Consider the following 57,671-nt stretch of genomic DNA (forward strand, 5'->3'; position numbering starts at 1 on the left):
GACTTTAAAGCCATTCTTAAACGTCTAAAAAGAAAACTTGAAACAGACTTAGTTGTTGAATATTTAAAGGGAGTAGAAGTATGAGTAATTGGTTCTTTTTCTTAGTAATTTTGATTACTTTAACATTTTTAGTGGCATTTTTTGCTATGTTTCGTAACCTCTGGACTATTTATCATCAAACCGAGCATACAGTACGTCATTTAGGAAGAAAGCATAATGTTAAATGATTTTTTAGCTGTTTCAACTTTAGTTTCAATTTGGTTTTCGCTTTTAGCCTCATTAGTTACGCTTTATGGTGCAACTTGTTTTTGGCTTAAGCATAGTAAAAAAGTTATTTCAATTACGCCATTAAAGCGTTATCCCACAATTACGATTGTTGTTCCAGCACATAATGAAGAAGTGGTGATTGCAAATACCACCAAGGGAATTCTTAACTTGAATTATCCTGCATCAAAGATCGAGCTCCTCTTATATGCCGACAATTGTCAAGATAAAACTGCAGCTGAAATGCGTAAGGCGACAGATTTACCTCAATATAGATACAGAAATATACAAATAATTGAACGTCATGGTTCAGGCGGTAAAGCAGGTGTCTTAAATGATGCTTTAAAGATAGCGCAGGGAGAATATATTTGTGTTTATGATGCCGATGCATTACCTGAACAAAATGCTCTCTATTTTTTAGTGAAAAAAGTTTTAGAGAATCCCCAGCGATATATGGCAACTTTTGGCAGAAATAAAACACGAAATGCAAAACAAAATTTTTTAACTAAATGCATTAACCAAGAAGTTATTGTATCTCAAAGACTTCAACATGTAGGCGTTTGGAATTTATTTAAAATTGGGCGAATTCCAGGAACGAATTTCATCATTAATACAGAATATGTAAAAAAGATTGGTGGCTGGCAAAGCGGCGCCTTAACTGAAGATACCGAAATTTCTTTTCGGATTATGGAAGATGGGTACTTGATTGCTCTGGCATATAATTCAGAAGCTTTTGAGCAGGAGCCTGAACATTTACGTGATTATTATTATCAACGATTACGTTGGGCTAAGGGTAATTATCAAGTGGTGATGAATAACTTTAAGCACTTATTTGATAAGAGTAACTGGCGTGTGAAATTAGAAACTTTTTATTTAACATGTACTTTCTTTTGGTTTAATTTAGCTGTTATTCTTTCAGATATTATTTTTTTTGTGGATTTGGGATGTATAATTGCACGATTTTTTAATCCAGAAATTCCAATTATCTTTGCGATGAATTCTAATGTTCTCTTAATGCAGCTACTATTAATTAACTGGTTATTAATGATCTTGCTCTATGTAATTCAAATAAATCTAGCTTTAGCTACCCAATATGGTCAAGCCACTAGTGACCAGATCTGGCTAGCTTTAGTGTCATATTTTACTTATTCACAGCTCTTCATTGCTATTTCTCTTCAAGCAGTCTGCTCAGTAATTGGAGATAAGTTGTTTAGACGTGATGGTACTAAGTGGGTGAAAACCAAGAGGTTTGCAGATTAGGAATAAGAAATGAAAGTAAAGAATTTAATACTAATTTTAGGAACTATTATTGCTTATTTAGGAATCATTGGCTATGTGAGGATGAGCAATGATCGAACTCTAGAAGAGCGATATTATCATGAGTGGCGTGAAGATTATATAAAAAATAAAAATCAAAATGAACAATACGTAAATGCAGCAGGGGGAAAGGCCCCTTCGTGTGCTTTATCTGAAGCGCAAGGCTATGGAATGTTATTGGCTGCTAAAGCAGGAGAGAAACATCTAGGAAGCCGGATTGATTTTCAAAAGCTAGACAATTATTACTTGGCTCATCGCTTAATAAATTCAAATTTGATGAGCTGGAGACAGAAAGATAGGAAAAATATTTGGCGTGATAATCCTGTGAGTGCAAGTGATGGTGACATAATGATTGCTCAAGCTTTGCTACATGCTAATAGAGTTTGGCCAGGACATGGCTACAAGTCACAAGCTGTTAACTTAATTAATGATATAAAAAGGTTTGAGATTAATCAGAAAGCTAAAATGGTAACTGTCGGAAATTGGGCTAATAAAGACTCACGCTTTTATAATGTCCTGAGGACATCAGATGTAATGCCAAAAGCGTTTGAAGAATTTTACCAAGCGACCGGTGATCGGGAATGGCTAACAATTAAAAGCAAAATGCTTAACTATTTGCAAAAATTAAGCAAGGAACACGATACTGGTTTAGTTCCTGACTTTGCATGGGTTTCTAATAATTATGTGAAACCCGCAAAAGCTAATGAAGTGGCGACTAATGATGATGGTCACTATAGTGCAAATGCTTGCCGAGTCCCAATGCTATTAGCGGAAAGTAATGATAAGAATGCGGCTCAAGTAGTAAAGAAAATGCTAAAATTTTTTAAGAAAAAAGGAACTTCGGCTGGTTTTACCTTAAAAGGTAAAAAATTACATTATTATCAATCAGCGAGCTTTAGTGCACCAATCTTTGTAGCAGCTAATAAGTATCGTAATCAAGGCTATGACACTTTGGTTGAACAAGAAAAGTATATCTTTTCAAGACCCCTTCCGAAAGATAACTATTACGATGCTACTTTAACGACTTTAGCTGCTTTAAATACAAATGAGTTGACTGGATTAGAAAAATAGAGAAAGATTAAGTTGTTGAATCTTTCTCTATTTTTGATTTGCAAGAGTAGAACGGTTTTGCTATGATAGTAGAAATTTTAGACATTTTTATATTTCTGGAAGGGGTAAGTTTTTATGGGATTAAATGCATATATTCAAGGTTTTAATAGTTTAGAGTCAATCGATCGTGCACCAGGTTATTTTAAATATCAGCATCATTCTGTCGCTGATCATAGTTTTAGAACGGCTGAACTTGCTCAAATGATGGGAGATATTGAAGAAGTTGTTGGTAAGCAAAAGATAAATTGGAAAGCTCTATATGAAAAGAGTCTTAACCATGATTATACTGAGCGGTTTATTGGTGACATTAAGACTCCAGTTAAATATGCAACTCCACAATTGCGAAAGATGATTGGAGACGTTGAAGAAACAATGACTGCCAAATTTATTAAGGACGAAATTCCAAAAGAATTTCAAAAAATTTACACTAAGCGTCTATCTGAAGGTAAAGATGATACTTTAGAAGGTAAAATTTTATCTATTTGTGATAAGTTAGATTTACTTTATGAAGCTTATGGTGAAATTGAATTAGGAAATCCCAATCCAGTTTTCATGCAAATGTTTAAAGAAAGTCTTGAAACGATTAAAAAGTTTGATGACTTAACTTGTGTTCAATATTTTATTAAGAAAATTTTGCCAGACTTATTTAAAGGCGACTTTGCTGGTAAAGATAAGATGCAAAGAATTGCTTTTAGTATTTTACTAATGGGGGAAGAATAGTTTGAAATTACAATGCGCATCCTGCGGGTTGCGACTTGATAGCCTTCATTTTAAGCAAGAAGGATTAATGAATCCCAAGTTAACAAGCATTTGTGATATTTGCTTAACACGCAATCTGGATGCAGAAGATTATGAAAACTTAGTAATTGAAAATATTTCCCAGGTAATGCTCTATGGCTTTGTAGGAAAGAAAAATACTGGCAACGCTAATCCGGAGGCTTTAAATCAGTATCTTGTAGGAAGCGATCATAGACGCCAATATGAATCTTTTATTCAAGACTATGATGGTAATGAAGTAGCTTTGCAGCAATTGCCACGATTCAAATTTAATCAGGCAATTATTAAGAGCGAAGATAAAGAAATAGATTATATTCCTAATAGCAATGTTGATTTTGCTGTTAATATGAAAAACATGGGAATTGAAGTCGACTTCTCCTTAAATGAAGTAGATTTTGTTGACCGTGAAAGAATTCGTCACAAATATAATTATCGTTGCCAATATTGTGGTAGACGCGGAACAAGCGTAGATCACAAAGATCCAGTTTCTTTATCGCATGATAATTCTTTTGATAATCTGATTTTGTCATGTAGCGAGTGTAATCGAATTAAATCTAATATGCCCTATAAATTATTTATTAAGTTGAATAATCAACTTAGTGTTGTAAATAAAAAATTGGTTAAGTACGAAGACACTCTTGCTAATTTAAAAGAAGAATTTCAGCAGGCAAAACGTGATTTAGCTGGACAAGTTCATTTGAAGGGAATAGTTAATGACCCTGAATTAAATGCGATGAGAAAGCAAAATAAAAAGCTTCAAGATGCGATTGATAGCTTACAAAGTGATTATGATGCCTTAAGAAAATTGCGTAAGACATATTTTGAAACCGGTTGGAAGCTAGCACAAGAAAAAGAAAATAGTGAGATTATATAGAAAAAATGCATTGGACAAAAATCCAATGCATTTTTTTACTATCTTAAAGTTCATTGCTTCTAAAGTTACGTAAGAACTTCTTAGTCTTCTCTTCTTGAGGATTATTAAAGATCTCTTGTGGTGTACCTTGTTCCGTAATAACTCCATCGCTCATAAAGATAACTTGATCAGAAACGTCACGAGCAAATCCCATTTCGTGAGTAACAATGACCATTGTTAATCCAGTTTTAGCTAGTAACTGGATGGTATTAAGTACTTCACCAACCATTTCAGGATCTAGCGCACTAGTTGGTTCATCGAAAAGTAAAATTTCTGGATCCATCGAAATTGCCCGCGCAATAGCAACACGTTGTTGCTGTCCACCAGATAGTTGTTGAGGCTTTGCAGTTAAGAAAGGCTCCATACCAACTTTCTTTAAGTTTTCAATTGCAATTTTCTTGGCTTCCTCTTTAGAGCGTCCAAGAACCATTTCTTGACCGATCATACAGTTTTGAAGCACATTTTTATTATTAAACAAATTAAATTGCTGGAAAACCATACCAACCTTTGATCGAAATTTATTACGATCAAAATGAGAATCTAGAATATTGTTGCCATGGAATAAAATCTTACCATTACTTGGTTCTTCAAGAAGGTTAATACATCTAAGCATGGTTGATTTACCACCACCAGATGGACCAATAATGGTCATTACTTCACCTTTATTGATATCAAAAGAAATGTCTTTTAATACTGTGTGATCGCCGTATTTCTTTTGTAAATGTTGTACTTGTAAAATGTTTTCTTCGTTATTATTGTTCATGTTCAAATCCAGTCTCCTTTGGATCTTCTACTTGTAATTGATTAGCCATTAAGTTGTAGTTCTTTGGACCTTCAAGCTTCTTTTCAATGAAATTAAAAATTCTAGTGATTGAGAATGTCAAAATTAAGTAGATCATTGAAATAATGAAGTAAGTTTGGAAGAATTGGAAGGTTTGACTGGCAACAGTTGTACCAACAAAGAACAATTCTGATACAGAAATAATACTTAATACTGAAGTATCCTTAATGTTAACAATAAATTCATTAGTAATTGATGGTAAACAGTTTCTGATTGCTTGCGGTAAGATAATATGCCACATTTGTTGTGAGTGAGTCATACCGATAGCTGAAGCTGCTTCAAATTGACCTTTAGGAGTAGCATTAATACCACCACGAATAACTTCGGCTAAGTAAGCACCAGTATTAATTGAAACAATTACTAGAGCAGCTACTGTACGGTTTAAGTTAAGATGCCATAATTGGGCAATTCCATAGTAAATAACGGCTGCTTGAACCATCATAGGAGTTCCACGGAACACTTCAATATAAACTGCTAAAATCCAGTCAACGATCTTTAAGCCCCACTTTTTACCAGTAGACTTAGGGGTTGGGATAGTTCTAACAATCCCAACAAGTAAACCGATGAAGAAACCAACAATAGTACCAACTAAAGCTAAAAGAAGAGTCATTCCAACACCGCCAAGGATCATTGAACCATAGCGATGCATAATTGATATGAACCAGTTTTCTTTCTTGCTGCTACCGGCTTGAGGCTGCTCTTTTACAGCATCAGCCATTAATTGGTCGCGCTTTTTCTTAGAAATACCGTTTAAAATGCTGTTAACTTGGTTAAGTAATTCAGTGTTGCCTTTCTTAACACCAATTGAAGTAATTGAATCATCGTGGGCAACCTTGAATCCTTGCATCTTGTTTAGGTTAACGGCAACGATGTTAGGGTTAACTGCCTTATAACTTTGGTATTCAATATCTTCTGCAACATAACCATCAATAGTACCTGATTGCAAGCTTTGATGCATTGCAGAAAAGCTTCTCATTGCTGGTTCACGCTTAGCACCATGTAATTGCTTAATTAAGTCATAGTGCAACGTACCTTGTTGAGCAGTTAATTTTGCTCCCTTAAAGTCATTTAAGCCTTTTGCTTGAGCAAATTTTCCAGTCTTGCTTGTAATAACAACGAAAGTACTCTTTCTGTATGGTTCAGAGAAATTGATTGCCTTTCTACGTTCAGCAGTAGGAGACATACCAGCAATAATTAGGTCGATTTTGCCAGAAGTTAAAGCTGGCAATAAACCATCCCACTCGGTTTTTTCAACGACAACTTTACGATGAAGCTTTTTACCGATAATTTTTGCGATTTGTACATCATATCCATTTGCATATTGCTTAGATCCATCAATTGGAACTGCGCCATTTGCATCTGTAGTTTGAGTCCAATTGTATGGTGGATAATTAGCTTCCATACCTATTTTTAGGGGTGCTTCCTTTTTAGCCGCTTCAGTTTGGGTAGAATTAGAACTAAAACCGATAACCAAACTTAAAATTAGGGCTAATAAAGCACTAAACCATCTTATTTTTGACTTCACTTTGAAATACCTCCAAAAATTATTTCAAATAAAGCCAATACAATAAAAGCGTAAATAAAAAGCCTCGCTGTTTACCAAAAACAACGAGGTTTGAAAATCATCAGTAATTAAACCAAATCATATAGCGCTCCCTGGGAACTACCAGGACAGTATGTAAGATATGCTCTCACATCCCAACAAGCTTAATTCGCGAAAGTAAGCTTGTTTCGGCGATAATCCTAAAAAACTACTGTCAATGTATTCGCGTACTCAAGTAGATTTTGTGGTTATCGCAACCTCTATTGCATTGGGGATTTATTTAACTGATGAAAAGATTAAACGATTTTTAATCTTTTGTCAAATAAATCCGTGATTTTTTTTAACATCTTTTTTCTTAATATCTGAAACATAGGGATTACCAGCAACTATAAATCTTAGTTTTTTCTTGGCCCATTTAGGATCTGACTGATTGATCCCGACTCTTGGAAGAGCAGTAATTTCTTCAATTTTACGTTTATGATTAATGTCAATATCGAAGGGAGAATCTTCTAACCGAGCTAAATCCCATTTTCTACTAGTAATTCCTAAAGCCTGCATCATCTTTCCAGGACCATTAGTTAAAAGTGGACCAGTTTTGCCATTACGGTTTTTAATCATGGTATCAATTCCAGTTAGTGGGTCAATGGCCCTAATTAAAACTCCTTGTGGTTCTCCTGCTGCTTGGCAGGCAACATCAAAGAAAAAATGTTGCCGCTGAGAATAGATATATAAACTGCCACCAGGACGATATAAGCCTTCATTTGCCTGACTGCGTCTACCACCATAAGAATGAGCAGCACGATCTTTTACACCAACATAGGCTTCTGCTTCAACTATTGTGCCTGATAAAATTTCGTTTCCATTATTGAAAGATAGAGTTCTACCCAACAGATCTTTGCTAATTTCACTAGTAGACCGATTAGTAAAAAAATCTTCATAGTTCATATTACTGCTTCTTTCTAAAAATGTTGTACACTCGTATTTGAAAGTAAATATAAATTGTAAGGAGGAACTAAAAAGTGAATGAGATAAAAGTTGTTAGAATTTATGATCATGAGCAACCCGCAGGTTATAGAATCTTAGTAGATCGTTTGTGGCCAAGAGGAATGAGCAAGGTAAAGGCTCATTTAGATGAATGGGATAAGGAAATTGGACCAACTAATGAATTAAGAAAATGGTTTAATCATGAAGACGATAAGTTTCCTGAATTCAAGACTAAGTATATAGCGCAACTGAAAGCTAATCCAGTAACCCCGAATTTTATTAAGAATGTGAAAGAAAAGTTAGCTCAAGAAGATGTTATTTTCTTATATGGTGCTAAAAATAAAAAGCACAACCAGGCCGTTGTGCTTAAAGATTTTATTGATAGTCAATTAGGTTAAGGCATTTTTTTGCCATGTAAGTTTTGTCGAACGTAATGAAAAATAATTGTTAAAATAACTGTACCAAAAACAATGCAGGCAAAGATTGCATCGGGCAATTTAAAGTTTAGCGGTGGCAATGAAACAAGTAGTTTAACTGCAATAATTGTAATTAAAACATAGGCCATTGTTTGAAGTTCAGGAATAATTTCCATTAATTTGATAATAACTTCTGCAACTCCTCGCATGCATAAAATACCAATCATTCCGCCAACTAAGACGACAACTGGATTATTTGACATTGCTAAAGCTGCTAAAACAGAATCAATTGAGAAGACGATATCCATTGACTCAATTGAAATAACAGTTCTCCAAAATAATGAAAGATGGTGCGTTCTTGTTTTGGAGTTCTTTTTCTTGTGGGCTTCTTTTTTTGCCGCTTCTTTCTTAGCAACTTGTGCAGGATGGCGAACATCATAAAAATACTTATAAACTAAATAAAGTAAATATAAACCACCTAAGAGTTTGATTTCCCAGAAATTAATTAGGTAAGTACCGATCCCAATTACAATAAAACGGAATAGATAAGCACCCCAAAGTCCATAGACCAATGATTTCCTTTGCTCATCTTTAGTTGGTAAAACTTGCGTTTGTGCGGCTAAAACTACCGCATTATCAACTGATAGCAAACACTCCATTAGAATTAGAGTCAGAATCATCATCCAATCTTGTCCGCTAGTTAGGACATGAGCCCAGTTATTAGCGTCAAAAAAAGGTTGATAAAGTTTAATCAATTGCATTCAAATAGCCTTCTTCAAGTTTTATTAAGCGTTGCTTTTCCTTTTCTCCCATTCTATAACTTCCCACCTTGTCTGATGCTAAAATTACGCGATGACTTGGAATAAAAATTAGGGATGGATTTAGGGCTACCGCATGTGCAACTGTTCGAACTGAAGTTGAGCCATTAATAGCAGAGGCTAAATCATTGTATGAAATGGTTGTTCCGTAAGGAATATTTTCAATCATTTTAACAACTTGATTTTGAAATGGAGTACCAAAGCTTGAATAGTCGATAGGAACGGTAAAAGAGCGACGCGTGCCTGCAAAATATTCTTTTAATTGTTGAACATAAGGAGCTAATTTCTTTGAATCTTGAACAAGAATGTGGTTAGGATAAAATCCTAAAATAGAAGATTCAATATTACTATTCTTGGAACCAACGAATGCTAATCCCAAGTTACTGATGACTAATTCATAGGTCCATGGCTTAATTTCAACAAAATCATAATAAAAAACTTTTGCTTGGGCAAGTGGCATTTAATCCTAACCTTTCTTTTAATTAATATATTAACTCCATCTTATATTGTACAACAAAAAATAACAGAAAGAGCTATGGATAAATTAAATAAAATGTTAGTTAAGATAATATCGGTTATATATATAATTTGTCAAATACTTTTTCAGCATTTTCAATAATTGTTAAAACTTCTTTAGGAGCTGGTACAGGAGTATTATTGATAACCCATACTTTAGCAGCAGCTTGTCGATAAGCAAGAAGTTGAGCGAAAGGATAGACAACAAAACTAGTTCCAGCAATAATAACTAAGTCACTATTTTGAATTGCTTTGATTGATTCAGTTAAAACCATTTCATTAATTGGTTCGCCGTATAAAACAATGCCAGGACGAATTATTCCGTGGTCTTTTGCGTGTAGATATGATTCTTTATATTCTTCGTATGAAATTTTTTCATGACACTTAGTACAAAAAATATTATAAAGATTGCCATGAAATTCAATGACATGTTTGTTGCCGGCTTTTTTGTCCAAGCCATCAACATTTTGGGTAATTAAAGTGCCATTTTTATTACAGCTAGCTGTAATTTTTTGGTGAATAATATTTGGCTGAGCATTAGGAAAATACATATTCTCCATTACAAAGTGATGGAACTTAGCTGGTTCGTGAAAGAGGGTGTCCTCGCTTAAAATTTGTTCCGGGCTTTCAGATATGCCATTATAAATGCCATTTTTTGATCTGTAGTCAGGAATATGAGAGGGCGTAGAAACTCCGGCACCAGTTAAGTACGTGACATGGTGAGCATTGTTGAGATCTGCTTGCAGAGCAGCAATTTGATTGTCTAAATCCATATGAAACCTCCTATACTTTTAATTTTCAACTAAGTCAATTATAGAATGCTGAGAGAAAAAGTGGTATTTGTTATAATTGAAGTAAGAATTTTAACGTTAATAAATAATTTTAGAAGGAAAGATATGTCACTTTTGTATATTGCTTTTGATATTTTGCTAATTGGCTATATTTTTTATAGTTGGTATTGGCAAGCAAACATTGATTATAAGGCTCGCTTTAGAAGTTCATCGGTTATTTGGGCCTTGATTTTTCTATTAATTGGATTTTATTTAGATTACTTTACTGATCCAACTTTACTCATGAATGTGTTTATTGCAACATTCTTGTTAATGAGCATTATTGATGGCGTTAGTGGATTAGCTAAAAAGAGATTAGTTGTAAGTGGATATTTTAAACGAACAGTTAAGTATAGCGACATTGCACATGTTACTTTAATTGCAGTTCCTAATCCTAAAAAGCCTACTGTAATGGCGATATTTCAGACTAATAATCGGCAAGCGTATTATCTACGCTTTTCACAGCAAATTAGTGATGTAATTGCTAACATCAGAAAATATTTAGGTTCAAATGTTGGTATTGAAGTGCAGTCAATGATGTAAATGTAAAAATACGAATAAAAAAAAGGATAAGTACTCTGATCACTACACGAAGAAGCGAAAGAGTGCTTATCCTTTTTTGTTTTTTATAAAATTGGAGAAAGTAATCTAGAAAAGGCCTGTTTAAAGCGAAGATAACGAGACCAATTATTGGTGATGTCTAAAGTTAATTCAGTACAGTTAGTAAGATCCTTTTCAAAAATCTGATTTAATTCCCGGGTAATATTTTTATCGTAGAAAACGGCATCGGTTTCAAAATTCAGACTATATGAGCGAAAGTCTTGATTCATAGAACCAACTGCTGAAAATCGTTCATCAACCATGACAGTCTTAGCATGAATAAAGCCATTGTTATAGACATAAATTTTTATTCCCTCATGTAATAAGTAGTTTGCATACCACTGAGTAGCGCGGTAAATGAAGGGGTGATCGGGCATTGAAGGAATCATGATTCTGACGTCAACTCCTGAACGGGCAGCAATAACCCAGGTCGCGATCATTGGATCGTCTGGAACTAGGTAAGGCGTTTGAATCCAGAGCGTTTTTCTTGCCATCATCATCATTCTAATCATCCCATTACGTAAGTAAGGGGTAGAGGTATCAGGTCCATCTGACACGATTTGCGTTGCAACATCATCTTCAGTTAGCTTATTTTCTTCAATCTTGGGAAAAAGTTTTTCATTGAATGAAATTGTCTCATTCTTATTAGTAACTGAAGCATTCCAGTCCATTACAAAACGTTCTTGGAGCAGTAGTGAGGCTGATCCTACAATTCTAAGATGTGTGTCGCGCCAGTAACCGAACTTTTTGCTTTTACTTACATATTGGTCGCCAACGTTGAAACCACCCGTCCAAGATATTCGGCCATCAACAACAACAATCTTACGGTGAAGGTGATAATTCATCCGATATTTTTTGATCATATTCTGAGACGTGATAAAAGCTGCCACTTCTCCCCCTAGATCAGTTAAAGGCTTAAACCAAGCTTTTGAAGCACCTGGCGATCCCCACGGATCATAAATCAATCTTATTTTCACGCCTTCACGAGCTTTTTTGATTAATAAATTAAGAAACTTGTTTCCTAAATCATCATTCATGAAGGAATAATATTCAACATTGATTGTTTCTTTAGCCTGATTAATATCCTTAAAAAGAGCTTTGAATTTTTCTTCTCCATCAGTATAGAAACTAATTTTATTGTTTTTAGAAAGCGGGGAGTCATGTTTAAAGTTGAAATAGTCAATTAAAATTTTTGCTTCTTTAGAAGTATCTGTTGGTCCAGTATCCTTAGGGATACGCGGAATCATCTTATTTACTTTATTTAAGCCGATGTGTTTTTGATTATTAATTGCAAAAAGGTTTTCTTGCGATAATCCACGCCCAATAAAACCGTAAAGAATAAAGCCGAGTACAGGAAAAATAAGTAAAATAATTAGCCAGGCCCAAGAGGTAGCGACCGATCTTTTTCTATGGAACACTACGTAAAAGGCTAAAAGTGTATTAACTGCCCAAAGAAGTGTCCAAAATTCATTTGAAAAAATAATTATCCCTCCCTGTTAACTCAGTTGTTATCGTTGTTATGTCCTCCAAAAATAAGAAGAAGTCTAAATAATTGTAGCATGCTTGTTAAAACTGCTGCGACATAAGTTAAAGCTGCCGCAAATAATACTTTACGTGCCATCGGCATCTCTTGTGGAGCGCCATTATTTAGCATTCTTAGTGCACGGTGTGAAGCATTAAATTCGACTGGTAAAGTTACTACCTGAAAAAGAAGAACTAGTGCAAAACACCAAATGCCAATTCTAATCAAAGTTTGATTCATTCCTAAGACTAGTCCCAGAAGAATTAATGGCATTGATAAGTTAGAACCAAGAGAAACAATTGGCACTAAGGCAGACCGCATACGCATTGGTGCATAGTTGCTAGCATCTTGTAAAGCATGTCCGACTTCATGTGCTGCTACTCCAACCGCAGCAATAGAAGAAGAGTTATAAACAGACTGCGAAAGACTGAGAACTTTATTAGTAGGATTGTAATTATCGGTTAAGTTTCCAGCAACCTCACGAATTTCTACTTCATATAAACCAGCTTGGTCTAGAATATAACGAGCTGCTACTTTACCAGTGTAATTACCTTGATTTTGAACCTGATCGTAACGGTTAAAAGTCGAATTAACATTCATTGAGGCCCAGCCGGAAATTGCTACGCCTAAAATAATCATCCAAAAATATGGGTCATAGAAAAATGGCATATAGTACATAACGATTTTCTTTCTTTATAAAATTAATCAGTTAACTTCAAAAACTTATTGATAATATTAATTACAAAAGGATTATCATGTAGAACACTATGCTCAGCTGCGTCCCCGCGAACTTCGACTTCTTGGAAGGTGTGGGCACCAGGAGCGAGGATATAGCGAATTGATTTAGCAGAAACAACAGAAATAAACCTATCCGTATTAGTTTCATCTAAGATATTTCCATAAATATTTAAAACAGAAATATTAGGATTAAAGCGACGCTGATTGAATAGCATTCCTAAGTAGGAAATACTCATCAAAATAGGACGTCCTTTTTCATTAAGACGATTAACATTGGGTAAATCACCTAAATACATTACTCCATCAAAAGGACCAGCAATTAAAGCACAATGATCTAGGTGGGGAAAGTTCTTTCTTAAGCTTGTTTTCATTTCAACCTTTACTACTGAAGGGGCGCCTAGAGAATGGGCGACCGCACTATATTTTTTGAAATGGTATCTCTTACTTAAGTAAGACAAGGCAATGCGCAAGTAATAGGAACTTGCATAAACGCCAGCAATTCGGTCTTTAAAAACTAATTGAACGATGGGTTGTGGATCAGCTGTCCAAGTTCCTTCCAAAATAAAATTACCAAAGGGATCAATTGTAACTTTAAGAAATTTATCTGTGCCTTTTGCCTTGCAAGCAGCATGAACCATTTTGTTAGTTGTATAATCGCCTCCGCGAAAACCATGTACGTAAAAAATTGGCGTTTGCGTAATTGTAGAAGTTGCTGCTTCTGTTGTTGAACTATCTTCAACTTTGCGTTTGTGCATTCTGAGCAGCCAGCGAGTAGGAGTAAAAGTAGCCATTAAACCTAAAAAAGTCATTCTTGCAATACTAGGTTCTTTATTTTTATGTTTATTATTCTTTTCAACTTCTTCGCTATATCTTTTTTGAATAAAAAACATGCTACATCCTCCCTTCGTATTAGTTTTAGCGTTAAAATTATTCTAACATTTTATCAGCTAGAGCAGATAGGAAAGGAATATTTATGAAATACTATGCAGTAAAAAAAGGTCGTACACCTGGTGTTTACCGAACATGGGAAGATGCTAAAAAACAAGTTGATGGCTTTTCCGGTGCGGAGTATAAGTCTTTTGAAAAGATAACTGATGCGACTGAGTATTTAGACTGGAATAAAGAAACACAACCAGATATTGTTAAAGAAGATTCTTTAAGCAATGCGATTAAGAAAATCCAAGCTGCTAACATCACACACCAGTCTAAGAAGCAAAAAGTAAAAAAGACTAGTTCTAATAATTCAGCAGACTATTTTGCAACAATTTATACAGATGGTGGATCACGAAATACTGGGGTACATAAAGGTGGGCACGTTAATAAGACTGATAGAGCAGCTTGGGCTTATTTAATTGAATGGCAAGATGGCCGTACTTATGGATCTGGCGGAGAATTCGGCGCTACGAATAATAAGATGGAATTATTGGGTCTAATTAATGCTTTAGAAAAATTGCTTGAGTTGAAATTTAATGACAAACATCTTTTATTTGTTTTAGATTCACAATATGTTTTAAATGGAATTAATAAACACTGGATTGAGGGATGGAAGAAACGTGGCTGGAAGCGATCAAATGGCCCTTTAATTAATGCTACCGAATGGAAAAGGCTAGATAGTTTACTAGGTCATTTTCCGGATAGTACTTTTAGCTGGACCAAGGGACACGCTGATAATGAAGGCAACGTTTTTGTGGACCATGAATTAAATCGTTATATGGATAAAATGAAGTAATAATCTGCTTAGTAAACAAAAAAAGTCTGCAATTTGCAGACTTTTTTAATGCACTTTTTTTAGTAGTTGCTATAATAATAACTGAAAGACTAGAACGCACGCAGGTACTAGTTTTTGACGACGGAGACGGCTATTTTAAGCCGTCTTTTTTTAACGTTTTAGTTTAAGATAATGACACCGCCAAAGATACTTCTAAACCAGCTAACGATTGAATCAATTAATTTTTGAAACCAGTTACGAGTTTCAGGAGTATTAAATTTTGAAAAGATGTTCTTAGCACCAGATTGAATTTGGTCTGCTAGTTGACCAGCTTGTTGTTGGAAGTTTTTGTCTTTTAATGCACCAGAATTTTTAATCTTAATTAAGACATTAATAATTTGTTCTTTTTGATTATTGGTAATAGTATCACCGAGGTGGTTAATGTTAATTTGGTTATTAACAATATCCCTGATTTGGCTATCAGAAATATTTTGCCCCTGTTTAGCCATTTCTTTTTTTGCACCAGCTATGGCATTGTTTAATTGGGCGTCAGAATAGCCATCTTTTCCCTTGTTTTGGCTAGTAATCTTACTTAAGGTATTCATTTCAGTTTGTGCTGCATTAATTTGATTTTGATTTAAAGAATTGCCATTTTTAGCATATGCGGCATAAACGCCGGCTAGGGCACCTGATCCGTCAATTGGTGTAGCAGAAGTGACGTAAATGTCCGCGTCAGAAATACCAGCAGTTAAAGCAGCATTTTTGTATTGGTTAGCGGTAATAGTTGTAATGTTATTATGGCCATTATAAGGTAAAATATGAACATTAATCCCGCTACCAGAGCTAGTTTTTTGGATCATGGCACTAGACCAAACGCCCGAATTATTAGTGAAGTCATAGCCTGAAGGATTAAGATATTTTACAAGATCTGCGCCAGTAATAGTGATGGTGGTATAATTACTACCATTTAAGGACTGCGTCAGAGTGTTAATTGTTCCCTGCTTTTGAGAAGAGGTAAGGGATGTACCTAAGGTTACAACAGGAGTGTCATTTTCATTTGCCTTAACTGTTTTAGTATTACTAATAGCAGTTAACCCTAAAATTCCACTTGTTAAGATAGCTACAAGCGCAGTTAGTATTTTTTTCATAATAAAATTTTCTCCTTATGAATAAAATATACTCAATGTGATGGCTATATTATAACCTAAATAGCTAACTGAATTATGTAAATAAGTATTAAGATGCTATAATCATAAGCAAAAGGAGGCAGACGCTGTGTTACGCCAGCCAATGTTAACGGTAATTATGCCTGTCTACAATATGGAAAAATATTTGGGCCGGGCATTAGAAGCTTTAGCAAAACAAAAAGATAAAAATTTTAAATTATTAATTGTTAATGACGGATCAAAAGATAAAACTCGCGAAGTAGCTGAGAAGTATCGTGATCGGTTTCTTTATTTTGACATTATTAATAAAAAGAATGGTGGCCTTTCTGATGCTAGAAACGTTGGAATGGCTCATGTAACTACCCCATATTTCACTTTTCATGATGGGGATGACTGGGTTGATCCTGGCTATACTGCTTATTTTGTAAGAGCATTTGATGAGCATCCAGATGTAGATATTGTTTCTTGTGGTTTTTGGATTGATTCAGAAAAAAGACATGAAAGTCATCCAGTAGGAAGTAAGCAAAGCGGGGGCTTGATCGACAAGAGAGAAGCTTATTTGAAGATGACTAATGTCTTTGGGTCACCTGTAAAAGGATATACCTGGAATAAGGGATATAAAATTAGTGTCATTAAGAAGTATCATTTGCGTTTTGTTGAAGATTTAGCCTTTATGGAAGATCAAATCTTCAACGTTAAGTACGTATCATTGACTAATGGTTTTTACTATAGTTCAACACCTTACTATCATTATTGGCAACGTGCGGATAGTATGGTGCATGATCTTAATCCCAAGAAAATACCAGATAATTTCCGAGCTAATTATCGTGTATGGCACCAAATTATTAAAAGCTTGATGGCAGAGCGTGAAGCTCAAAAAGAGAATAAAAAGATTGCAAAAAAAGCATCTTTAAGTGATTTGGATCATCAAGATTTATAAGAATTTATAGCTAAAGGAATTGGTATGAAAGTAAAAGTTAATGGAGTTGAAATTTACTATCAGAAATTAGGTAAAGGGCATCCTTTAATTTTGTTACATGGGCACCACCAAGATGGTGGAATCTTCGATAAATTAGTTGCGCCGCTTTCTTTATATTACACAGTTGTGGTTCCTGATATGCGAGGCCACGGTTTAAGTGAAGGAGAAGCAAGCGAGCATTATCAAACTGAAGTTGAAGATTTACGGGCTTTTATTAGCACGCTTAAACTTGAAAAGCCTTATATCTTAGGCTTTGGGTCTGGAGGTTTAGTTGCTCTTTCTTTGGCCGCCCAAGCACCAGAACTGGTTTCTAAAATAATTGTTGCTGGAACTTACGTTAATGGAAATGGCGTGAATGCAAAGCACATTGCGGCTAATACTATTCAAGGCTTTTTTAAGGGAGATCGTGACAGCAGAGTGGCTTTAAGAGAGAGTCATATTCCGGTTGAAACGTTAAAACGGATTAAGACGCCTACTTTATGCGTAGTAGGTGAAAAGGATTGGGTTAAGGTTGAACATGTTCGCTGGTATAGTCAATTGCTTCCTAATTGTCGTTTAGTTTTAATGCCTCGTCAGACGCATTATAGTTATGTTGTTCATAGTTTAAAGTTACTAGATTTAATTAAAGATTTTTGTAAAGAGAGCTAAAAAAGTAGCGCTCTTTTTCTTTTTGATCTAAAAATTCGATAGAATTAATATATAAATGGAATTTAATAAATAGCAGAAGGTTAGAATAATGACAAAAATAGTGGTTCAAGGGATGAATGGCGAGATGTCTATAAATGATGACAAAATTACAATTAAGCATACTGCGCCGTTATTTCCAGGTAAACGAGAAGTAATACTAGATATTCACAGTTTACAAGCTGTTGTATATAAAAAAGCGCACATCTTAATTAATGGTTTTCTAAAATTGGTTCCTAAAGGTGATAATCCCATGATTTATCAAACGGCTAGTTTACACCAAATGGGAAAAGATGAGCTGGCAATTGTTTTGAGAGCTTTTGAAAATACAAATCCCAAAGATGCAGAGGATTTTTATAATTATGTCGTTGGTCGCTTAGATCAAATCAAGGCAGCAGAAAATAATCAGTTATAATCTATAGCTAGAAAAGTAGAGCAAAACAGGAATTTTTAGTTATAATAAAACTAGCTGTTAATTTTACAAGGAAGGGCAAATTGATGAATAAAGAAGAATTGCACGAAATGTTGCACCCAATGAAATTAATCGGTCTTGGTGGAAACCAAGCTTTAGCAGAGAGAATTGCGGCAGCTTTGGATAAACCATTGTTAGAGACTGCTGTTCAACACTTTAGTGATGGAGAAATTCAAGTTAACATTACGGAAAGTGTTAGAGGCTGTGATGTCTACGTAATTCAATCTATTCAAGATCCAGTAAATGAAAACTTTATGGAATTGATGATTGTATTGGATGCTTTACACCGTGCATCTGCTCACTCTGTTAACGTAGTAATTCCTTATATGGCATATTCACGTCAAGATACTAAGAATCGTTCACGTGAACCAATCACTGCTAAATTATTAGCTAACTTGCTTCAATTGACTGATATTGATGACTTGATTGCTGTTGACTTACATGCATCACAAATTCAAGGCTTCTACAATATTCCTGTTGATCACTTGCACGCTATGCCAATCTTAGCTCAATACTTCTTAGATAACGGTATTGCAAGTAAGGATGATGATGATGTAGTAGTTGTTTCTCCAGATCACTCTGGTGCAAAACTTGCACGTACTTTTGGCTCATACTTTGACGCACCGATTGCAATTGTTGATCAACGTGGTGCACGCTACGATGCAGAAGCTCATGATATGATTGGAGACGTTAAGGATAAGACTGTTATTATCGTTGACGACTTAATTGATACTGGTTCTAGAATTGCTTCTTCAACTAAGTCAGTTTTAGCTGCTGGAGCTAAGAAAGTTTATGTTGCAGCAACTCATGCTTTGCTTTCTCAAAATGCGACTGAGGTTTTAAATGGATTACCCGTTGAACAAATCGTTGTAACTGATACTATCAAGCACAAGAAGTATCCAGATAGAATGGTTCGTTTATCTGTTGCGCGTTTACTTGCTAAGGGTATTGATTACATTTACAACGATAAGTCAATTCACCGAATCTTTGATGAGCAAAATAGGATCCAAGGATAATTCACATTAAATTTTAATATTTATTAAAGGCTGAAAATTAGTAACTATGCTAATCTTCGACCTTTTTTATTTACGATAAATTTTATCCTATTGTTGAATCTTCATTAATAATTAAGATATAATTAAGCAAAAATTAGCATAAATGAGGTGATGAGGATGAAGAAAGTGTTTCAGGCGCAGCTATATCTAAATATTTTGATGGCTGTAATTATTTTGATTAATTATCGTACAGTTAAAGATTGGATTTATCTTGGAATTTTAGCTGTAGCAGTTGTAGTAAGTAAAAATAAAAGGATTTCGCAGCTAATAAATACAGTACTTATACCCATGGTTTTTATCGATCAAGTTAGAAACTTGAGTGATATTCTCATTCAGCACTTTTCTCAGTTAACACTACTCATCTTTTGGATTTATGCTGTTGGGACCATAATAGTATTGATTCCGGTTACAATAGTCGAATATGGGAAAATTAAAAAGCCAATTTGGCGATTGATAGCATCGGTCTGGATGATTAATTTTGTTATTATGTTTTGCTATCTTTTAACCTTAAAAAATGTAAATCCAGACGGCTTTTTAGTGAGTTTAAATAAATCTGGCTTGGTTTATGCTTTAGCAATTTTAGTTTATGTATATTTTGCTGTTAAAAGTTGGGGTTATGAATTTTGTTTTAATTTACCAACTTTTAAAGGTAAAAAATTGCAGCTGCTTTCATTTATTTTAATTTTTGGGATAGCGATTTGGCTTTCATTTTTCCAAACATTCAGTAGATTTGCTCAGAGATGGCAAGAATTATTCTGGAATTGGGATTTTTCTTTACTTGATCCTACTGAGTCGGTCCGTCTAAAAAACGCTTGGTCTGTCTTTCTCTACTCAATAGAAGCGGGAATTGGTGAGGAAGCAGCCCGATATATAAACTTAGTTTTATTATTAGTGATTTTTAAAAGCAAAAAGTGGCAAATTAATGGTGCAGTTTTAGGCAGTGCAATTCTATTTGCATTACCTCATATTGGAAATGCCTTTGCCTCAGAGCTTAAGCAAACGCCACTAGCAACTGCTTTTCAAGTGATTGATACATTTGGCTTTGGGTGTTTTGCGGCAGTGCTAATTTTATATAGCGGTAAATTATGGCCGACAATGGTAATCCATGCACTATATGATATTCTTACATTTTCTGAAACCCCATTGACTCAAGATGGCGTGGGAATTTTTGGTGGAAATATAGGTTCGCTTATTCATGTAATTATTAATTTAGTATTTTGGGTAAGTTTTGCTGCTTTTCTCTTAATCAGGAATAGAAAGTTAATAAAACAGAATGTCCAAATCTTGACCCAAGTTCAAAAAACAGATTTGACAATTTCATGAAGCAAGTTATAATACAAGCAAATAAAATAGCTAATTGATTTACTATACAAGAATTTTAATTTCATAAAATAGAAATGCCTCTAGTATAAGTTAAGTACTAGAGGCATTTTTGTCTTTAAGGGGGGAGTATAAAATGGATGAAAAGGAGAAGCTAAAACTAAAGAGATCGCTTAAGAGCCGTCATGTAACAATGATTGCAATTGGTGGAGCTATCGGTACGGGGCTGTTTTTAGGATCTGGTACAGCTATTCAAAGTGCTGGTCCATCAATTATCTTGTCTTATTTGATTGTTGGTATTATTAGCTTTTTCATGATGAGAGCGTTGGGAGAGCTAATCTTAGCTGAGCCTGATCAACATTCATTTATTGAATCAGTGAAAAAGTATCTAGGAAATAGAATGGAATTTGTTGCGGGGTGGACTTATTGGTTATGCTGGCTTAGTTTAGCAATGGCTGATTTAACTGCAACTGGAATTTATTTGAAATATTGGTTTAAAGATTTACCTCAATGGGTAGGGCCGTTAGTCATTGTTGTGCTGCTAATGCTTGTTAACATGGTTAATGTTGGACTATTTGGCGAGCTTGAAAGTTGGTTTTCAATGATTAAGGTTCTAGCTATCTTAGCCTTGATCATTACTGGAGCGATTCTACTCGTTATGCATACCAAAATTGACTCTAGAACAGTTTCTCTTACTAATCTGGTAAATTATGGGGGCTTTTTTCCAACAGGCTCATGGGGCTTTTTAAAGACATTTCAGATGGTAGTTTTTGCCTTTGTCGGAATAGAAATTGTCGGTTTAACAGCAGGTGAAACAGCCAATCCAGACAAGGATATTCCCAAGGCAATTAATACTTTGCCAGTCAGAATTGGACTATTCTATGTTGGTTCCATGATTGCTATTATGGCTGTTTATCCTTGGAATAAGATTGTTACTACAACTAGTCCGTTTGTACAGGTTTTTGGCGCAATTGGGATTCCTGCAGCAGCTGGGATTTTAAACTTTGTTGTTTTAACGGCAGCAATGTCCGCTACTAATAGTGCTATCTTTTCAACTAGTAGATCACTATATGCACTTTCACGTGGAAATAATGCCCCTAAAAGATTTGGAAAGTTAAGTAGAAAAGCGGTTCCTAATAATGCCTTGACCTTTTCATCGTTAATTTTATTTGTCGTTGTAATTCTGAATTATATTATGCCAGCACAAGTTTTCGATATTATTTCTAGTGTATCAACAATCAACTTTATTATGGTATGGATAATTATTATGTGGACGCATTTGAAATATCGCGCAGAAAATAAAGGAAAACTAGGTAGCTTTAGAATGCCGGGATTTCCAATAACTAGCTGGGTTACAATCATTTTCTACTTAGTAATTTTAATAATTTTGGCGCTAATCCCAGCAACGAGACTACCATTACTTATCTCAATTATTTTTATTTTAGCTTTATCATTGAGCTACACTTTTTTAGAAAGAAAAAATTAAATATCACGTAAAGACTGACAAATAAAATTGTCGGTCTTTTATATAGCATTAAATTTGAAAAAAAACAAAATCCTATCTCGTTATTAGTAATAGGGCTTGGTATAATGATTGTAATTAATGCTGTGAAAACGCTATACTGTATAGGAATAGAATAATAACGAGGCAAAGGATATGGCAAGACAAAAAAATTTAGCAAGACGACATGAAATACTGCGCAATACTTTTATGCTCCTGAAAAAAAGAGGCATGGAAAATGTATCACTACAAATGATTGTAGATAAATCTGGCATTTCTAAATCACTACTCCAGTCATATTACCCACATAAGAATCTATTAATTACCGAAATTGTTACTAATTTTATGACAGCAGTCTTAAAGAGTTTAAATGCGACTGATTTCAAAAATTTGAATACATATTCTAAGATGAAAATCTTTATTTATTTGATTTTAGAACAAGGTATCCAAGATGAAGGCGTTGAACGCGTTGTCAAAAGTATTTTAAGTGATGGTGATTCATTGGATCGCTGGAGCCAGATTCTTGATGATTGGCTTAAGCATGAAGGCGTTAAGCATGATTTGGGAAATGATCGTCAAGTTCAGATTGGTTTAAACTTTATTGTTACAGCTGGAGGAGGTCTATACGTAAAACGGACTGAATTTGATTTAGATGCTGATCAAATTTCTGATATAATGGTAAAAACTTTTATGTCAACATTTTTATCAATAGATGAGTCAAAGATAAGTCAAACACTTGCAGAGGCTAAATCTGCCTTACAAAAATACGAATTAACTACTTTAACTCAGGCTATTAATAAAATGTTCGACAATTAATTTTAAGGAAGGTCGAGGAAATGGCAGTACGCACACGCAGTGAGCTGCGTAGAATTGATCAGGCTCAAACTGTGCATGATAAAAGATCTTTTGGAATTGCAATCTTTACAATTGTGGTTTTGTTTTTCAGCTTAGTAACTTTTATGAACCCGATTTTTATGAGGAGTCAGATTGCCAAAGAAAGCAATGGAGTTGTAGCTGAACGCTATATCAATCAGAAGTTTGATAATTTCGCTGCAGCAATTGGTGCTGATCGAAGTAGTAACAACAGTACTAATAATCTATTAACTGTTGAGCAAACAAGACCGATTGCGAATGCAATGATTGACTATACTTTGGGAATTCATTTATTTAGAGCAGAAAATTCTAGCTTAGCTAGTCAAATTCGTAAGGTTATCTTGACTAAAATTGATGACAATTCTTCCATGGAAGCTAAGTCTGTTCAGGAAAAATTGAAGAAGAATAAGGAAAGTGGGCTTTACGCAATTATTACAAGCTTTGGCTTGGCTAATGCCACTTTAGCAGCAAATGTTGAGCTTGTATTTTTGATTTTAAATATCTTGGTTATCATTTTTGTGGGCATCTTAGCTTATCAACAAATTAAAAGACTCAAAGAAATTGTTTCAACTGGGCGCTTAATTAATATGTTTGCCGCTGGAGGGATGAGAGCATCACTAGGATTGATCGTGATTTTTGGACTATTGGCGTTCATTCCGACAATTTTCAATGTTGAAGGTTTGATCTTGAATATTGGCTATTTTTTGGAGATAGCGAGTGGCATTTTCTTAGAGTTAGTAATTGTCGGAGTAGTTTTGTTTGTAATTAGCACTGTTACTTGGCAGCTTACGAGTGCAAAATAATAAGAAGTTAACGAATATACAAAAAAGGTCTCAGGTTTTTACCTGAGGCCTTTTTCTGGGAAATGGCGCCGGATTGGATGATCTTAATTGTATTCAAGTAAGTGTAAAGTAGTTAGGGTATAAAATAATTGTAATATGCAACAGCCATAACGGCTCTTGTAAGGGTCCTCAACCATTTCTCACTACTTATTTTTACAGTAATTAGGGTTTAAATCAAGTTGAAAGGCCTAATTATTCTTAAATAATATAATATGTTTAGCTTGTGCTGAAAGAATATTCTAAAATTATAAATTCATTACTTTAAAGCCTTTTTCAAGATGTTAGTTCATTAATTATTCTGCCTGATCCACTGGTTTTTGCCGAGATAATACCAAGTTATATGATCGGTAGTAATTGATTGACCATAAGCGTAACTTTTTCCAGAAGTAACATGATTGGCAGTGCGTTTTCGTAGATTTGGATAAGGACTAGTATAAATATTTGTATCAAATGACTGGTTATTGATATTGACTACACCAGCAGTAAAATCTGGATTGTTGTAAACATAAAAATTATGGAACCACTGATCATTGCCTAAGTTGTAGTAAGAATAACCATCTTGATAAGAACGGCCAAAAATCACTGTATTCATCTGGCGCTTTTTATTTAAAGAATCACGTAGTTTTTCTGCTTGAAGTAAAAGAGCTGATTTAATTGTTGTAGATGAATCAGGATCAGCTACTTGGTTTAAAATTTTGCGAGTTGTCTTGTCATTGCTATCTTTAATATTTTGCGAGGAGGATATTTTTTCAGAGCTCTTTTCTCCGTTCTTAGTCTTAGTGTTATCGTTTGAAGTTTTTAGTTTAGGCTGATTAGCAGCAACTTGATTAAATAATTTAAAACTATATTGGTAGACATTATCAATATTTACGTTATATTCATGCCCTGAAATTAACTTAATATCTCCTGGAAAGTAAGTGATAATTGTTTTGAAGTAGCCATATGCCTTATTACTGAAATTATTAACATTTGTGGCTTGGCTAACTTCGCCTGTATCTAAATCGGTGACGGTGATTTTAGAAATACCGGAGGTAGTTTTATCAGATAAATAAAGAGACCAAGCAATGTTATTTCCTTGAAGTAATTCTATTGGGAAAACGCCACTATTAGGATAGGCAACGGCACTTTTAGCAGCAGCCTTATAGCCATCGCTTGAATATGCAACTTGCTGGACTGAATAGCGGTAGCTATTTTCACCGTATGCTGCACCAATACCAGTGGTAGTAAGTCTACTTGATAAAAGCCACGCACGATGTCCAGTATCCGATCCATCAAGATTATAGGTATCAGTTAATAAATCTGTGATTACATCACCAGCAGATTGATTGCTTACATTAAAATTCAAATTAGAGCTAGCAGAAACATTTTTGGCAATTGTCCAGTAAGTATCGCTAATATAGTTCGGTCGTGTTTCACTAGGTAACCCGTGTTGATTAGTAAATGGGTTAGCCTTAATTGCAGCCATAACACTTGCGGTAATTTGCGCGTTGTCATTATCTGTCTTATTTGTAGAAATACTTGGCAGATCAAACAAACCACGATAAAAATTAATATAGTCTAATTGAGAATTAATATAAGAATTAGTAACAGAACCAGGTGAAAATGGTGCTGTTAAGTGAGGGCTACTTGCATAAAGATTACCAGAATTAAAAGTTTGTTTTGGTAATCTTGAATATTGATTTTGAATTCGATGAACTTCTTGGATTTCATCTTTGGTAAATGTTGCGGCCAGCGCTTCGCTAATCGTAACGGTACTAGTTGTAGCACTGAGTGTAATAGCAACTAAAAAAGCGGTGGCTTTTTTTGTAAAATTCATCTTATCTCCTTTGCGGGATTTATTATTAGAGTAATAGTAATATATATAACTTAATTATAAAAAATTTTCATTCTTTTGAGACTTTTTTTCAAAAATAATGCATTATAGCGTCACGATTGTTTATAATAAGGTTTCGAGGACAAAAAGGAGATAAAGATATGACTGACAAAATTAAGGTAGGTTTGATCTTCGGTGGAAATTCTTCAGAATATGAAGTTTCTATCATGTCTGCCCACAACATTTATGAGGAAATTGATACTAATAAATTTGATGTTTATCCAATGTGGATTACGAATGATGGGTATTTGGCTGACGATGCCGATTCTCGCAGAGTCTTAGACAATCCTAAAATGGAAGTAGCTAACCCTCATAAAGTAGCAAATATTTCTAATATTGTTGAATTAAAAGATCGTCCTGAAATTGACGTATTTTTCCCAATTGTACACGGAAACTTGGGTGAGGATGGTTGTTTACAAGGTTTATTTAGAGTTCTAGATAAGCCATTTGTTGGGGATGATGTCTTAGCTGCAGCTGTAACGATGGACAAGGAAATGACCAAAATTTTAGCTCAACGTGCTGGTGTTCCTGTCGCAAAGTGGATTGCAGTTAAGCGTTTTGAATATAACGATCCAGATAATGAAAAGTTAGACTATGAATACGTAGCTAGTCAATTAGGCTCAGATTTATTCGTTAAGCCATCAAATCAAGGATCTTCAGTTGGTGTAAGTCACGTTACTAACGAAAAAGAATACAAGGTCGCTTTAGCTGAAGCTTTTAAATATGATGATAAGGTTTTAGTTGAAGAAACTGTTCACGGTACTGAAGTAGAAACTGCTGTTTTAGGTAATGATAAGCCAATCGTTGCTGGTGTTGGTCAAATTATTAACGCCAAGGATTCATTCTATACTTATGAAAATAAGTATGATGATGATTCAACTTCAACTTTAGAGATTCCAGCTAAATTGCCTGAAGGGATTGTTGAAAAGGTTAGAAAAAATGCTTTAAAGGTATTTCAAGCAACTGAATGTAGTGGCTTAGCACGTATTGACTCAATGCTTCGTACGGAAGACAAGGAAGTTGTTTTAACAGAAGTAAATGCTCTTCCAGGATTCACTAATATTAGTATGTATCCTAAACTATTTGAAGAGGTTGGAATTCCATATACTGATTTGATTACTAAATTAATTGACTACGCAATGGAACGCTACGATCACAAGAAAACTTTGTTACATAAACATGATTAAACTTAGTTTAAGTAAAGGGAGAATTTAGGATGGCAAGCGACCATAATTTTGAAGAACTTGAGGCCCCAGCAAAAACGGCGGAAGAACTTCATATTAGCGTAGCAACATTAAGAAAGTATTCCTTAATTGTTGAAAAAGTTACTGGAAATAAAGACTACTATGAGAGGACTAAGCAGAAGTCTCGCTTATATTCAGCTAAAGATATTGAAGACCTAAAAGCTTTTAAAGCTCTGTCTAAAAAAGCTGATCTGACTTTACAGGAAGCAGCAAGACAAGTTTTTGCAGTGAGTGATAAAAAAGCTGAAGAAGCCAAAAAGGCTGCAAAAATGCAAAAAGAAGTTGCAACTAAGACTGCTACTGTAGACGCTGATCAAGTAGTTAAGCTTTTGACTATGCTCCAAAATACGATTGCAAGTCAAAATCAAGCAATTCAGGATTTGCAAAAGCAAGTAGCGCGCGTTGAAGCTCAAAATAAGAAGTTAATTGATAGCTCACACCAATTAGCTGAGCCAGAATCAACAGATTCACAAAAAGAAGTTCAAGCTAATAAAGATCAGGAAGCTGCCGATAAGATTACTGAAGAACAAAAGAGTGAGCAAGAGGCTCATGAAGAAATCTTAAGAAAAGCTAGAGAGAACGAAGAAAAGCGTCGTAAGCAAAAAGTAGAAGAGAATATTCATCGTACTTTAGCTCAGATGCAAATTCATCCCAAGAAAAAACACAATTGGTGGGATCGCTTTTTTAATTAAAAAATAGGATGCCTGTTTGTAGGCATCCTATTTTTATTCGTCTTCAGGTTCAATAATTAATGACTCTGCTAACAAAACGTCGTTATATAGATTTAAAATATAGGTTCGATATTTGCCTTCCTTTTGTCCAATCATTTCTAGATATTCGCGTTCAATCGCAAAAGCCCTAAAAAAAGCAAGACGCTGTAGATACTGTTCTGATTTGCTTAGGTTAGGCTGGTCAATTGTCTTTAGCAGAACTCGCATATACTCACGCGTTTTAACAACTCGTTTTTGATTAAGTAGGGTATAGATAACATGGCGTTTTACTCTTTGCGGTAAATACATTTTATGAACAGCAACTAAGGCGCGTTTAACCATTTCACTTCGTATTTTATCCATTACGATGTGGGCCTCTTCGTCACTGACATTATGCGGAAGAATAAATTGAAAGACAATTGTTGGAACAAGCATACTTAAAATAATTAAAACAGCCTCAGACATGATGACTAGGTTATAACTTTGACTTCCTAGAAAGTCAACGCTTATCGTTAATGCTAACGCTAAAGTAACTGCACCATGAATCCCTCCAAGTGAAAAGACTATGCTTTCTCTTCGATCATAACGAATAATTAAGCGACCATATAGGTAACGAACTAGCAAGTTGGCAAGGTAGACTATAATGCCAACAATAATCCATTTAGCTAGATCTCCATTAAAGAGCTTATTACGTGAAATTCTTACCATCATCAATCCTAAAATAATGAAAACCATACTATTAAAGATATCAGAAATAAGATTTTGTAAGTCTTGGCTCATATGAACCTGTCTTGAATTAAGCAATAAGCTTTGTTGAGATTCTGCATTATGTAAGAGACCAGCAACCACCACCGCGATAATTCCAGAGACATGGAGATGTTCTGCTAGAGCATACAAGGCTAATGGGGTAAGAATATAAATAAGATTTTGAGCATTTTAGGAATTAAATCTGGATCTGACAAGAGTCTGACGAAAAATAATTATTACCCATGCTACAGCGAAACCTAGAATTGCACCGCCAATCGAAGAAATACAAAAGTCCTGAATTGTCTGTCCATAATTAATATATCCATTTGCAAACCAAAGAAGGCTCATGTTGAGCAAGATAATTCCAGATGCATCATTAAAAAGTGATTCAGCTTTTAATGCTGACGTTACACGGCGAGGCATTCTTAGGCCATTAGTTACTGCTTCACTTGCTGTGGCGTCTGTTGGCGTACTAATACTGCCAATAATAAATGCAAGCGGTAAGCTAACGTCAGCAAGCAGATGAATGCTAAAGCCGCTTACAATTAAAGCTAGTAAAACCATGATAATAGTTAGCCCAATTATCTCTTTAATACGTCTACCAACGTTATGAATCCTAGTCTTTTGTCCTTCAAAAAATAAAAGTGGCGCAACGATCAACTCCATAAAAATTTCTGAATCAAAACTAGCTATTTGTTGGTTTAAAAAGGGAATAAGACCAATAATAATTCCGATGATCATACTTATATAGTTAACTGATACTTTATCAATTGCTTGAGCAATAATAATACTGATAGCAGCTGCAATTGCTAGAGTAAAAGTTGAAATCATAAGTTCCATAGTTTAGATTTACCTCAGATAAATTACTATTTTTTAATAATTAGTAAAAACTTTTAATGCTACTATATTAGCATACTCACCATTTAGGTTATTAGGGAAGGTGAAGATGTGAAAAAGAATCAAAAAGTTTGGCTTAGTTTAACGACTTTAATTGTTGGCGTAGTTTTTACGGTGATTACGTATTTTTCTACAACTTTTGCTAGCAAGCCAATTGCTGTAATTACCGATAATCACATTCAAGACACGCTAATTAATAAAACCAAAGACAATTATGAAAATAAAGATGAAGTTAGGCAACAAATATTGCATTTAAAAATCATCTCAGGAAAATACCGAGGTAAGAGATTCGTTGTTACCAATACCTACTCTCCTTCACAGGCTGTTTCACAAAAATATCGTCCTCATCAACGTGTGATTGTATCTTTTATTAAAGAAAAGCCAAAATTAGTTGAACCTAAACGCGATTGGGTAGTTGTCTTGAGCATGTTTTTAACTATTAGTCTGATCATTTTAATCACTGGAAAACAAGCTAGTTTATTGTTAATTTCAATGATTTTGAATAGTATTATTTTTTATTTTGTGATTAAGAATGATATTAAAGAAAATGGAACCAAAATTTTCTTAGTTTATGGTATTGCAGCTATTTTGTTTACTTTTATTTCCCTGATAATTGTACAAGGATTTAATCAAAAGATGCTTGTTACACTAGTTGCTACGCTTCTAGGTGTTTTTGTGTCATTTGGAATTTTTTATTTAGTTATGAGATTGACACATGAACGCGGGATTGACTATGAAGCAGTTGATTATGCAACGCAAGATCCACGAGCACTATTTTTATCTCAGACCATTTTAGGAGTTCTTGGGGCAGTAATGGATGAAGCAACTGATATTGTTTCGAGTCTTTATGCGTTAGCTAAACATAAGGTTGACTTAACCTTTAAGGAGTTATTTCTTAGTGGCCGTACATTAGGACAAGAAATTATGGGACCATTAATAAATGTATTAGTACTGATTTTTATGGCCGAAGCACTGCCGATGACAATTTTGTATCTAAGAGATAATAATACTTTAGTTTATACTTTTAAATATACTCTTTCTTTAGGTGTAATTCAGAGCTTAAGTTCAGCGATAGGCATAGTTTTAACTGTGATTTTTGCCACTCTTGCTAGTTCTGTCTTTTTAAAAAATAAAAAAATAGAGGAGGCAGCGAAATGACAACTTTAACGGCTCTATTGATAATTCTCTTAATTTTAATGATTATTGTTGGTGGAAAAACGGGCCTTAAAAGTTATCTTAGTGTGGTTATTAATGCCTGTTTGATAATTCTTGTTGCTTTGTTAATTTCTTGGGGAGTAAATATAATCTTGGTAGGAATAATTTTTATTCCTTTAAAATTATTAACAATTATTTATTTAGGGACACACGATTATACTGTAGCTAAGAACGCGTTTTTAACCGCTTTATGCGTGAGCTTGATCGTAATGCTGATAATTATCCTGCTTGAAAGCTTAGCTCAAACTCAGGGCTTTGGAGACCAAGCAGGAGAAGAATTAATTGGTTTATCGTTGAATGTAGGAATTAGTTTCGCTCAAATAGCTATTTTAGTTGCAATTTTTTCAATGCTAGGGGCAATTGCAGAAGCAAGTGTAGCGATGAGTGCAGGCTTACTTGAATTAAAAAGGCACGATCCGAATATTACGCAGAAGCAATTGATCAAGAGCGGAAATGAAGTTGGTTCTGATGTGTTAGGAACAGCCATGAACACAATTTTATTTGGTTTATTTGGTAGCTTTTTGCCAATATTTATTTGGTATATGAGGTTAAATTATTCATTATTTGAGATTTTAAATGATAAACTTTTTGTAGATGAATTCTTAATTATTGTGTATTCATTTATCGGCGTACTTTTAACAGTCCCACTGACAACAATATTTTTAGCACATACGTTGACGCATAATGAACTTAAGAAATAAATAGCATAGAGGCTTAGCAAGATGAAAGTAGAGTATTTAACACAAAAAAATTTTAATAATCGCGAATTTAAAATCACGTATTATGGATTACAAGATAATCCGCAGCTTTTGCAAAAAAAGAGACCATTGATACTCGTTTTCCCTGGAGGAAGCTTTGACCATTTATCTTTAAGAGAAGGGGAACCAGTAGCATTGGCATATGCAGCTCATGGTTTTAATGCTGCCGTTGTTTCATATAATCTAACTACCGATCCAGGTAAAATATATCCTGATGCAGCCTTATCAGGATTAAAAGCTGTTTCTTATTTTAGAGAAAATAGTGAAAAGTTAGGAATTGATCAAGAGCGAATTACTACAATTGGATTTTCTGCTGGCGGTCATGTTGTTAGTTCAATGAACGTGATGGCAGAAAGTGAAAAATGGCAGGCAAAATATGATTTTAACCATGATCAAGTAGCGCCTAATGCCACAATCTTCGGCTATCCTTTAATTAATATTAAAGATATTGGTTTTCCGTTGCCAGCTGATGCTAATCAAAAAATGCCTACTGCTAAAGAGTTATTAGATACAGCTTTAGGAGTGACGCCTGATACGCCCCCCGACTTTTATTTTCCAAGCTGTTGATGATCCAGTTGTCTTGATTGATAATACAATCGAATATATTACAGCTTTAAGAAAGAAAAAAGTTCATTTTGAAGCACATTTGTTTAATAAAGGCGGCCATGGCTTTTCACTTGCTACTCCTGAAGTGGCTGTGGCTGGACGTGAGCCCGATTCGCATCTTGCACATTGGTTTAAACTAAGCCTTGAATGGTTAAAAGATAGAAAAATTTATATTTAGTTTCACGTGAAACAAGACCTGATTTTATATAAAAAAGTCCGAAAAGAAAATGAAGTTAATCATTTTGCTTTTCGGACTTTTTGTTTAATATTAGATGTTTTTATTCTTTAGCCATAAAGAATAAAACTTCTTTACCAGAAGCTAAATTATCAGAGGTAGCTAAAATTCTAAGTTTAATTGCTTTTGCTACTACGTCTCTTAAACCGATTACTTTGTTTTTAGCATCATTTGGCCAATTAATTTCTTTACTGAAATCGCTGAAGTTTTCACCGTCTTTTGAAATGGCAACTTGAACTCGCAAAATATGACCTATCCGGTCTCGTGAACGAGGTACGTAAACCATCCGGCTCAGCTTATAAATGTGATTGAAATTAAAAGTCAAGTCTAGTGGACTATCTTTACTAATTTGGTCTTTTGAGAGCCATTCACTAGCTAGCTTAAGATCAGTTAAGTTTTCGACTGGAGAATCTTTTTCACTTTCTGCTGTGCTAGTAACTTTTACATTAGAAATTGCATAATCCATTTGATCGCGCTTGGTATGAGTTCCAAAGTATTCAGACCAATCTGATACCTTGTTACCGAATTTATTTCTAATTCTAAACCGATAGCGTGTGTTAGGTTCAAGCTCGTGGAAAGTGAAGGTATCTCCATCAATATTAGTATGAACCATTCCATTAACTTCGATATCAGCCATTATATTTTTACCGACGAAGTTAGTTGGATTAGTCCAAGTAATGGTGATGCTCTTTGAAGTTAAACGGTCCGTCAAAATTGCGGCACTTCTTGGTGAAGCCATAGCTGAATCGATAATAGCATGTTGTTCGACTTCACTACCATAACTAAAGTTTTCAATCGTAAGTTCAAATTTATTGTCATGGATGTCAACAGCTGGCATTTTTACCTTAAGAGCAGGCTGCAGTTGACCTGTAAATTGACCAAATTCTTTGCATGGCACGTAATCTTGCTGGTAGAAAATACCTTCTTCTGATTTGTTAAAACTATCTAAATCATTATATTCAGGTAGTGGAATAATTTGATCATTTAATTTAAGTGAAACTTTACCAGGATAGCGATCGGCCATGATTGTTAAGATAGTAGCTTGTTTTTCTTCAAGTCCTTCATAGCTTCCCTCGGTTGGATAAACCGTAATATGAAGTTTAGATCCATTAACCGAACTGGTAATTTGTGTTGTAGCTGCATTTCCCTTTTCATAATCATTAGTTTGATTATCATCTTCATATAAGATGGCAGAACTCTTATTTTGTGGGTAAACAAGGGCACTTCTAAGTGATTCCTGTAAGATTGCCCCTCCGCGAACGTAAACAGGAAGATGCCACAATGGATAGTGTAACTTATCGTAAATTCTGCCACCGATTAATTTTTTACCAGTAAAGAGATCGATCCACATAGTTCGATGATCAGGCAGGTAAAGATTGTCTTTTAATGAAGCTCCACTTGGATCTTCTCGACCATTAGTAATTGGGGCTATTAATAAGTTGTTTCCTAGCATAAACTCATGTTTTACCTGATTTGTGTAGTTAACTTTTTCGTGCGGGAAGGACAAAAACAGAGGTCTAACAATCGGCATGCCATCTTGAGCAGCTCGGGTAAGAGTATAGAGATAAGGCGTAATTTCTTCTCTAAGTTTTAGGTAAGCGCGAGTAATTCGCGTCATTTTTGCATTAAATGCAAACGGTGTTTTTTGGATATTGCCGTAATTATCAATTGAGTAAAGCAGAGGCGTGAAGACTTTCCACTGTAGGTCACGGATGTTTACTTGAGCATTACCGCCGCCTTCTTTTCCATCAATAGCACTTCCGATATTTGGTTGACCAGAAAGAGACATACTTAAGAAACTAGCAATCTCTGTTGCAATTTGTTCCCACTCGCCTCCTACACCTTCATTTGCGGTGGTAGCTAAGGTTTGAACAGCGCTCCAGCCATTACTTGCCATTGCCCAAGGACGATTAGTTTGGTTTTTATCAACTAAAGGCTCACTAGCAATTGCAAAATCTTGCATAATTTTGTCATTAGCTAAATTAGGAGCTTCTGTCTTAAATTTTAAGAAATTAGCTGGTGCATTTGCAGGTAAAGCTCCGTAGAAACCAAGCTTTATATTTTGCTCCTTGGCAAAATCAACTAAGTTAGCTAATTCGGTTTCATTTAAAGTTTGCTTACTGTTGTAGTTAGGAACAAACCAGCTAAGTGGAAAATGATGTGAGCGGTAACGTTCAATCATTGCACGAGCAGAAAATTGATACTGCTCTTCACCATTAAGAGAAGACTTAGCAACAATTTCATTATCAGCATGGGCAATTTTATAAGTATTACCATCTTCAAATTTAATGGCATTATTTTCTTGAGGCTTCGCAACACTCCAGCAAGTATCAAGATAGTTACCTAAGTATCCTAGGCCAAGAGCATATTTAGGCAAGAAGAGGGGAGAGCCGGTAATTTTGTAGTACTGACGTAAAATTTCAGCTGGAGAATCTCCTAAAAGATAAAAATTATCAAAAATAGGAGTTTGATGGGTAAGAATAGCAGTATTGCCATTTTCACCTTTAAAGTCATAAATTCCGTTTTTCCAAGTATTGCGCAATTCTGCAAAGCCAGCATTGGACCAGAAAAAGCCTTCTGGACAAGCAACTGCACCAGGACCGGTTAAATTCGTATTTTTGATTTCAATTATTTTTCCTTTATGACTAAAGCTTCCATTTTGCATTCCGCCGCCATAATAGAATTCATTTTTATTTTGACGTAAGAATTCACTAGAATAATCTGCTCCTAGTTCAATCGGACTACTTTGCATCATACGATAGCGATGAAGTTGATCATCAAAAATACTAAAGATTGCAGGATTTTTTTGTAAACGAAGTGAAAATTGACCACTTTTAATCGTGAAAGTTTCATCAGTGACTAAAAGTTGTGATTCTTCAAAAGGACGCAAACTAAAGTTACCTGCGGCAATCGTTAAAGACGGCGACAAAGGTTTAAATTCTGCTGCCGGATCGATAATTAAGCGAAAGATTCCTTTAGCAATAATGTATAGACGTGCTCTTTTTCCATCTGCAAATTGCAGATCGTAGTAGCGAGTACCTTTCGCTACTTGCACTAAACGACTTAATTGTTGTGGTTGTTGGTTGTTAGTAATTTCAGACATATTACATTTCTTCTTTAAATTAAATTTTTCATTTACGTATAGTTCATATTATAACGAAAAAATGCATTTCGTGTTTTTTTAGATTTGACATAAAGCGCTTTCTAGAATATTCTGTAGAAGGTGGTACTAACCAGTTGAAGATTGGATGGGGTTAGAAGATGAAAAAGCCACTTTATCAGCAAGTAATTTTAGATCTTGAAAAGAAAATTAAGACTGAAATGAAGCCAAATAATCGACTGCCTAGTGAAAGGCAACTTTTAAAAGAATATGGTGTGAGTCGAAATACGATTCGATTAGCATTAAATAATTTAGAAGAACGAGGCATTATTTATCGATTGCATGGAAAAGGTACATTTGTTTCCACAATTTATCTAGATCAGACCAACTTAGGAAGTATGTATTCATTTAGTGAACAGATGTCAGAAGCAGGACACAAGCCAACAACACAAAACCGCACATTAGAGCTTGTTGTTCCCGACGCAGCTGTCGCAAATCAGCTTAATTTGAAAGCTCAAGAAAAAGCGTACAAGTTAGTTAGGTTACGTCTAGCTGATGGAGTACCACTAATGTATGGAGAAACATATTTACCAGAAAGTATTTTTCCGGATCTAAAAATGTCGGATTTAAATGAAAATCATTTGTACACTGTTATGAAGCAAAAATACAATGAACAAAGTGTTCTTGCCTTTGAAGATGTACAAGCGGTTAATTTAGATGAAAGAGACAGTAAGATTTTAGGCGTAAAGCCCGGGGATGCTAGTTTAAAAATTTTTAGACGGGCAATCAATGATAAAAACGTGCCGATTGAATTTACCATTTCTCTAGCTAGAGGGGATAGATTCATTTATCGATCACGGCAATACAATCATTTAGTTTAGTTATCGAAAGGAATAGGCCAATGTTTACAAAAAGTGATGCAGAACTAAAAAAGATGGGCGCAGATATTACTACTAGAGAAATTCAGCAACAACCTTCTTTATGGAAAGAGACTTTTAAGATTTATCAAGAAAAGAAACAAGAAATTGATGAATTTTTAGCTAAAATCAATCAAAAATTTAATAAAGTAAAAGTCATTTTTACAGGTGCAGGAACAAGTGCTTATGTTGGCAACACTGTGATGCCATATTTGAGAAAGCATGCCGATCGTACTAAGTATGACTTTGAAGCAATTGATACTACTAAGATTGTTTCAACACCAGAAGATTATCTTGAAGCAGAAACACCAACAATTCTAGTTTCTTTTGCTCGGAGTGGTAATTCTCCTGAATCAGTTGCAACTGTTGAACTTGCTAAGCAATTAGTTACGAATTTATACCAAATTGCTATTACATGTGCTCCAGAAGGACACTTAGCTCAAGACTTAAAAGATGATCCAAATGGACTTGTTCTTTTAATGCCTGCTAAGTCATTAGATCAAGGTTTTGCGATGACAGGTTCATTTTCATGTATGAGCTTAGCTACTTTATTGGTATTTGATACTAGAAGTGATGCAGAAAAAGAAACAATTGTTAATGAAATTGCTAAGATGGGCGAAAGCGTAGTTGATCGTGAAGCGGAAATTCAAAAATTAGTTGATACTGACTTTGACAGAATTACTTATATCGGTAGTGGTGCTTTAGGCGGCTTAGCTGAAGAAGCTCGACTTAAAATTTTGGAATTAACAGCTGGAAAAGTTGCGGCTTTATTTGATACTTCAATGGGATTAAGACATGGTCCTAAGTCATTTTTAGATAAGAAGACGATTGTTTTTGACTTTGTTTCAAATAATTCTTACACCAGAAAGTACGATTTAGATATTTTAGATGAGATTAAAGCTGATGAAATAGTTCCATTGGTAATGGGGGTAGGACAACTTAAGAAGGGACAAGACTTTGATGGTAAATTCTTCGCCTTTTCTGGAGAAGAGTTACCAGATGCATATTTAGCATTGCCAGATATTATGTTTGGTCAAACAATTGCGTTGCTTACTTCGGTTAAGGTTGGAAATACTCCAGATACTCCTTCACCAACCGGTACAGTTAACCGTGTTGTTAAGGGAGTAACAATTCACAAATTCATCAAATAAAATTCAAATTTAGAAAACACTTTCAATTTAGAATAGAAGTTAATTTAAGGAGTTAAATACTATGTCATATTATATTCATGCCGGAAAGTTCTTTTTAGAAAATAAAACTGAAAATGGTGGTTATCTTGAAGTTCAAGATGATGGAAACTTTGGTTTATATTATCGAGAAGATGAAAAGCCAAGTCATGGTCTAATTAAGGAATATGGCGATCAATGGATTGCACCTGGTTATGTTGACACGCATATTCATGGCTTGCTTGATGAAGATACGATGAAGAGCGACTGGGAAGGCGTTAATAAGATTTCTGAAGGTTTGCTTCAAGCTGGTGTAACTAGTTGGCTACCAACTACAATTACTGCAAGCGATAAAGAATTAACTGAAACTTGTGAAAAGTTTGCGGCACATAAGGGTGAAGAAACTGGTGCTAAAATTCAAGGATTACACTTTGAAGGTCCATTCTTTACTCCTAAGCATGGTGGGGCAGAAAATCCTAAGTATATGACTGATCCTTCGATTATGCTTTTAAAGAAGTGGCGTAAAGCTTCAGATAACATGTTGATTAAGATCTCAATGGCACCTGAAAGAAAGAATGCCCGTCAATTTGTACGTGAAGCTGTAAAGATGGGCTTAGTAGTTGCTTTGGGACATTCAGATTCTGATTTTGAAGATGCTATTGCTTGTGTTGAAGCTGGAGCTAGCGTCTTTACACATACTTTCAATGGGATGAATGGATTGTCACAACACTCACCTAACATTATTGGTGCTGCATTTTCTTCTCGTTTAACAACGGATGAATTAATTTGTGATGGTCACCACGTTGAAGAGCCAGCTGTTCGCGCCTTAGTAAATGCACGTGGGCCAGAGCATATTGCCTTGATTACTGATTGTATGCAGGCTGGATTAATGCCTGATGGTGATTATGTTTTAGGTGAATTGCCAGTTTATGTTAAGGACGGTATGGCTCGTTTGAAAGATACTAATAACTTAGCCGGCAGTATTTTGCTCTTAAAGGATGCAGTTAAGAATGTAGTGGACTGGAATGTTGCAACACCTGAAGATGCAGTTATGATGGCTAGTTATGTACCAGCTAAGAGTTGTAACTTACTCGATAAGTGTGGTGTGATTAAACCTGATCACCCAGCTGACTTTGTTGTTTTGAATCATGATATGACTGTCAGTGAAACTTATCTAAATGGTGAGTCACGTTACAAGGCTTAAAAGAGTATACTTTTAGTAGGAACTTTAGAAATCCTTAAAAAAGTGGTCACAACCAGTTGACTAGTAAAAGTTAATATACTAAGATTGAAACTGTAGAAAGCGTTTACAGAAATATTTTACGGAATATGGAGGAATCTATATGAATATTGTGGGAGCTAGAATTGATGGACGGCTGGTCCATGGTCAAGTAGCTAATCTTTGGACCCCGAAGCTTCAGGCGGATCGCATTATGGTTGTTGATGAAGATGCAGCAAAAAGCGATATCCAAAAAAGTGGTTTGAGAATGGCTACGCCTCTTACGACTCGTCTTAGCGTTTTGCCAGCACAGGTTGCAGCAGATCATTTGATTCATGAGCGTTATGGTAATCAGCGAATATTTATTGTCGCTAAAAAGCCAGCAGCCTTCTTAGATTTACTTAACTTAGGTCTTAAGCTTGATACTTTAAATGTAGGTACAATGTCTCAAACAGATACTACTAAGCAAGTAACTAAGCAGATTAATGTTGAAGAAAAAGATGTCGAAGATTTTAAAAAGATAGCAGATAAGGGCGTGAAAATCACAGCTCAGTTAACTCCAAGTGATGATTCTCATGACTTTATGAAATTAATGAATGAAAAGATTAAATAGGAGGTCTAACGATGGCTTGGTGGCAAATATTACTACTTACCCTCTATGCTGGTTATGAAATTCTTGATGAATTGCAAATTTATTCATCTTTGAATACACCAGTTGGTGCCGGCTTAATTGCTGGTTTAGTTATGGGCGATTTAAAGACTGGTTTAATTATTGGTGGTGCCATGCAACTTACTGTGCTAGGTGTTGGTACTTTCGGTGGTGCTTCTAAGATTGATGCAACTACCGGTACAGTTTTAGCAACAGCATTCTCTGTAAGTATTAAAGGAATGAGCCCACAAGTAGCTATTTCTTCAATTGCGGTTCCAGTAGCTGCAATTATGGTTCAATTGGATGTTTTAGCAAGATTTGCTAACACTTACTTTGCACACAGAATTGACCACTTAATTGAAGAGAACAACTACAAGGGTATTGAAAGAAACTTCCTCTATGGTGCAATTCCTTGGGCTTTATCTCGTGCAATCCCTGTATTTATTGCTTTAGCATTTGGACGTGGTTTAGTTCAAACTATTGCTAACTCATTAAACGGAAACTTGAAGTGGTTAGGTACTGGTTTAACAGTAGCTGGTGCGGTACTTCCTGCAGTTGGTTTTGCTATTTTGCTTCGCTACTTACCAGTTAAGAAACACATTGCTTACCTAATTATGGGATTCACATTTACTACTTTATTCTCAGTCTTATTCACAAGTATTCAAACTTTAGGTACAGGTCTTCAAGCAGCAAACAAGTCATTTACTGCAACTTTCAACGGCTTGCCAATGCTTGCAATGGCTTTAATTGGATTAGCATTTGCAATCTTGCACTACAAGGATGAAATTAGTGGTAAAGGTGGCAGCGGTAAAGGTGGAACCAAAGAAGCCGCAGCTACTACAGAATCAACTAATGTAGCTTCAGAGGGGGAAATCACCGATGATGAACTCTAAACCAAAATATAAATTAACTGACAAAGACTTTAATCAAATTAACAGACGTTCTTTATTTGGTTTCCAACTAGGTTGGAACTATGAAAGAATGCAAAACACTGGATATTTATTCTTGATCTTGCCACAACTTCGTAAGATTTATGGCGATAATACTCCAGAATTACAAGAAATGATGAAGACACACGTACAGTTCTTTAACACTTCTAACTTCTTTAACACAATTATCACTGGTATTGACTTAGCCATTGAGGAAAATGAAGGTGTTGAAGGTAAAGATACTGTTACTGGTTTGAAGGTTGGTTTAATGGGACCATTTGCCGCAATTGGTGACTCAATCTTTGCTGCTTTGATTCCAACCATCTTCGGTGCCTTGGCTGCTTCTATGGCTTCACAAGGAAACCCAGTAGGTGTATTTATTTGGATTGCCGCTCAAATTGCGATCTGTTTCTTCAGATGGAAGCAACTACGTTTTGCTTATGATAAGGGTGTAACTCTTGTTACTGAAATGAGAGACCGCTTGAATGCTTTAACTGATGCTGCTACAGTACTTGGTGTGTTCATGGTAGGTGCTTTAGTTGCTACAATGGTTAATGTTAAGTTTGCTTGGGTACCACAAATCGGTAAAGTTACGATGGATATCCAAAACAACTTAGATATGATCATTCCTAAGTTATTACCTGCCTTGATCGTCGGCTTTGTTTACTGGTTACTTGGAAAGAAGAAGATGACTTCAACTAAGGCTATTTTAATTGTTTTAGTTCTATCAGTTGTTCTTGGCGGTCTTGGCGTTCTTGGCGTTCTTGCTAAGATTTAGCAGTCAATTAAAGGAAAAATATTATGGCAAAAGAATTAGTATTGATCAGTCACGGTAAGATGGCTGAAGAAGTTAAAAAGAGTGCAGAATTAATTATGGGTCCCCAAGAGCATATTCATGCTGTATGCTTGCTTCCTGAAGAAGGACCTGAAGATTTTGAAAAGAAGTTTCAAGATACTATTAATGGCATTCCTGAAGAAGATTTAACAGTATTTGCTGATTTAATGGGAGGTACTCCTGCTAATACAGTTAGTCGTTTGATTATGGGTGGTCAAAATATTCATTTAGTTGCAGGGATGAACCTAGCAATGGTGATTGATTGGCTCAATAGTCAAATGATTGGCAATGATTCAGATGCTGTTAATGCTGGTAAAGCTGGAATTGTGGATATCAATCAAATGCTTGCTAGCATGAAGAAATAGATTATTTAGATAGATGTTGAAAACGACTCACGGTGGTAAAACCACACGTGGGTCGTTTTTTATAATAAAAAAATTTATAGATTTATGCGTAATAAACATATGGGATAACCCCTCAAATATTTTTAGAGAGGATTCTATGAGTCGTACCATACTTATTCTGATCAAGATAGATCAAAACAATTGCAGGATGGCGTAACAAAGATTATTATTAATTCACAAGTTTCAGCTGAAGGTCAGAGCGAAGACTTAAAAGCCTTGGCTAAACTGATGAATAATGAGCCAGTTAAATTAAATAAATATTTCGATTACGCGCAAAGAAGAATCAAAGAAATCAACGAAGATCCGGAAATGAGGGAAAAGATCATGCTTTACGAAACAAGGATGCTAGAACGTGAACAAGCTGCTGGGAAAGCAGGATATGAGCAAGGAAAAGCCGATTCTGCCAAAATTATTCTCGAAAATCAACTGAATAATGGTAAAACTTTGGAGCAAGCTACAGAATTTGTTAGAAATTTGAAATTGATTTCTGATAAAGAGTTAGAAAAAATAATCGATCTTTATAAATAATAAAAAATGCTTAGGACATTTATATCCTGAGCATTGTACAAGTGATTTATAAGTATTTAATAGTGATAAAAGCTGATAGATTTCATTTCTATCAGCTTTTTTTGTCGAGTAATTTGTTACAATATAAATAATTTAATGATAGCGCTATAATTTACCCTTTTAGAAAGGTCAAGATATGAATAAATTTTGTCCCCATTGTGGGAAACCAATTAAGCCTACGGATCGATTCTGTTCACATTGTGGAAAGTCAGTTATATCTTCCAAATCTGGAAAACAATCGATGCCTAAAAGAAGTGAAATTCACAGCAATAAATTAAAATCACAAAAACGAAATATCATTATTGGAGCAATTATCGCTGTATTTGTCCTTATTCTTGGCGGCTGGGGATTATATCAACATGGTCGAAATTCAGCGGAAAGCACAGTAATTGGTGGCAACGGAAGGCTAACTAATGCTGAGATTAAAAAGATCCCGCGTAAGCAATTAGCAGCTTGGGCAATTCTTTATGCTGATAAAAAATATGGCAAAAAATGGGGCGAAGCAGCCGATGATCTAAGAAGTGGTCACTTGACAATCAGAAGTTATTCAAAATATCGTTTTGGAGATTATGAAATCAGTGCTACTGACGGAAGTACTTTATATGTTATAAATGATCAGGTTGGCTATTTGGTTTCTAAAGATAACAAAGAGATAACTTATGTTGGAAATAAGTCTAGCTATAGTAACAGAAGTGTTTTAAGTCAGATTTATCCAGAAATTAAATCTGAAAATACGGATAAAAATGTAAATATTTGGAATGATAATCTATCGATTGTTGCTGGTAAAGCAGATGATAGCGATGAAGATGCTAGGAAACAAAGTTCCAAGGCTAGAACAAAATCTAAGCAATCTACGTCTGAAGATAAATTATGGTCAAGCACTCAAAATGATGAACTAATTAGTTACATGGATGAATTTGGGGAGAAAATGCATCAATCGTATGAGCATTATATTGATGGCAAAGATGATCTAGTAACGTTAGCTGGAGAACATTTTCCAAGTGATATTAATGAAAATACTTATCCATTTAAATTGGGCTCTGGAGATCATGATAGTAGGGATCCTAAAGATATGGACAGCATTAAATTGAAATGGAATCCGCAAGTAACTAGTAAAGATAATGACAGTGATACATATAATGTGGTTGCTATTTTTAATCATAATGGCAAAAGTGCAGAAGATCATATAACTTATTTGTTCTGTTTTTACCATGGAGAACCTGTTGCCTTGGTTGATCAGACAACAAATGGAGGTTATGTAGTAGTTCACCCAACGGCTAACCAAGACTTAGCTTCTCATTTTGAAGAAATTGCGAATAATGATTAAAAAAATACTTGGAGATAAAAATGAAAAATAGAGTATTTACTTTTTTACTAGTAGGATCTGCTGTTTTAGCTATGGCTGGATGTCAAAGCCGTTATAAGCAAGAAAAAGGCAGTAATGAACAAGCTAAAATTATTAAACAAAGTAAAACAAATAAAAATGTAAGTATCGTAGGAAGTTATCGTGATGATACTGATGGAGCAGCAATTGCTTTTAATTCTGATCATACTGGAAGATATGTATATGCTGATCCTAAGAATTCAGATACTGATGATCGGTTAACCTGGAAGAAAACTGGTAAAAATACTTATATAATTAGACTTAATGACAATGATGTAAATAGTGCCTTAACTGCTAAGCTTACTGGTAGCACTTTGGTTATATCAGGGGATGACGACTGGAATACAGAAACGTTTAATAAAACAAAGAATAAACTTAATTTGGATGACTTTCTTTCAAGCAAGAAAGTAGAAAGTTCAACATCAAGTAAGTCTAAAGATAATGTAAAAAATTCTAAGTCTACAAATGGTGTTCCAGGTGATGAAGGACTATTTGATATGCCAAATGAATTACGTGGTACATGGTATTTAGCAAATGAAAGTGACGGAAGCGTAAGTAAACTGATAATTGATAAGAATACCATTACTGGTGAGGGATTTATAGAAAAATTGCATAAAATGAATAAGAACTTTGATTTTACCAGTTATGCTCAAAATCATCCGTCTTATCAAGATTTGACGAAGGACTGGGCAAGAGTAGTTGTTTTATCTGAAAATGGCGAAAGTAAAGTTAACGTTCGTGGTTGGTTGCAAAGTGCTGGAGCTGGAGAATATTATAATTTAGCTACAGAACATGGACAAAAAGTTTTAGTAATAGGTGGCGGTGCTGAGGCTTGGGTAGATGGCATTGGCTGGAGAAATAAAACCGATGCCGAAAAATATGGAAAAGAAAAATTTAATGATCTTCATTATCGAGAAGACATTAGTTTAGAAAATAATGACGATTCTGATAGCGCTGCTACAAATGACGAGGATTAACCAATGAATAATTGGAGAAGTTCTTTGGATAATAATCTATGTACAAAAATAAGCTAATAGAGTAAAAGAACTCTACCAGCTTATTTTATCTAATTAATATACCGCACCATCGTAGAAGTTGTATCTTGGACGGTTGAAATCAAATGTAGCTAATTCGCTCATCTTGATTACGTTGTCTGCAACACCCCAGCTCATCAAGTTGATTGATTCGCCGTATAATTCATCAGGAATTACAAGTAAAACGTATTTACCTTGAGACATTGCATAACCTAATTCCATACCTAAACCAACATCTTCTTCTTTAGGAACGTAAACGCCAAGCATGATGTCGCTAGTTTTAATTCCGACTAAATCTCCATTGTAGGTAGCTTGAGCCCATTCTTTGTCGTGTAAATATTCAGGGTGTTCATCAACACGAATGTCTTTGTATTGATTTTGAAGTGGAACATAGCTGTTTTCTAGATCAATAGTTGGGTTAGCATTTAAAGCACTCATTGCATCTTTGTATGCCTTGTTTTGAGTTTCAGTGAACCAACCAGCACCAAAGTAAACTGTCTTTTGTTTTGTCATGGAAAAACCTTTCTTTCTTATCGGTGGAACATTTTTACATTAACTAACTTTAACAAAATTTGAACAAAAGGAACACCCACTTTTGTGTTTTTGAAATCGGTTTTATATAATGAAACTAGAAATTTTTGCTTAGGAAAGGCGGAACCTACTACGAATACTAAAAAAAATCTTTTCGATCCAGAAGCTGTTTTTGTGACAGATCTAACTGATCGAAATGAAATCTTCAAGACCGTTTCTCAAAAATTATATGACTTAGGCTATGTTAAAGAAGATTTTTTAGGCGATATTATTGAACGCGAAGATAAGTACCCAACGGGAATTTCAATGAGACCATTATCACGGAAATTACCTGATGTCGCTGTACCGCATACTGAGGGAGACTATGTAAGTACTCAATTAATTGTTCCAATTGCTCTTAGAAACTCTGCAACCTTTAATAACATGGTTAATCCAACTGAAAAGTTAAAGGTAAAATTTCTATTTCTGATTTTGAATAATGACCCAGATATGCATTCAACTATTTTGGCTAAGATTATGGACTTTTTAGCTGGAACTTCAGTTGATGATCTAAATGAATTATTTAATTCGGATTCAAATGAAGAAATTTATGATTTCTTAGAAACTAATTTTGAAACTGAGAAATAAAAAAAGAAGCTGCTTAGCAGCTTCTTTTTGTCTCCAGATTAAATTATTAAACTCCCGGATAGTCAGTACTTGAGAATGAAAGTGAAAAGTAATCGCAACGCTTATAGCCAACGACTAATTCAACTACTTCTCCTGTAGAAGATAAAATAGTTTTCTTGACTTGGCGTACAACGGGATAATCTTTAGCAATTTTGAGTTGCTGGCTAATTTCACTATCAGCTTTTACAATTGTATCCGTTTCTGTAAAGGGCTCATCGAATAAGTATAATTGCTTATCTTTTTGAAGCGTTTCATAAATACTATGATAGTTATTAGGATCTTTAGCTAAATTTTTATTAATGAATTTAGCTGGAATAAAAGAACAGTGCACCATAAAAGGTGCGTCGTCAATTAAACGCAAGCGTTCAATATAGTAATAACTCTCATATTTTGGTAAACCAAGTTTTTTTAACATTTTAGCTTGGTTATCTTCTTGTAGCTTTAAAACTTTAACTCTGTCTTCTTCTTGTTTATCAGAGAAAACTTCATTATCACTTAAACGGACTAATTTATCCTTTCTTGAGCGTGAAATGAATGTGCCTTTACCTTGATGACGAACTAAGTATCCTGCCTTAACTAGATCTTTAACAGATCTAATAACAGTAATAGATGAAACATTAAACTTTTCTTTTAATTGAGCTTCACTATAGAATTTGTCTCCGTATTTAAATTTGCCAGAGATAATTTCTTTCTTTAGCTCGTTTTCAATTTGTAAATATTTTGGAATATCCATAATATATCAATCCTTAAGATAGATTCTCCTAAGATCCATGATATCACGGCTTGAGAGCTTCATGGTAGAACGAAGGTATTCATTGATTCCACCATATTGCTGGTTTAGAACGTGTATGGCATTATCTAAGTATTCTGGATAGACTGACTGAATATCCTTAATAGATTGCAAGACGCGCTTGCTAGAGCCGTCAGTGGCAGCTTGCTTAAGCATTCCATCAACGAAATCTTTCGTGGTAACATTTGTTAAAGTGTAGTCATATTTGATAGTAGTAAAAGGTACACCTAATGCTGATAAAACTAGCAATGCACCGAATCCAGTTCTGTCTTTTCCTGCGGTACAGTGGAAGAGCAGGGCATTTTTCTCTTGATCGTTAGCAAGTAAAAGATCGAAAAACTTACGATAGGCTTTTTGAGCTGTTTGTCCATTAATCATATCTTCATATGCAAAGAACATATGCTTAAAGCCGAATTCGGGATCCTTTTCCGCATTTTCTTCTAAAGCAAAAATCCCTTTAGAAGCGTTAGTTAAGTCATCGCTGAAAACTGGATCAAAAATATATTTTGCACCTTCAGGTACACGATCAGGATGCTCAGTTTTTTCTTTTTCGGTTCTAAAGTCAACGTCATATTTTACGCCGTGTTTTTGCAATAAATCTAAGTCTGATGAAGAAAGATCAGCTAAATTTCCGGTTCTAAGCAATTTATTGTATTTGATAGTTTGACCAGATACGGTTTTATAGCCCCCAAGTTCGCGGAAATTGCGACCATTTTGGATGCCAATTAATTTTGTCTCATAATTTTCGCTCATTAATATTTTTCCTCACTAAAGTTATTTAAATACAGTATTATTACTTTAACATATTTTTTCATAAATATTTTAGATTTATTAGATCTATAAAAAGAAAACAAATTTATTAATTGTTATAATTAATGGTAAAATTACAATGTAAAGATGCAAATTCCATTTGGAGATGATTACTTATGGTAAAAGATTATAACAATATTTTAGTTCCTGTTGATGGATCTGAAACAGCAGAGCGTGCATTTGATAAGGCAGTAAAGATTGCTCTTGATAATAACGCTCACTTGGATGTATTAAACGTTATCGATACTCGTCAATTCATGGGGGAAATGCAAGATACTTTGATTTCTGGAGACACCATTTATCAAATGACCCAAGATTCTGAGGAGTATCTTAAGAGCTTAAAAGAATGGGCTAAGGAACATTTTAACTTTACTGATGTTTCTTATCACATTCGTTACGGTTCGCCTAAGAGAATCATTGCGGTTGATTTTATTAAGGACCACCACAATGACTTAATTATTATGGGTGCAACTGGTATGAATGCAGTGGAAAGAATGCTAATGGGAAGCGTTACTGCTTACGTTAACCAACATGCTTTATCTGATGTTTTAATTATTAAGACTGATATTGATAACAAAAAAGTCGCAAAACCTAAGAAAAAATATTTCTAAAAAGCGAACATTAAAAAATCACTCTATTATTTACTAATGGAGTGATTTTTTTATAAAGTGGATCGATCCAATTCAATCAATTAAAAATTACGAGCGCTTTCATTAAAATAATAGTACCCAAGTACGAATATTTTTGGTATGATACATAAGAACGAACGTTAGTACTAGGGAAGGAAGAGCGATGATGGTGAATTTCGATTACAACATTATAAAACGTAACCAAGATTCAGTGGCTCGTTCTTGGGCTGGTTCTTTCTGGGGATCAGTCTTCATTGGTGTTGGCGCTTTCGTTGGTTTTTTAGCGACTTTTAAGACTCGATGTGATTAGCTATTTTTGTCAGCTTATCATATTGAGTCTTTTTTTGTATTTGTCATTTAATGTGTTTCATTAGGAGGAAACGATGAAAAAGTTCAAAAAAGTCTTGGTTGGCCTTTTTGCAATTTTACTTGCTGTTGTTGCAACTGCTTGTTCTAACAAGTCAAATAGTTCAAAAGATGGTTATACGCCTAAGTCATTAACTATCCAATTTGTACCTAGTCAAGCTGCTAATAAACTTGAAGCTCGTGCTAAGCCTTTAGAAAAGATGCTTTCAAAGAAACTTGGTATCCCAGTTCATGTTTCAATGTCAACTGACTACAACACTGTTGTTGAAGCAATGAAATCTAAAAAGGTTGATGTTGGTTTCTTGCCACCAGATGGTTACGTATTAGCTCACAAGCAAGGAGCAGCTAATGTTTTACTTCAAGCACAACGCTACGGTGTAAAACAACCAGGTGGTCAAGCTACTAAGAACTTGGTTAACTCTTATAGAGCCGAAATTCTTGTTAAGAAGGGTTCTAAGATTAAGTCTTGGAAAGATTTAAAGGGTAAGAGTATTTCAGTTCAAAACCCAACTTCTTCAGCAGGATATGTTTTCCCAGTTGCTGAACTTGAAGAAAAAGGATTAAACGTTCCAAAAGATTGTAAGTTAGTTACTGTTACTGGACACGACCAAGCAGTGCTTAACGTATTAAATGGCGATACTGACGCAGCATTTGTTTTTGAAGATGCTCGTAACATCGTTAAAAAAGATAACCCTAAGATTATGGACCAAGTTGTTCCAATTTACTTCACTAAGCCAATTCCTAACGATACTATTTCTATTAGAAGCGATATGTCTAAGTCATTCCAAAAGAAACTTGCAAAGGCATTTATTGAAGTTGGTCAATCTAAAGAAGGTAAGAAGATTATCGAATCTGTTTACAGTCACGAGGGCTACACTAAGTCTAAAGACAGTAACTTCGATATTGTTCGTAAATATGACAAGATTATTGCCAAGGACAAGAAATAGTCAATTAAATATAGCTTAGTTAGTAAAAAGATAATTGTCTCTAAAAGATGATTATCTTTTTATGCACTGTAAACAATATAAATATGTTAAGGAGAAATTTAGATTAAATGGCAGCTACTAATCAGCCAATGATTCAACTTAAAGACGTTAGCAAAATTTATGATAACGGAACAGTTGGTTTAAAGGATATTAACTTAAATATTGATAAGGGAGAATTTGTAGTAGTGGTAGGTTTATCTGGTGCAGGTAAATCAACATTACTTCGCTCTATTAATCGTCTACAAGATGTTTCTAAGGGAGATATCTTAATTGATGGTAAATCAATTACGTCTGCTAAAGGAAAAGACTTGCGTGAAATCCGTCGTGATATCGGTATGATTTTCCAAAGTTTTAACTTGGTTAAACGTTCAAGCGTTTTGCGAAATGTTTTAACTGGTCGAGTTGCATATTATCCAACTTGGAAGACAACTTTTAACTTATTTACTAAAGAAGATAAGCAAAAAGCGTATGAAGCATTGCAACGTGTTGATTTGGCAGATAAGGTTTATACTCGCGCAGACCAACTTTCTGGTGGACAACAACAACGTGTTGCTATTGCTCGTGTGCTTACTCAAAATCCTAAAATTATTTTAGCCGATGAACCAACAGCTTCTCTAGATCCTCAAACTTCACGTCGAGTTATGCATGACTTAAAGATGCTTAATGAAGAATACGGTATGACAGTTGTTGCTAACCTTCACAGCGTTGAACTTGCTAAAGAGTTTGGAGATCGAGTAATCGGTGTCCGTGCCGGTCAAATTGTTTATGATGGCAAGATGAGTGAAACTTCTCAAGCTGTCTTTGACGATATTTACAATGGCGGAAACGGCAAGAAAGGGGAAGAAGATGCCTAAATCTAAGGAACAGCATTTAGCTGAATTACCTAAAAAGAAATTTAAAATTATGAACCTTGTTTGGGTCGTAATTATGGTTTTAGGTCTCTTTCTTTCGGTAAATGTAACCAATACGCACATTAGCGTTTTGTTTAATAACTTTAGCCAATTTACCGATATTTTTGTGCAAATGTGTCACCCAGACTGGGGATATGCTGCTACAGCAGTTCCGCTTTTAATTGAAACAATTAAAATGGCTATCTTAGGAACTGTGATTGGTTCAGCTATTGCATTTGTATATTCGCTTTTAATTGCAAGAAATATTGTTAAAAATAAGGCAGTTACTGGCATTTTAAGAGTGATCATGAACATTGTTAGAACTATTCCAGATTTACTTTTGGGTGCAATCTTTGTTGCAATTGTTGGTATTGGCCCAGTTGCCGGTGTGTTAGCCTTATCAGTATTTACTTTCGGTGTAGTTGTTAAATTGTTTTATGAAGCAATTGAAACCATTGATCCAGGTCCAATTGAAGCTTTAACTGCTGTTGGGGCAAACAAGCTTCAAATTATCCATTTTGCTGTGATGCCACAAATTATTACTTACTTTATTTCTTATGTTTTATATGCATTTGAAATTAACGTCAGAGCTTCAACAGTTCTTGGATATATCGGTGCTGGTGGTATCGGTCTTTACTTGCAACAAACTCTACAAGTCTTTGACTATGCTAAAACTGGTCTAATTATTTTGATTATTATCGTCGTCGTAGTTCTTATCGACTATGTTTCTACTAAATCTCGGGAGGCGTTGATGAAATAATGGATACTACAATGAAAAAACTACCTCCTAAACCAATTGACACTAAGAAAAAAATTAAGCATTGGGTAATTGCAATTGTTACTGTAGCTTTAATTATTTGGTCATTTGTAGGAATGAACTTTGGTGGAATAAAAGCGACTGCTGGTCAAATTGCCGGTGCTATTTTGGCTGGTATTTTCCATCCAGATTGGTCTTATGTATATAACGGAAGCGGCGAAGATCTAATTTCTCAATTATGGGAAACAATCTGTATTGCTTTCTTGGGTACTTTTATTTCTGCAGTTATCTCATTACCTTTTGCTTTCTGGGCAGCTAACACGCGCCACAAAAAATGGTATACTTCCCGCTCGGGAAAAATTGTTTTAGCTGTTATTCGGTCTTTCCCAGAAATTGTTTTGGCTTTGATGTTTATTAAAGCTGTTGGACCTGGTTCGGCAGCCGGTGTTTTAGCTTTAGGTTTTCACTCCGTGGGGATGCTTGCTAAATTGTTCTCGGAAGCAATTGAGAACCTTGAAGAAGGAGCTAATGAAGCTGTTACAGCAGCTGGTGGATCTAAGTTTAACATTATTATGTTTGCAACAATGCCAAACTTAATGCCAGCTTTAATTTCTAATACTTTGTACCGCTTTGACGTTTCAATTCGTTCAGCATCCATTCTAGGTTTAGTTGGTGCTGGTGGTATTGGTTATCCATTAATTATTGCCTTGCAATATCGTCAATGGAACCGTGTAGGTGTTATCTTAGTTGGTATTATTGTCATGGTTGTCATTATTGACTGGATTTCTGGCTGGATTCGAAAGAAATTAGTCTAATTTATTATTTAAACGAGTAGAATTTTTAGCTACTCGTTTTTATTTTTGTCAAATTCTAAATTTTTTTGTAATATCTACCTATAATAATGATAAGTAAAGGAAAAAAAGAACTTTTTTGTTATAATGGAAGTTGTATTTCAAGGAGGACAATGATGGATAATTTAACTACCATGACATTGGCTGATGATATTGCTTTATCACAAGAAAAAATTATCAACGGTCAACAAGACCTGAATACCAAAAGAATTTATAATGAAATTAATAGTCTAGGCATTCTTGATAAGCCAATCGAAGAATACTTTGATATGACTCAAGATGAATACTACAACAGTGAATCTGATGGTAAATTAACTCTACTTCATTTAGATCAACCACTAAGTGAATTAAGCGATCGCATTTTGACTAATCATGTAGATGGCTATGTTGATAAGGATGAAATTAATTTAACCTATAATCATGAAGATCCATTGCAAGATGGTAGCTATGATCGTGCTACTGACTTACATGTACTTTTATATAGTTTGAAAGTTATTGGTGCTGTCAGAGCAATTGCTCCAGATGACTTAAAAAAGGTTTTGTCTAAAGATGCGGTTTTATCATTGGGTCTTGCCGCAGCTGCTTTGGCAAAAAATTAACCCCAAGGCCAATTAAAGGCCTTTTTTGTGTGATGAGTGGGGAAGAGTATCATGAAAATTATCAACAAAACCAAAGGTATGATTGATAAGTTTTCCGGGATGACTCGGAAGATGATGCGAAAGAAAAATAATGTTCCATTTGACGGAATGCAAAAATACATGACTGTCGGTGAGTATAACGTTGGAGCACCAGAAGGCACGCCACATGGCGAAGAATATAAGCTTATTGTTTACAAAGATACTGATAATGTTTTGCACCAAGCTTTGCGTTCAGTGAACGCTTCTGATTTAGCACCAGCTTATGTCAGAAAGTTTGATAAAAGGTTAAATCGGTATACTGCCTTTGTTAATAAGCGGACCGGGCGTCGTTATATCGTTGAAGATCAGTTAGATCAATTAGTCGACTATGTAAAAAAGCATAGCAGAAAAGGCTATAATTCGATTAATATTGGCGTTTTAACTGATACTCATTATAAAGATACTGATAGTATTGATTTTTATGGCCATAACGGTTTAAGACATGTTAAGGAATTTAATTATCTTGAAGACAAAGACATTTTAGACTTAAAAGCTCATTTAGGCGATTGGATGGATGGGTCTGATCCAGGCTTAGTAGGTGAAGCCGAATTAATTTCCTTATCACGAACATTTCGCTCTAAAAAGACTAATTTTGCTGTGATTAAGGGGAATCATGATGAAAATGACAAATTTGATGAACATCATGATTTAAGGGCTAGTTTTCCTGAAAATGAATTCGAAGATATTATGTGGCCAAGCATGTATGCACAAGATGGCATTCATTACATCACGCGTAAACATGGTGTCGCATACTTCGATAAAGATGATGTCAGAATTATTACCGTTAATACTTCTGACTTACCCTATGAATTAGACGATCAAGGAAAGAAAAAGTATGATACGAAGCTTTCTTTAGCTATTCGTGAAGACCAGATGCAAGAAATTATCGAAATTCTTGAAAATTCAAATGGTAAAACGATTATTTTCATGAGTCATGCTAACCCTATTACTCGCAAGGGAACAAATGCCCTAAAATTCAATGGCCGTTCGCTACATGAATTGATGGTTGCTTTTAATCAACATGAAAAAGGATACCTTAATTCTAGAGACGTTCCTCCTGAATTTACCTTAGCTAATAGCTTTGATTTTACGAAAATTAAGAATGCAAAAATAGTTGCATATTTCTGTGGACACCGTCATACTGAGGACCAATATCGGATTAATGGTATCCAATATATATTTTTTAATTGTTCGGCCCTTATGGGACCAAACCATGCGCTTACTACGCAATATAATAAGCGCTGGAATAGACAAATGGATCATGCTAATGAAGCAGCAGGCTACATTGTAAATGTTGATATTAAAAGACATTTACTACAGGTATTTGGTTATGGTGCGGCTTCTAAGAGAAGATTCTATCGAATTTAGTTTTTGAAATGTAAATAGCTTATAATAAGACTACTGTTTATTTTGAGGTGAAAGTTACTTATGTGTGGAATTTGTGCGTTTTTCGATCCTGAATTGAAGGATAAAGACTGTGCTATTCAAGGAATGATGGACACGATCAAGCACCGTGGACCATCTTCAGATGGAAAGTATACCAATGATCAGGTGGCTTTAGGTTTTAGACGTTTATCAATTATTGATTTGCGTGGCGGAAGTCAACCTATTTTTAATGAAGATAAAAGTAGAGCAATTATTTTCAATGGTGAAATTTATAACTTTAAACCATTAAGAAAAGAATTAATTGATGCTGGTCACACCTTTACTACTAAAGCTGATACTGAAGTTTTACTTCACGGCTATGAAGAATGGGGAATGGACGGCTTATTGAAGCGCGTTCGTGGTATGTTTGCCTTTGTAATTTGGGATGATAATACTAAGACTTTATATGGTGCACGTGATTTCTTTGGAATTAAGCCAATGTATTATTCAGACCAAAATGGTAAGTTGATCGTTGGTAGTGAATTGAAGAGTTTCTTAGCTTATCCTGGCTTTAAGAAGGAATTAAATACTGAAGCAGTTAAGCCATACTTAATGAATCAATACAATGACTTAAAGGAAACTTTCTTTAAGGGTGTTTACCGCTTCCCAGCAGGTCACTGGTTTGAATATAAAGATGGTAAAATGAAGACTCATCAATACTGGGATGCTAAGTATGTTGAGAATAGCTTAAGCTTTGACGAAACTTTAGATAAGATCAACGAAGATTTAAAGGAAACTGTTGACTTATATAGAAACGCTGACGTACCAGTTGGTGCGTTCTTATCTGAAGGTATTGATTCTTCTTACTTAACTAGCTTACTTGATCCTGAAGATGTCTTTTCAGTTTCTTTTGATGATTCAACTTATAACGAAGCATCGAAGGCTAAGGCACTTTCTGATTTACATGGCTGGAAGTTCTTCGCTGATAAGGTTGATGCAGATGAAGCCATGCGCGACTTTCCAGAAATGCAATATCACATGGATGAACCAGATGCTAACCCATCAATTATTCCATTATGGTACTTGTGTAAATTGGCTAGAAAGCATGTTACTGTTGCTCTTTCTGGTGAAGGTGCTGATGAATTATTTGCTGGTTATGTAAACTATGGAATGCATACGCATAACGACGTAATCAAGGTCTTTACTGCCGGTTTGAAGAAATTACCTAAGAAGAGCCGTGTTCGCTTAGCTCATAAGATTAAGAAGATGCCTAACTTCCCAGGTAAGGTACATATGTACACTAACTTAGCAGAACCAAGCGAGTTTTACGTTGGTCAATCCGTAATTTATGATATGGATTATCCGACTATCTTTACTTCTAAAGATGCTAATAATATCTTACGTGATAAGTACAAGAATGATTTGACAGTTAATGGCATTTATCAAGAAGACTTCAAGAAAGTTAAGAATATTGATGAAGTTAAGCAAATGCAATATATTGATCTTCACCACTTTATGCTTAATGATATTGAGCAAAAAGCAGATAAGATCTCAATGGCTCACTCATTAGAGTTACGTGTGCCATATCTTGATAAGAAGATTGCAGAGCTTGCTAACTCAATTCCAACTAAGTATTTAGTTAACCGTCATGATACTAAATATGCTCTTCGTAAGGCCTCTGAAAAAGTCTTGCCAGAAGAATGGGCACAAAGACCAAAGCTTGGCTTCCCAACACCAATCAAGCAATGGCTTAAGGAGCCTAGATTCTATAAGCAAGTTAGAGAATTGTTTACTGAAGACTTTGTAAATGATATTTTTGACCAAAAGAAGATTGTTAAATTACTTGATGATAACTACAAAGGCGATGGCTCAGCTCGTCGTCAAATCTGGGCAATTTACACTTTCTTAGTATGGTACAAGTTGTTCTTTGTTGACTATGATGAAACTGTTAAAAAGTATCAGCATGTTCAACCAGAGGTTGCAGAGTTAATTGAAAGTGGCAGACTTGTTTAATTAAAGTTAGAGAGAAGTACGGATACGAAATGGTACAAGCAAAATTTACTCCTATTTTATTAGGTAGCGACATCAATGTTTATGGAATGGCACGTTCATTCAATGAAGCCTATGGAATTAAGGTTCAAGCATGGGCAGCTAGCCAATTAGCAGCAACGCGTTACTCTAAAATTGTTGATGTGGAAGTTCATGAAGGCTTTGAAGAAGATCCAGGCTTTATGAACGTAATGAAGCAGAAAATTGAAGAATACAAGAATCACCCAGAACCAGTTATTTTAATCGCTTGTGGGGATGGATATGCAGAATTACTTGCTAAGCACAAAGATGAATTAAAGGATACTTTCGTTGTTCCTTATATTGATTATGACTTGCTAGAGAAGTTAATTTCTAAAGAGGGATTCTACGAAATTGCTGAAAAATATGGTCTTCCATATCCACATACTAAGATTGTGACCATGGATGACTACAAGGCTGAAAATTACTTAAATTTACCATTTGATTATCCAATTGAATTAAAGCCAGAAGATCCTGTTTCTTGGTTAAATTGTCAATTTGAAGGCCGTAAAAAGGCATTTACTATTCACGATGAGACTGAATTAGTCGATATTGTGGGCAAGATTTATACTAACGGTTATACTGAAGACTTGATTTTGCAAGACTTTATCCCAGGCGATGATTCTAACATGCGTGTTCTTAATGCCTACGTTGATAAAGACCACAAGGTTAAGATGATGTGTCTAGGCCATCCACTTCTTGAAGACCCTACTCCACAATCAATCGGTAACTACATGGCAATTTTGCCAGCATTTAGTCAAAAACTTTATGATACAGTTCAATCATTCCTTGAGAAGTTGAATTATACAGGAATGGCCAATTTTGACATTAAATATGATCCAAGAGATGGAGAATACAAGTTCTTTGAAATTAACTTGCGTCAAGGTCGTTCAAGTTTCTATGTAACTTTAAATGGCTATAACTTGGCTAAGTGGTATGTAGATGATTATGTAGAAGATAATTTAAAAGATAAGCCAACTGTATACGGCAACAAAGATGGTGCTAACTACATGCTTTGGCTTGGGGTTCCTAAGAAAATCTTTAAGGAATATGCTTATGATAACGGCTCAAAGCGTTTAGCTGAAAAATTAATTGATGAAGGTCATTATGGTACTACTGTCTTTTATGATAAAGATCGGAGTTTCAAACGTTGGCTATTAATGCGTTATATGTTCCACAACTACTATGCTAGATACAAGAAGTACTATGAGGTAAATAAGGGACAATATTTTGAAGAAGAAGCTAAGAAGTTAAAAAAACAAGCACTTCGTGATGGTCAACAAGAAAACCATGAAAATGAAATTTAGTTAAGAAATACCCTCTAAGTAGAATGAGATTGCTTAGAGGGTATTTTTGTATCTAAAAGTATTAAAATAAAGATGATAGGAAAGCTACTTGAGAAAGTAGGAAAATAGAATGATTGACTGGGGATTAATGGCTCTATGCATAGTAACGATGTTACTAGGATTTTTTGAGCTGTACCGTACTTTTAGATTTTATAAATGGGATAAAAAAACTAAAGAAATGCCAACTGCACCTTATGTGATTTATTTTGGAACGTTTTTTAGTGGGATATTAATTGTCGTGTCAGCTATGTTTATGATGGGGAATACTTCATTGACACTTCCTAAAATTTTTTACATAATTTTGGGAATTATTCTAGTGGTCGTGGCAGTTTTAATGTATCGTCGTGGGCACCAAATGGCGAAGAAATTAGGTAAGGATGATAGTAACATTGCTGTTTGGCAAACCTATTTGATTAGCACAGTAATTTTAATTACTGGCTTAATTAATTTTCTTAGATGATAAAAGAGAGCTGAAATTCAGCTCTTTTTTTGTCCAATAAATTGTGGCTTATTATTTGCTAATAATTTTCTACTTTACTGATTATAGAAAAAGTTTAAAATTCTCTTCTTTCTTGTCTGACGTGAATTTTGCTAAATACAATATATATGTTCTGAAAAGTCAATACCTACAATATCATGTAGTTTTTGGTAGAATATAACCA

General features: G+C 34.8%; 57 protein-coding genes, 2 pseudogenes and 1 riboswitch (1 of these 60 only partly in view). Of the genes and pseudogenes, 43 read left to right on the forward strand and 16 right to left on the reverse strand.

The window, feature by feature from the left end:
- The 5 genes from AB5359_RS05605 to AB5359_RS05625 all read left to right on the forward strand — a co-directional run.
- Nucleotides 1–84 carry the final stretch of a hypothetical protein gene (locus AB5359_RS05605; RefSeq protein WP_048685780.1) on the forward strand. It extends 777 nt beyond the left edge of the window, so only the last 84 of its 861 coding nucleotides appear in the window; its start codon lies off the left edge, out of view; it ends in the stop codon at nt 82–84.
- Between the two features lie 132 nt (nt 85–216).
- A complete protein-coding gene (locus AB5359_RS05610; RefSeq protein ID WP_003649663.1) occupies nt 217–1,524 on the forward strand; it encodes a glycosyltransferase in 1,308 nt (435 codons plus the stop codon).
- A 9-nt stretch (nt 1,525–1,533) separates the two neighbouring features.
- Entirely contained in the window at nt 1,534–2,652 is a 1,119-nt protein-coding gene (locus AB5359_RS05615; protein ID WP_048685779.1) for a glycosyl hydrolase family 8, read from the forward strand.
- A gap of 114 nt (nt 2,653–2,766) precedes the next feature.
- Complete coding sequence (locus AB5359_RS05620) at nt 2,767–3,411, forward strand: YfbR-like 5'-deoxynucleotidase (protein WP_003649661.1); 645 nt, start codon at nt 2,767–2,769, stop codon at nt 3,409–3,411.
- 1 nt (nt 3,412) lies between these two features.
- Entirely contained in the window at nt 3,413–4,342 is a 930-nt protein-coding gene (locus AB5359_RS05625) for an HNH endonuclease (protein WP_003657152.1), read from the forward strand.
- 43 nt (nt 4,343–4,385) lie between these two features.
- On the opposite strand, the gene AB5359_RS05630 is transcribed toward AB5359_RS05625, so the two are convergent.
- The 3 genes from AB5359_RS05630 to AB5359_RS05640 form a co-directional block, all read right to left on the reverse strand.
- Entirely contained in the window at nt 4,386–5,144 is a 759-nt protein-coding gene (locus AB5359_RS05630; protein WP_003649659.1) for an amino acid ABC transporter ATP-binding protein, read from the reverse strand.
- Nucleotides 5,134–6,747: an ABC transporter substrate-binding protein/permease gene (locus tag AB5359_RS05635; protein ID WP_368279815.1), complete on the reverse strand. Its 1,614-nt coding sequence runs from the start codon at nt 6,745–6,747 to the stop codon at nt 5,134–5,136. The genes AB5359_RS05630 and AB5359_RS05635 overlap by 11 nt, the downstream gene beginning before the upstream one ends.
- A 114-nt stretch (nt 6,748–6,861) precedes the next feature.
- A riboswitch (Lysine riboswitch) is annotated at nt 6,862–7,036 on the reverse strand.
- Nucleotides 7,037–7,083: 47 nt separating this feature from the next.
- Entirely contained in the window at nt 7,084–7,710 is a 627-nt protein-coding gene (locus AB5359_RS05640; RefSeq protein WP_048685775.1) for a DNA-3-methyladenine glycosylase, read from the reverse strand.
- Nucleotides 7,711–7,784: 74 nt separating this feature from the next.
- Between AB5359_RS05640 and AB5359_RS05645 the strand changes: the two genes are divergently transcribed.
- Nucleotides 7,785–8,147 carry a DUF488 domain-containing protein gene (locus AB5359_RS05645; RefSeq protein WP_020806660.1) on the forward strand — a complete coding sequence of 121 codons (363 nt, stop codon included), beginning with the start codon at nt 7,785–7,787 and terminating at the stop codon, nt 8,145–8,147.
- Here the strand turns inward: AB5359_RS05645 and AB5359_RS05650 are convergent.
- The 3 genes from AB5359_RS05650 to AB5359_RS05660 all read right to left on the reverse strand — a co-directional run bounded on the left by AB5359_RS05650 (nt 8,144) and on the right by AB5359_RS05660 (nt 10,272).
- Nucleotides 8,144–8,926 carry a TerC family protein gene (locus AB5359_RS05650; protein WP_048685774.1) on the reverse strand — a complete coding sequence of 261 codons (783 nt, stop codon included), beginning with the start codon at nt 8,924–8,926 and terminating at the stop codon, nt 8,144–8,146. The two genes, AB5359_RS05645 and AB5359_RS05650, sit on opposite strands and share 4 nt — an antisense overlap.
- Nucleotides 8,913–9,443, reverse strand: a complete 531-nt coding sequence (locus tag AB5359_RS05655) for a methylated-DNA--[protein]-cysteine S-methyltransferase (protein ID WP_003649654.1) — start codon at nt 9,441–9,443, stop codon at nt 8,913–8,915. The genes AB5359_RS05650 and AB5359_RS05655 overlap by 14 nt, the downstream gene beginning before the upstream one ends.
- A 115-nt stretch (nt 9,444–9,558) precedes the next feature.
- On the reverse strand, nt 9,559–10,272 hold the full coding sequence (locus tag AB5359_RS05660) for an NAD-dependent protein deacylase (RefSeq protein ID WP_048685773.1): 714 nt from the start codon (nt 10,270–10,272) through the stop codon (nt 9,559–9,561).
- Between the two features lie 123 nt (nt 10,273–10,395).
- Here AB5359_RS05660 and AB5359_RS05665 point away from each other — a divergent pair, with 123 nt between their 5' ends.
- On the forward strand, nt 10,396–10,872 hold the full coding sequence (locus AB5359_RS05665; protein WP_020806657.1) for a hypothetical protein: 477 nt from the start codon (nt 10,396–10,398) through the stop codon (nt 10,870–10,872).
- 83 nt (nt 10,873–10,955) lie between these two features.
- Here the strand turns inward: AB5359_RS05665 and cls are convergent, their stop codons facing one another.
- The 3 genes from cls to AB5359_RS05680 are packed head-to-tail and all read right to left on the reverse strand — an operon-like array spanning nt 10,956 to nt 14,079.
- A complete protein-coding gene (gene cls / locus AB5359_RS05670) occupies nt 10,956–12,413 on the reverse strand; it encodes a cardiolipin synthase (RefSeq protein ID WP_048685771.1) in 1,458 nt (485 codons plus the stop codon).
- Nucleotides 12,414–12,430: 17 nt separating this feature from the next.
- Nucleotides 12,431–13,129, reverse strand: a complete 699-nt coding sequence (locus AB5359_RS05675; RefSeq protein ID WP_048685770.1) for a zinc metallopeptidase — start codon at nt 13,127–13,129, stop codon at nt 12,431–12,433.
- A gap of 23 nt (nt 13,130–13,152) precedes the next feature.
- The gene (locus AB5359_RS05680) at nt 13,153–14,079 is read right to left on the reverse strand and encodes an alpha/beta hydrolase (protein WP_368279816.1); all 927 of its coding nucleotides are present in this window, start codon (nt 14,077–14,079) and stop codon (nt 13,153–13,155) included.
- An 83-nt stretch (nt 14,080–14,162) separates the two neighbouring features.
- Between AB5359_RS05680 and AB5359_RS05685 the strand changes: the two genes are divergently transcribed.
- Nucleotides 14,163–14,918, forward strand: a complete 756-nt coding sequence (locus AB5359_RS05685) for a viroplasmin family protein (RefSeq protein WP_020806654.1) — start codon at nt 14,163–14,165, stop codon at nt 14,916–14,918.
- A 158-nt stretch (nt 14,919–15,076) separates the two neighbouring features.
- Here AB5359_RS05685 and AB5359_RS05690 read toward each other — a convergent pair whose 3' ends face one another.
- Nucleotides 15,077–16,045, reverse strand: a complete 969-nt coding sequence (locus AB5359_RS05690) for a DUF1002 domain-containing protein (protein WP_003649647.1) — start codon at nt 16,043–16,045, stop codon at nt 15,077–15,079.
- Nucleotides 16,046–16,172: 127 nt separating this feature from the next.
- On the opposite strand from AB5359_RS05690, the gene AB5359_RS05695 reads away from it, so the two are divergent.
- The 8 genes from AB5359_RS05695 (at nt 16,173) to AB5359_RS05730 (ending at nt 23,750) form a co-directional block, all read left to right on the forward strand.
- The gene (locus tag AB5359_RS05695) at nt 16,173–17,003 is read left to right on the forward strand and encodes a glycosyltransferase family 2 protein (protein WP_003649646.1); all 831 of its coding nucleotides are present in this window, start codon (nt 16,173–16,175) and stop codon (nt 17,001–17,003) included.
- A 24-nt stretch (nt 17,004–17,027) separates the two neighbouring features.
- Entirely contained in the window at nt 17,028–17,690 is a 663-nt protein-coding gene (locus AB5359_RS05700) for an alpha/beta fold hydrolase (RefSeq protein WP_048685768.1), read from the forward strand.
- An 88-nt stretch (nt 17,691–17,778) separates the two neighbouring features.
- A complete protein-coding gene (locus AB5359_RS05705; protein ID WP_020806651.1) occupies nt 17,779–18,141 on the forward strand; it encodes a hypothetical protein in 363 nt (120 codons plus the stop codon).
- Between the two features lie 83 nt (nt 18,142–18,224).
- Complete coding sequence (locus tag AB5359_RS05710) at nt 18,225–19,214, forward strand: ribose-phosphate pyrophosphokinase (RefSeq protein ID WP_049149488.1); 990 nt, start codon at nt 18,225–18,227, stop codon at nt 19,212–19,214.
- A gap of 198 nt (nt 19,215–19,412) precedes the next feature.
- Nucleotides 19,413–20,576 (forward strand): CPBP family intramembrane glutamic endopeptidase, encoded by a 1,164-nt coding sequence (locus tag AB5359_RS05715; protein WP_368287200.1) that lies wholly within the window; start codon nt 19,413–19,415, stop codon nt 20,574–20,576.
- Nucleotides 20,577–20,709: 133 nt separating this feature from the next.
- Entirely contained in the window at nt 20,710–22,059 is a 1,350-nt protein-coding gene (locus AB5359_RS05720; RefSeq protein WP_048685765.1) for an amino acid permease, read from the forward strand.
- A 171-nt stretch (nt 22,060–22,230) separates the two neighbouring features.
- Entirely contained in the window at nt 22,231–22,890 is a 660-nt protein-coding gene (locus AB5359_RS05725) for a TetR/AcrR family transcriptional regulator (protein WP_368279818.1), read from the forward strand.
- 20 nt (nt 22,891–22,910) lie between these two features.
- A complete protein-coding gene (locus AB5359_RS05730) occupies nt 22,911–23,750 on the forward strand; it encodes a hypothetical protein (protein ID WP_003649633.1) in 840 nt (279 codons plus the stop codon).
- Between the two features lie 328 nt (nt 23,751–24,078).
- Here the strand turns inward: AB5359_RS05730 and AB5359_RS05735 are convergent, their stop codons facing one another.
- Nucleotides 24,079–25,605 (reverse strand): CAP domain-containing protein, encoded by a 1,527-nt coding sequence (locus AB5359_RS05735; RefSeq protein WP_368279820.1) that lies wholly within the window; start codon nt 25,603–25,605, stop codon nt 24,079–24,081.
- A gap of 158 nt (nt 25,606–25,763) precedes the next feature.
- Here AB5359_RS05735 and AB5359_RS05740 point away from each other — a divergent pair, with 158 nt between their 5' ends.
- Both AB5359_RS05740 and AB5359_RS05745 read left to right on the forward strand, forming a co-directional pair.
- Nucleotides 25,764–26,849 carry a D-alanine--D-alanine ligase family protein gene (locus AB5359_RS05740; protein WP_039155470.1) on the forward strand — a complete coding sequence of 362 codons (1,086 nt, stop codon included), beginning with the start codon at nt 25,764–25,766 and terminating at the stop codon, nt 26,847–26,849.
- Nucleotides 26,850–26,878: 29 nt separating this feature from the next.
- Nucleotides 26,879–27,598, forward strand: coding sequence for a transcriptional regulator (locus AB5359_RS05745; RefSeq protein ID WP_368279822.1), 720 nt, complete (start codon nt 26,879–26,881; stop codon nt 27,596–27,598).
- A 33-nt stretch (nt 27,599–27,631) separates the two neighbouring features.
- Here AB5359_RS05745 and AB5359_RS05750 read toward each other — a convergent pair.
- A pseudogene (locus AB5359_RS05750) lies at nt 27,632–29,203 on the reverse strand (cation:proton antiporter).
- A 108-nt stretch (nt 29,204–29,311) separates the two neighbouring features.
- On the opposite strand from AB5359_RS05750, the gene AB5359_RS05755 reads away from it, so the two are divergent.
- The 3 genes and pseudogenes from AB5359_RS05755 to AB5359_RS05765 all read left to right on the forward strand — a co-directional run bounded on the left by AB5359_RS05755 (nt 29,312) and on the right by AB5359_RS05765 (nt 32,017).
- Nucleotides 29,312–30,418, forward strand: a complete 1,107-nt coding sequence (locus tag AB5359_RS05755; protein ID WP_048685759.1) for a YibE/F family protein — start codon at nt 29,312–29,314, stop codon at nt 30,416–30,418.
- Nucleotides 30,415–31,176, forward strand: coding sequence for a YibE/F family protein (locus tag AB5359_RS05760; protein ID WP_039155472.1), 762 nt, complete (start codon nt 30,415–30,417; stop codon nt 31,174–31,176). The genes AB5359_RS05755 and AB5359_RS05760 overlap by 4 nt, the downstream gene beginning before the upstream one ends.
- A gap of 21 nt (nt 31,177–31,197) precedes the next feature.
- Nucleotides 31,198–32,017 (forward strand): annotated as a pseudogene (locus AB5359_RS05765) (alpha/beta hydrolase).
- A gap of 100 nt (nt 32,018–32,117) precedes the next feature.
- Here AB5359_RS05765 and AB5359_RS05770 read toward each other — a convergent pair.
- On the reverse strand, nt 32,118–35,177 hold the full coding sequence (locus AB5359_RS05770) for a DUF5110 domain-containing protein (RefSeq protein ID WP_368279823.1): 3,060 nt from the start codon (nt 35,175–35,177) through the stop codon (nt 32,118–32,120).
- 158 nt (nt 35,178–35,335) lie between these two features.
- Between AB5359_RS05770 and AB5359_RS05775 the strand changes: the two genes are divergently transcribed.
- The 10 genes from AB5359_RS05775 (at nt 35,336) to AB5359_RS05820 (ending at nt 44,221) form a co-directional block, all read left to right on the forward strand.
- Nucleotides 35,336–36,055, forward strand: coding sequence for a GntR family transcriptional regulator (locus tag AB5359_RS05775; protein ID WP_003649624.1), 720 nt, complete (start codon nt 35,336–35,338; stop codon nt 36,053–36,055).
- A gap of 20 nt (nt 36,056–36,075) precedes the next feature.
- Nucleotides 36,076–37,242, forward strand: a complete 1,167-nt coding sequence (locus AB5359_RS05780; protein ID WP_003649623.1) for an SIS domain-containing protein — start codon at nt 36,076–36,078, stop codon at nt 37,240–37,242.
- 61 nt (nt 37,243–37,303) lie between these two features.
- Nucleotides 37,304–38,461 carry an N-acetylglucosamine-6-phosphate deacetylase gene (gene nagA, locus AB5359_RS05785; RefSeq protein WP_020806636.1) on the forward strand — a complete coding sequence of 386 codons (1,158 nt, stop codon included), beginning with the start codon at nt 37,304–37,306 and terminating at the stop codon, nt 38,459–38,461.
- A gap of 139 nt (nt 38,462–38,600) precedes the next feature.
- Complete coding sequence (locus AB5359_RS05790; protein ID WP_020806635.1) at nt 38,601–39,089, forward strand: PTS sugar transporter subunit IIB; 489 nt, start codon at nt 38,601–38,603, stop codon at nt 39,087–39,089.
- Between the two features lie 11 nt (nt 39,090–39,100).
- On the forward strand, nt 39,101–40,018 hold the full coding sequence (locus AB5359_RS05795) for a PTS sugar transporter subunit IIC (protein WP_020806634.1): 918 nt from the start codon (nt 39,101–39,103) through the stop codon (nt 40,016–40,018).
- Nucleotides 40,005–40,832, forward strand: coding sequence for a PTS system mannose/fructose/sorbose family transporter subunit IID (locus tag AB5359_RS05800; RefSeq protein WP_368279825.1), 828 nt, complete (start codon nt 40,005–40,007; stop codon nt 40,830–40,832). Before AB5359_RS05795 ends, AB5359_RS05800 begins: the two co-directional genes overlap by 14 nt.
- Before the next feature lie 23 nt (nt 40,833–40,855).
- Nucleotides 40,856–41,254: a PTS sugar transporter subunit IIA gene (locus tag AB5359_RS05805; RefSeq protein ID WP_003647965.1), complete on the forward strand. Its 399-nt coding sequence runs from the start codon at nt 40,856–40,858 to the stop codon at nt 41,252–41,254.
- 180 nt (nt 41,255–41,434) lie between these two features.
- Complete coding sequence (locus AB5359_RS05810) at nt 41,435–41,821, forward strand: hypothetical protein (RefSeq protein ID WP_144841816.1); 387 nt, start codon at nt 41,435–41,437, stop codon at nt 41,819–41,821.
- Nucleotides 41,822–41,996: 175 nt separating this feature from the next.
- A complete protein-coding gene (locus AB5359_RS05815; protein WP_048685748.1) occupies nt 41,997–43,187 on the forward strand; it encodes a zinc ribbon domain-containing protein in 1,191 nt (396 codons plus the stop codon).
- Between the two features lie 20 nt (nt 43,188–43,207).
- The gene (locus AB5359_RS05820) at nt 43,208–44,221 is read left to right on the forward strand and encodes a lipocalin/fatty acid-binding family protein (protein ID WP_048685746.1); all 1,014 of its coding nucleotides are present in this window, start codon (nt 43,208–43,210) and stop codon (nt 44,219–44,221) included.
- Between the two features lie 93 nt (nt 44,222–44,314).
- Here AB5359_RS05820 and AB5359_RS05825 read toward each other — a convergent pair whose 3' ends face one another.
- Nucleotides 44,315–44,791 (reverse strand): nucleoside 2-deoxyribosyltransferase, encoded by a 477-nt coding sequence (locus AB5359_RS05825; protein WP_003649616.1) that lies wholly within the window; start codon nt 44,789–44,791, stop codon nt 44,315–44,317.
- An 84-nt stretch (nt 44,792–44,875) separates the two neighbouring features.
- Between AB5359_RS05825 and AB5359_RS05830 the strand changes: the two genes are divergently transcribed.
- Nucleotides 44,876–45,436, forward strand: a complete 561-nt coding sequence (locus AB5359_RS05830) for a PTS sugar transporter subunit IIA (protein WP_048685744.1) — start codon at nt 44,876–44,878, stop codon at nt 45,434–45,436.
- 46 nt (nt 45,437–45,482) lie between these two features.
- Here AB5359_RS05830 and AB5359_RS05835 read toward each other — a convergent pair whose 3' ends face one another.
- Both AB5359_RS05835 and AB5359_RS05840 read right to left on the reverse strand, forming a co-directional pair.
- Nucleotides 45,483–46,208, reverse strand: coding sequence for a GntR family transcriptional regulator (locus AB5359_RS05835; protein WP_048685742.1), 726 nt, complete (start codon nt 46,206–46,208; stop codon nt 45,483–45,485).
- Between the two features lie 6 nt (nt 46,209–46,214).
- Nucleotides 46,215–47,018, reverse strand: a complete 804-nt coding sequence (locus AB5359_RS05840; RefSeq protein ID WP_048685740.1) for a tyrosine-protein phosphatase — start codon at nt 47,016–47,018, stop codon at nt 46,215–46,217.
- Between the two features lie 173 nt (nt 47,019–47,191).
- Between AB5359_RS05840 and AB5359_RS05845 the strand changes: the two genes are divergently transcribed.
- The 11 genes from AB5359_RS05845 (at nt 47,192) to AB5359_RS05895 (ending at nt 57,469) form a co-directional block, all read left to right on the forward strand.
- Nucleotides 47,192–47,686 carry a universal stress protein gene (locus tag AB5359_RS05845; RefSeq protein WP_020806628.1) on the forward strand — a complete coding sequence of 165 codons (495 nt, stop codon included), beginning with the start codon at nt 47,192–47,194 and terminating at the stop codon, nt 47,684–47,686.
- Between the two features lie 181 nt (nt 47,687–47,867).
- Nucleotides 47,868–48,014 carry a hypothetical protein gene (locus AB5359_RS05850; RefSeq protein ID WP_003649611.1) on the forward strand — a complete coding sequence of 49 codons (147 nt, stop codon included), beginning with the start codon at nt 47,868–47,870 and terminating at the stop codon, nt 48,012–48,014.
- 73 nt (nt 48,015–48,087) lie between these two features.
- On the forward strand, nt 48,088–49,017 hold the full coding sequence (locus AB5359_RS05855) for a phosphate/phosphite/phosphonate ABC transporter substrate-binding protein (RefSeq protein WP_003649610.1): 930 nt from the start codon (nt 48,088–48,090) through the stop codon (nt 49,015–49,017).
- Nucleotides 49,018–49,124: 107 nt separating this feature from the next.
- Nucleotides 49,125–49,910, forward strand: coding sequence for a phosphonate ABC transporter ATP-binding protein (gene phnC / locus AB5359_RS05860; RefSeq protein WP_003651369.1), 786 nt, complete (start codon nt 49,125–49,127; stop codon nt 49,908–49,910).
- A complete protein-coding gene (gene phnE / locus AB5359_RS05865) occupies nt 49,903–50,706 on the forward strand; it encodes a phosphonate ABC transporter, permease protein PhnE (protein ID WP_003649608.1) in 804 nt (267 codons plus the stop codon). The genes phnC and phnE (AB5359_RS05865) overlap by 8 nt, the downstream gene beginning before the upstream one ends.
- Nucleotides 50,706–51,518 carry a phosphonate ABC transporter, permease protein PhnE gene (phnE, locus tag AB5359_RS05870; protein ID WP_020806627.1) on the forward strand — a complete coding sequence of 271 codons (813 nt, stop codon included), beginning with the start codon at nt 50,706–50,708 and terminating at the stop codon, nt 51,516–51,518. The genes phnE (AB5359_RS05865) and phnE (AB5359_RS05870) overlap by 1 nt, the downstream gene beginning before the upstream one ends.
- A 152-nt stretch (nt 51,519–51,670) precedes the next feature.
- Entirely contained in the window at nt 51,671–52,153 is a 483-nt protein-coding gene (locus tag AB5359_RS05875; protein ID WP_003651367.1) for a hypothetical protein, read from the forward strand.
- A gap of 51 nt (nt 52,154–52,204) precedes the next feature.
- Complete coding sequence (locus AB5359_RS05880; protein ID WP_048685735.1) at nt 52,205–53,599, forward strand: metallophosphoesterase; 1,395 nt, start codon at nt 52,205–52,207, stop codon at nt 53,597–53,599.
- Between the two features lie 60 nt (nt 53,600–53,659).
- On the forward strand, nt 53,660–55,609 hold the full coding sequence (gene asnB, locus AB5359_RS05885; RefSeq protein ID WP_048685734.1) for an asparagine synthase (glutamine-hydrolyzing): 1,950 nt from the start codon (nt 53,660–53,662) through the stop codon (nt 55,607–55,609).
- Between the two features lie 29 nt (nt 55,610–55,638).
- Nucleotides 55,639–56,970, forward strand: coding sequence for a carboxylate--amine ligase (locus tag AB5359_RS05890; protein WP_003649604.1), 1,332 nt, complete (start codon nt 55,639–55,641; stop codon nt 56,968–56,970).
- Nucleotides 56,971–57,079: 109 nt separating this feature from the next.
- The gene (locus AB5359_RS05895; protein ID WP_048685732.1) at nt 57,080–57,469 is read left to right on the forward strand and encodes a hypothetical protein; all 390 of its coding nucleotides are present in this window, start codon (nt 57,080–57,082) and stop codon (nt 57,467–57,469) included.
- Nucleotides 57,470–57,671 lie beyond the last annotated feature (202 nt).

Origin of the sequence: Lactobacillus sp. RTP31084st1_F9_RTP31084_210423, from assembly GCF_040919545.1 — a bacterium.
GTDB classification, from domain to species: Bacteria; Bacillota; Bacilli; order Lactobacillales; family Lactobacillaceae; genus Lactobacillus; species Lactobacillus paragasseri.

Bases quoted from the DNA above. Each gene is read 5' to 3' on its own strand.
- AB5359_RS05610 (WP_003649663.1), top strand. From the start codon at position 217: ATGTTAAATGATTTTTTAGCTGTTTCAACTTTAGTTTCAATTTGGTTT.
- AB5359_RS05615 (WP_048685779.1), top strand. From the start codon at position 1,534: ATGAAAGTAAAGAATTTAATACTAATTTTAGGAACTATTATTGCTTAT.
- AB5359_RS05620 (WP_003649661.1), top strand. From the start codon at position 2,767: ATGGGATTAAATGCATATATTCAAGGTTTTAATAGTTTAGAGTCAATC.
- AB5359_RS05630 (WP_003649659.1), bottom strand. From the start codon at position 5,144: ATGAACAATAATAACGAAGAAAACATTTTACAAGTACAACATTTACAA.
- AB5359_RS05640 (WP_048685775.1), bottom strand. From the start codon at position 7,710: ATGAACTATGAAGATTTTTTTACTAATCGGTCTACTAGTGAAATTAGC.
- AB5359_RS05650 (WP_048685774.1), bottom strand. From the start codon at position 8,926: ATGCAATTGATTAAACTTTATCAACCTTTTTTTGACGCTAATAACTGG.
- AB5359_RS05655 (WP_003649654.1), bottom strand. From the start codon at position 9,443: ATGCCACTTGCCCAAGCAAAAGTTTTTTATTATGATTTTGTTGAAATT.
- AB5359_RS05660 (WP_048685773.1), bottom strand. From the start codon at position 10,272: ATGGATTTAGACAATCAAATTGCTGCTCTGCAAGCAGATCTCAACAAT.
- AB5359_RS05665 (WP_020806657.1), top strand. From the start codon at position 10,396: ATGTCACTTTTGTATATTGCTTTTGATATTTTGCTAATTGGCTATATT.
- AB5359_RS05675 (WP_048685770.1), bottom strand. From the start codon at position 13,129: ATGTACTATATGCCATTTTTCTATGACCCATATTTTTGGATGATTATT.
- AB5359_RS05680 (WP_368279816.1), bottom strand. From the start codon at position 14,079: ATGTTTTTTATTCAAAAAAGATATAGCGAAGAAGTTGAAAAGAATAAT.
- AB5359_RS05685 (WP_020806654.1), top strand. From the start codon at position 14,163: ATGAAATACTATGCAGTAAAAAAAGGTCGTACACCTGGTGTTTACCGA.
- AB5359_RS05690 (WP_003649647.1), bottom strand. From the start codon at position 16,045: ATGAAAAAAATACTAACTGCGCTTGTAGCTATCTTAACAAGTGGAATT.
- AB5359_RS05700 (WP_048685768.1), top strand. From the start codon at position 17,028: ATGAAAGTAAAAGTTAATGGAGTTGAAATTTACTATCAGAAATTAGGT.
- AB5359_RS05705 (WP_020806651.1), top strand. From the start codon at position 17,779: ATGACAAAAATAGTGGTTCAAGGGATGAATGGCGAGATGTCTATAAAT.
- AB5359_RS05710 (WP_049149488.1), top strand. From the start codon at position 18,225: ATGAATAAAGAAGAATTGCACGAAATGTTGCACCCAATGAAATTAATC.
- AB5359_RS05715 (WP_368287200.1), top strand. From the start codon at position 19,413: ATGGCTGTAATTATTTTGATTAATTATCGTACAGTTAAAGATTGGATT.
- AB5359_RS05720 (WP_048685765.1), top strand. From the start codon at position 20,710: ATGGATGAAAAGGAGAAGCTAAAACTAAAGAGATCGCTTAAGAGCCGT.
- AB5359_RS05725 (WP_368279818.1), top strand. From the start codon at position 22,231: ATGGCAAGACAAAAAAATTTAGCAAGACGACATGAAATACTGCGCAAT.
- AB5359_RS05730 (WP_003649633.1), top strand. From the start codon at position 22,911: ATGGCAGTACGCACACGCAGTGAGCTGCGTAGAATTGATCAGGCTCAA.
- AB5359_RS05735 (WP_368279820.1), bottom strand. From the start codon at position 25,605: ATGAATTTTACAAAAAAAGCCACCGCTTTTTTAGTTGCTATTACACTC.
- AB5359_RS05740 (WP_039155470.1), top strand. From the start codon at position 25,764: ATGACTGACAAAATTAAGGTAGGTTTGATCTTCGGTGGAAATTCTTCA.
- AB5359_RS05745 (WP_368279822.1), top strand. From the start codon at position 26,879: ATGGCAAGCGACCATAATTTTGAAGAACTTGAGGCCCCAGCAAAAACG.
- AB5359_RS05760 (WP_039155472.1), top strand. From the start codon at position 30,415: ATGACAACTTTAACGGCTCTATTGATAATTCTCTTAATTTTAATGATT.
- AB5359_RS05770 (WP_368279823.1), bottom strand. From the start codon at position 35,177: ATGTCTGAAATTACTAACAACCAACAACCACAACAATTAAGTCGTTTA.
- AB5359_RS05775 (WP_003649624.1), top strand. From the start codon at position 35,336: ATGAAAAAGCCACTTTATCAGCAAGTAATTTTAGATCTTGAAAAGAAA.
- AB5359_RS05780 (WP_003649623.1), top strand. From the start codon at position 36,076: ATGTTTACAAAAAGTGATGCAGAACTAAAAAAGATGGGCGCAGATATT.
- nagA (WP_020806636.1), top strand. From the start codon at position 37,304: ATGTCATATTATATTCATGCCGGAAAGTTCTTTTTAGAAAATAAAACT.
- AB5359_RS05790 (WP_020806635.1), top strand. From the start codon at position 38,601: ATGAATATTGTGGGAGCTAGAATTGATGGACGGCTGGTCCATGGTCAA.
- AB5359_RS05795 (WP_020806634.1), top strand. From the start codon at position 39,101: ATGGCTTGGTGGCAAATATTACTACTTACCCTCTATGCTGGTTATGAA.
- AB5359_RS05800 (WP_368279825.1), top strand. From the start codon at position 40,005: ATGATGAACTCTAAACCAAAATATAAATTAACTGACAAAGACTTTAAT.
- AB5359_RS05805 (WP_003647965.1), top strand. From the start codon at position 40,856: ATGGCAAAAGAATTAGTATTGATCAGTCACGGTAAGATGGCTGAAGAA.
- AB5359_RS05815 (WP_048685748.1), top strand. From the start codon at position 41,997: ATGAATAAATTTTGTCCCCATTGTGGGAAACCAATTAAGCCTACGGAT.
- AB5359_RS05820 (WP_048685746.1), top strand. From the start codon at position 43,208: ATGAAAAATAGAGTATTTACTTTTTTACTAGTAGGATCTGCTGTTTTA.
- AB5359_RS05825 (WP_003649616.1), bottom strand. From the start codon at position 44,791: ATGACAAAACAAAAGACAGTTTACTTTGGTGCTGGTTGGTTCACTGAA.
- AB5359_RS05835 (WP_048685742.1), bottom strand. From the start codon at position 46,208: ATGGATATTCCAAAATATTTACAAATTGAAAACGAGCTAAAGAAAGAA.
- AB5359_RS05840 (WP_048685740.1), bottom strand. From the start codon at position 47,018: ATGAGCGAAAATTATGAGACAAAATTAATTGGCATCCAAAATGGTCGC.
- AB5359_RS05845 (WP_020806628.1), top strand. From the start codon at position 47,192: ATGGTAAAAGATTATAACAATATTTTAGTTCCTGTTGATGGATCTGAA.
- AB5359_RS05850 (WP_003649611.1), top strand. From the start codon at position 47,868: ATGATGGTGAATTTCGATTACAACATTATAAAACGTAACCAAGATTCA.
- AB5359_RS05855 (WP_003649610.1), top strand. From the start codon at position 48,088: ATGAAAAAGTTCAAAAAAGTCTTGGTTGGCCTTTTTGCAATTTTACTT.
- phnC (WP_003651369.1), top strand. From the start codon at position 49,125: ATGGCAGCTACTAATCAGCCAATGATTCAACTTAAAGACGTTAGCAAA.
- phnE (WP_003649608.1), top strand. From the start codon at position 49,903: ATGCCTAAATCTAAGGAACAGCATTTAGCTGAATTACCTAAAAAGAAA.
- phnE (WP_020806627.1), top strand. From the start codon at position 50,706: ATGGATACTACAATGAAAAAACTACCTCCTAAACCAATTGACACTAAG.
- AB5359_RS05875 (WP_003651367.1), top strand. From the start codon at position 51,671: ATGGATAATTTAACTACCATGACATTGGCTGATGATATTGCTTTATCA.
- AB5359_RS05880 (WP_048685735.1), top strand. From the start codon at position 52,205: ATGAAAATTATCAACAAAACCAAAGGTATGATTGATAAGTTTTCCGGG.
- asnB (WP_048685734.1), top strand. From the start codon at position 53,660: ATGTGTGGAATTTGTGCGTTTTTCGATCCTGAATTGAAGGATAAAGAC.
- AB5359_RS05890 (WP_003649604.1), top strand. From the start codon at position 55,639: ATGGTACAAGCAAAATTTACTCCTATTTTATTAGGTAGCGACATCAAT.
- AB5359_RS05895 (WP_048685732.1), top strand. From the start codon at position 57,080: ATGATTGACTGGGGATTAATGGCTCTATGCATAGTAACGATGTTACTA.